At 57.5% G+C, this 57671-nt stretch carries 51 protein-coding genes (1 of these 51 running past the window's edge); 26 read left to right on the top strand and 25 right to left on the bottom strand.

The features are described from left to right. From ROI90_RS07385 to ROI90_RS07370, 4 genes are all read right to left on the bottom strand, one after another. Positions 1–673, bottom strand: the 5' portion of a protein-coding gene (locus ROI90_RS07385) for an OmpA family protein (RefSeq protein ID WP_315997690.1). The gene continues 434 nt to the left of window position 1, outside the view; the window shows 673 of its 1107 coding nt (coding positions 1–673); the start codon lies at positions 671–673; its stop codon lies off the left edge, out of view. A 155-nt stretch (positions 674–828) separates the two neighbouring features. After that, positions 829–2637, bottom strand: a complete 1809-nt coding sequence (locus ROI90_RS07380; RefSeq protein WP_315997689.1) for a peptidoglycan D,D-transpeptidase FtsI family protein — start codon at positions 2635–2637, stop codon at positions 829–831. Between the two features lie 166 nt (positions 2638–2803). Further along, positions 2804–3499: a hypothetical protein gene (locus tag ROI90_RS07375; protein ID WP_315997688.1), complete on the bottom strand. Its 696-nt coding sequence runs from the start codon at positions 3497–3499 to the stop codon at positions 2804–2806. A gap of 126 nt (positions 3500–3625) precedes the next feature. Further along, on the bottom strand, positions 3626–4402 hold the full coding sequence (locus ROI90_RS07370) for an MBL fold metallo-hydrolase (RefSeq protein ID WP_315997687.1): 777 nt from the start codon (positions 4400–4402) through the stop codon (positions 3626–3628). Between the two features lie 609 nt (positions 4403–5011). Here ROI90_RS07370 and ROI90_RS07365 point away from each other — a divergent pair. After that, entirely contained in the window at positions 5012–5782 is a 771-nt protein-coding gene (locus tag ROI90_RS07365) for a hypothetical protein (protein WP_315997686.1), read from the top strand. Between the two features lie 38 nt (positions 5783–5820). Here the strand turns inward: ROI90_RS07365 and ROI90_RS07360 are convergent, their stop codons facing one another. Continuing rightward, on the bottom strand, positions 5821–9309 hold the full coding sequence (locus ROI90_RS07360; RefSeq protein ID WP_315997685.1) for a methylmalonyl-CoA mutase family protein: 3489 nt from the start codon (positions 9307–9309) through the stop codon (positions 5821–5823). 195 nt (positions 9310–9504) lie between these two features. On the opposite strand from ROI90_RS07360, the gene ROI90_RS07355 reads away from it, so the two are divergent. Further along, entirely contained in the window at positions 9505–10185 is a 681-nt protein-coding gene (locus tag ROI90_RS07355; RefSeq protein WP_315997684.1) for a hypothetical protein, read from the top strand. Between the two features lie 40 nt (positions 10186–10225). Here the strand turns inward: ROI90_RS07355 and ROI90_RS07350 are convergent, their stop codons facing one another. Continuing rightward, the gene (locus ROI90_RS07350) at positions 10226–11092 is read right to left on the bottom strand and encodes a carboxypeptidase-like regulatory domain-containing protein (protein WP_315997683.1); all 867 of its coding nucleotides are present in this window, start codon (positions 11090–11092) and stop codon (positions 10226–10228) included. A gap of 374 nt (positions 11093–11466) precedes the next feature. On the opposite strand from ROI90_RS07350, the gene lepA reads away from it, so the two are divergent. The 8 genes from lepA (at position 11467) to ROI90_RS07310 (ending at position 18907) form a co-directional block, all read left to right on the top strand. After that, a complete protein-coding gene (gene lepA / locus ROI90_RS07345; RefSeq protein ID WP_315997682.1) occupies positions 11467–13254 on the top strand; it encodes a translation elongation factor 4 in 1788 nt (595 codons plus the stop codon). A 113-nt stretch (positions 13255–13367) separates the two neighbouring features. Beyond that, positions 13368–13559, top strand: coding sequence for a hypothetical protein (locus tag ROI90_RS07340; protein WP_315997681.1), 192 nt, complete (start codon positions 13368–13370; stop codon positions 13557–13559). A gap of 10 nt (positions 13560–13569) precedes the next feature. After that, a complete protein-coding gene (locus ROI90_RS07335; protein ID WP_315997680.1) occupies positions 13570–14475 on the top strand; it encodes a bifunctional 5,10-methylenetetrahydrofolate dehydrogenase/5,10-methenyltetrahydrofolate cyclohydrolase in 906 nt (301 codons plus the stop codon). Between the two features lie 294 nt (positions 14476–14769). Further along, positions 14770–15351 (top strand): 7-carboxy-7-deazaguanine synthase QueE, encoded by a 582-nt coding sequence (locus ROI90_RS07330; protein WP_315997834.1) that lies wholly within the window; start codon positions 14770–14772, stop codon positions 15349–15351. Between the two features lie 17 nt (positions 15352–15368). After that, the gene (locus tag ROI90_RS07325) at positions 15369–17318 is read left to right on the top strand and encodes an OmpA family protein (RefSeq protein ID WP_315997679.1); all 1950 of its coding nucleotides are present in this window, start codon (positions 15369–15371) and stop codon (positions 17316–17318) included. A gap of 311 nt (positions 17319–17629) precedes the next feature. Continuing rightward, positions 17630–17989 (top strand): hypothetical protein, encoded by a 360-nt coding sequence (locus tag ROI90_RS07320; RefSeq protein WP_315997678.1) that lies wholly within the window; start codon positions 17630–17632, stop codon positions 17987–17989. Positions 17990–18027: 38 nt separating this feature from the next. Next, positions 18028–18396, top strand: coding sequence for a hypothetical protein (locus ROI90_RS07315; protein ID WP_315997677.1), 369 nt, complete (start codon positions 18028–18030; stop codon positions 18394–18396). Between the two features lie 145 nt (positions 18397–18541). Then, a complete protein-coding gene (locus tag ROI90_RS07310) occupies positions 18542–18907 on the top strand; it encodes a hypothetical protein (RefSeq protein WP_315997676.1) in 366 nt (121 codons plus the stop codon). A gap of 95 nt (positions 18908–19002) precedes the next feature. On the opposite strand, the gene ROI90_RS07305 is transcribed toward ROI90_RS07310, so the two are convergent. The 5 genes from ROI90_RS07305 to ROI90_RS07285 form a co-directional block, all read right to left on the bottom strand. Further along, positions 19003–20295, bottom strand: a complete 1293-nt coding sequence (locus ROI90_RS07305) for a citrate synthase (protein WP_315997675.1) — start codon at positions 20293–20295, stop codon at positions 19003–19005. Positions 20296–20524: 229 nt separating this feature from the next. Then, the gene (mnmE, locus tag ROI90_RS07300; RefSeq protein ID WP_315997674.1) at positions 20525–21916 is read right to left on the bottom strand and encodes a tRNA uridine-5-carboxymethylaminomethyl(34) synthesis GTPase MnmE; all 1392 of its coding nucleotides are present in this window, start codon (positions 21914–21916) and stop codon (positions 20525–20527) included. A 165-nt stretch (positions 21917–22081) separates the two neighbouring features. Next, positions 22082–22741 (bottom strand): metal-dependent transcriptional regulator, encoded by a 660-nt coding sequence (locus ROI90_RS07295; RefSeq protein ID WP_315997673.1) that lies wholly within the window; start codon positions 22739–22741, stop codon positions 22082–22084. A gap of 113 nt (positions 22742–22854) precedes the next feature. Continuing rightward, positions 22855–23868: a 3-oxoacyl-ACP synthase III family protein gene (locus tag ROI90_RS07290; RefSeq protein ID WP_315997672.1), complete on the bottom strand. Its 1014-nt coding sequence runs from the start codon at positions 23866–23868 to the stop codon at positions 22855–22857. A 99-nt stretch (positions 23869–23967) separates the two neighbouring features. Then, a complete protein-coding gene (locus tag ROI90_RS07285) occupies positions 23968–25116 on the bottom strand; it encodes a glycosyltransferase family protein (RefSeq protein WP_315997671.1) in 1149 nt (382 codons plus the stop codon). A gap of 128 nt (positions 25117–25244) precedes the next feature. Between ROI90_RS07285 and ROI90_RS07280 the strand changes: the two genes are divergently transcribed. Further along, complete coding sequence (locus ROI90_RS07280; protein WP_315997670.1) at positions 25245–26069, top strand: 2,3,4,5-tetrahydropyridine-2,6-dicarboxylate N-succinyltransferase; 825 nt, start codon at positions 25245–25247, stop codon at positions 26067–26069. A gap of 218 nt (positions 26070–26287) precedes the next feature. Further along, positions 26288–27094: a hypothetical protein gene (locus ROI90_RS07275; protein ID WP_315997669.1), complete on the top strand. Its 807-nt coding sequence runs from the start codon at positions 26288–26290 to the stop codon at positions 27092–27094. Positions 27095–27171: 77 nt separating this feature from the next. Here ROI90_RS07275 and msrA read toward each other — a convergent pair whose 3' ends face one another. Together msrA and ROI90_RS07265 are read right to left on the bottom strand one after the other, a co-directional pair. Continuing rightward, on the bottom strand, positions 27172–27720 hold the full coding sequence (gene msrA / locus ROI90_RS07270) for a peptide-methionine (S)-S-oxide reductase MsrA (protein ID WP_315997833.1): 549 nt from the start codon (positions 27718–27720) through the stop codon (positions 27172–27174). Between the two features lie 248 nt (positions 27721–27968). Then, positions 27969–28859, bottom strand: coding sequence for a 3-hydroxyacyl-CoA dehydrogenase family protein (locus ROI90_RS07265; protein WP_315997668.1), 891 nt, complete (start codon positions 28857–28859; stop codon positions 27969–27971). Positions 28860–29193: 334 nt separating this feature from the next. Here ROI90_RS07265 and ROI90_RS07260 point away from each other — a divergent pair, with 334 nt between their 5' ends. Further along, a complete protein-coding gene (locus ROI90_RS07260) occupies positions 29194–29364 on the top strand; it encodes a lmo0937 family membrane protein (RefSeq protein ID WP_315997667.1) in 171 nt (56 codons plus the stop codon). 112 nt (positions 29365–29476) lie between these two features. On the opposite strand, the gene ROI90_RS07255 is transcribed toward ROI90_RS07260, so the two are convergent. Continuing rightward, positions 29477–30253, bottom strand: coding sequence for a hypothetical protein (locus ROI90_RS07255; protein WP_315997666.1), 777 nt, complete (start codon positions 30251–30253; stop codon positions 29477–29479). Between the two features lie 19 nt (positions 30254–30272). Beyond that, a complete protein-coding gene (locus ROI90_RS07250) occupies positions 30273–31895 on the bottom strand; it encodes an ABC-F family ATP-binding cassette domain-containing protein (RefSeq protein WP_315997665.1) in 1623 nt (540 codons plus the stop codon). 285 nt (positions 31896–32180) lie between these two features. Between ROI90_RS07250 and ROI90_RS07245 the strand changes: the two genes are divergently transcribed. The 3 genes from ROI90_RS07245 (at position 32181) to ROI90_RS07235 (ending at position 34829) form a co-directional block, all read left to right on the top strand. Further along, on the top strand, positions 32181–32654 hold the full coding sequence (locus ROI90_RS07245) for a DUF4199 domain-containing protein (protein WP_315997664.1): 474 nt from the start codon (positions 32181–32183) through the stop codon (positions 32652–32654). Positions 32655–32890: 236 nt separating this feature from the next. Then, on the top strand, positions 32891–33325 hold the full coding sequence (locus ROI90_RS07240) for a hypothetical protein (RefSeq protein ID WP_315997663.1): 435 nt from the start codon (positions 32891–32893) through the stop codon (positions 33323–33325). Positions 33326–33998: 673 nt separating this feature from the next. Further along, positions 33999–34829 (top strand): murein L,D-transpeptidase catalytic domain family protein, encoded by an 831-nt coding sequence (locus ROI90_RS07235; RefSeq protein WP_315997662.1) that lies wholly within the window; start codon positions 33999–34001, stop codon positions 34827–34829. A gap of 86 nt (positions 34830–34915) precedes the next feature. On the opposite strand, the gene ROI90_RS07230 is transcribed toward ROI90_RS07235, so the two are convergent. Next, positions 34916–35110 carry a hypothetical protein gene (locus ROI90_RS07230; protein ID WP_315997661.1) on the bottom strand — a complete coding sequence of 65 codons (195 nt, stop codon included), beginning with the start codon at positions 35108–35110 and terminating at the stop codon, positions 34916–34918. 190 nt (positions 35111–35300) lie between these two features. Between ROI90_RS07230 and ROI90_RS07225 the strand changes: the two genes are divergently transcribed. Further along, positions 35301–36110, top strand: coding sequence for a M48 family metallopeptidase (locus tag ROI90_RS07225; RefSeq protein WP_315997660.1), 810 nt, complete (start codon positions 35301–35303; stop codon positions 36108–36110). A 93-nt stretch (positions 36111–36203) separates the two neighbouring features. Continuing rightward, positions 36204–37106: a diacylglycerol/lipid kinase family protein gene (locus tag ROI90_RS07220; RefSeq protein ID WP_315997659.1), complete on the top strand. Its 903-nt coding sequence runs from the start codon at positions 36204–36206 to the stop codon at positions 37104–37106. On the opposite strand, the gene ROI90_RS07215 is transcribed toward ROI90_RS07220, so the two are convergent. Both ROI90_RS07215 and ROI90_RS07210 read right to left on the bottom strand, forming a co-directional pair. After that, positions 37103–38323, bottom strand: coding sequence for a metallophosphoesterase (locus ROI90_RS07215; protein ID WP_315997658.1), 1221 nt, complete (start codon positions 38321–38323; stop codon positions 37103–37105). The two genes, ROI90_RS07220 and ROI90_RS07215, sit on opposite strands and share 4 nt — an antisense overlap. 100 nt (positions 38324–38423) lie before the next feature. Beyond that, positions 38424–39056 (bottom strand): LON peptidase substrate-binding domain-containing protein, encoded by a 633-nt coding sequence (locus ROI90_RS07210; protein WP_315997657.1) that lies wholly within the window; start codon positions 39054–39056, stop codon positions 38424–38426. 262 nt (positions 39057–39318) lie between these two features. Here ROI90_RS07210 and mtgA point away from each other — a divergent pair, with 262 nt between their 5' ends. Both mtgA and ROI90_RS07200 read left to right on the top strand, forming a co-directional pair. Then, positions 39319–40062, top strand: coding sequence for a monofunctional biosynthetic peptidoglycan transglycosylase (gene mtgA / locus ROI90_RS07205; protein WP_315997656.1), 744 nt, complete (start codon positions 39319–39321; stop codon positions 40060–40062). A gap of 86 nt (positions 40063–40148) precedes the next feature. Continuing rightward, on the top strand, positions 40149–40619 hold the full coding sequence (locus ROI90_RS07200; RefSeq protein ID WP_315997655.1) for a YybH family protein: 471 nt from the start codon (positions 40149–40151) through the stop codon (positions 40617–40619). 49 nt (positions 40620–40668) lie between these two features. Here the strand turns inward: ROI90_RS07200 and ROI90_RS07195 are convergent, their stop codons facing one another. The 3 genes from ROI90_RS07195 to ROI90_RS07185 all read right to left on the bottom strand — a co-directional run bounded on the left by ROI90_RS07195 (position 40669) and on the right by ROI90_RS07185 (position 43156). Continuing rightward, on the bottom strand, positions 40669–40896 hold the full coding sequence (locus ROI90_RS07195) for a hypothetical protein (protein ID WP_315997654.1): 228 nt from the start codon (positions 40894–40896) through the stop codon (positions 40669–40671). 117 nt (positions 40897–41013) lie between these two features. Beyond that, complete coding sequence (locus tag ROI90_RS07190; protein ID WP_315997653.1) at positions 41014–42198, bottom strand: App1 family protein; 1185 nt, start codon at positions 42196–42198, stop codon at positions 41014–41016. A 148-nt stretch (positions 42199–42346) separates the two neighbouring features. After that, on the bottom strand, positions 42347–43156 hold the full coding sequence (locus ROI90_RS07185; protein WP_315997652.1) for a M48 family metalloprotease: 810 nt from the start codon (positions 43154–43156) through the stop codon (positions 42347–42349). A gap of 306 nt (positions 43157–43462) precedes the next feature. Between ROI90_RS07185 and ROI90_RS07180 the strand changes: the two genes are divergently transcribed. Next, a complete protein-coding gene (locus ROI90_RS07180) occupies positions 43463–44587 on the top strand; it encodes a DNA topoisomerase IB (RefSeq protein WP_315997651.1) in 1125 nt (374 codons plus the stop codon). An 87-nt stretch (positions 44588–44674) separates the two neighbouring features. Here the strand turns inward: ROI90_RS07180 and ROI90_RS07175 are convergent, their stop codons facing one another. Beyond that, complete coding sequence (locus ROI90_RS07175) at positions 44675–46273, bottom strand: hypothetical protein (protein WP_315997650.1); 1599 nt, start codon at positions 46271–46273, stop codon at positions 44675–44677. A 148-nt stretch (positions 46274–46421) separates the two neighbouring features. On the opposite strand from ROI90_RS07175, the gene ROI90_RS07170 reads away from it, so the two are divergent. After that, positions 46422–48023, top strand: coding sequence for a hypothetical protein (locus ROI90_RS07170; RefSeq protein ID WP_315997649.1), 1602 nt, complete (start codon positions 46422–46424; stop codon positions 48021–48023). A gap of 187 nt (positions 48024–48210) precedes the next feature. On the opposite strand, the gene ROI90_RS07165 is transcribed toward ROI90_RS07170, so the two are convergent. The 3 genes from ROI90_RS07165 to ROI90_RS07155 form a co-directional block, all read right to left on the bottom strand. After that, positions 48211–49698, bottom strand: coding sequence for an exonuclease domain-containing protein (locus ROI90_RS07165; RefSeq protein WP_315997648.1), 1488 nt, complete (start codon positions 49696–49698; stop codon positions 48211–48213). 157 nt (positions 49699–49855) lie between these two features. After that, positions 49856–50326, bottom strand: coding sequence for a PA2169 family four-helix-bundle protein (locus tag ROI90_RS07160; RefSeq protein WP_315997647.1), 471 nt, complete (start codon positions 50324–50326; stop codon positions 49856–49858). Between the two features lie 197 nt (positions 50327–50523). Next, positions 50524–51708: an AI-2E family transporter gene (locus tag ROI90_RS07155; protein ID WP_315997646.1), complete on the bottom strand. Its 1185-nt coding sequence runs from the start codon at positions 51706–51708 to the stop codon at positions 50524–50526. A gap of 192 nt (positions 51709–51900) precedes the next feature. Here ROI90_RS07155 and ROI90_RS07150 point away from each other — a divergent pair, with 192 nt between their 5' ends. The 4 genes from ROI90_RS07150 to ROI90_RS07135 all read left to right on the top strand — a co-directional run bounded on the left by ROI90_RS07150 (position 51901) and on the right by ROI90_RS07135 (position 57226). Further along, positions 51901–53829, top strand: coding sequence for a DNA topoisomerase IV subunit B (locus tag ROI90_RS07150; RefSeq protein WP_315997645.1), 1929 nt, complete (start codon positions 51901–51903; stop codon positions 53827–53829). Between the two features lie 339 nt (positions 53830–54168). After that, on the top strand, positions 54169–56025 hold the full coding sequence (locus tag ROI90_RS07145) for an ATP-binding protein (protein WP_315997644.1): 1857 nt from the start codon (positions 54169–54171) through the stop codon (positions 56023–56025). Positions 56026–56136: 111 nt separating this feature from the next. Continuing rightward, positions 56137–56760, top strand: coding sequence for a response regulator transcription factor (locus tag ROI90_RS07140; RefSeq protein WP_315997643.1), 624 nt, complete (start codon positions 56137–56139; stop codon positions 56758–56760). A 70-nt stretch (positions 56761–56830) separates the two neighbouring features. Next, the gene (locus ROI90_RS07135) at positions 56831–57226 is read left to right on the top strand and encodes a response regulator (RefSeq protein ID WP_315997642.1); all 396 of its coding nucleotides are present in this window, start codon (positions 56831–56833) and stop codon (positions 57224–57226) included. Positions 57227–57671: the final 445 nt, after the last annotated feature.

The following is a 57671-nucleotide window of genomic DNA, read 5'->3' as shown; positions in this document are numbered from 1 at the left end:
CGGGTAGCGGCTGCGCAACCGGGGTGGCTGCATCTACCCGAATAGTAATTGGCAGGGCGGCGCTTTCGCGGGTGGGGTAATAACCCTGCACGAGGTAGAACGTGGTAGTGGTAGCCAGGCGGGTGCGGTAGGCGTTACCGGTAGCCACGGGCTGCTTCAGCTCGGCATCTGCGTACCAGAGTACGTTGCGGCCCGACACGCGAATGGTAGTTTCGGCGTTGGCCGGCACCGTGGCGGCCGATTTTAGCTTTATCCGGTAGAGTGTAAAGGTGCCATGGTCACAGTCGCCCACGGGGCGATAAGCGGCCCGGCCGGTTAGCTTCTCCTGGGCAGGATCATAAGTGAAGGTAATGGCCCCATCGCACCAGTAGCTGAACAGGGAGCGGCCGGTTTCGGCCAGCTTGCCCTCGTGGGTCAGCTGCAGGCCGCCCCCGGTGCGGGTGGCCCGAACCTGGAAGGTAACACTGACCTGGGGTGCGCCGCCTACCTCCTGATACAACACCCCTAACACCTTGCCCGATTGGCTTTGCTGCACCCGCAGCAGTGTAGGCCAATACCCTTCCCGGTCACCGGTATCCGTTTCTACTCCTTGCCAGCTACCAGATAAGGACTGAGCCTGCGCCGGCCCACCCAGCAGGGCCAGCAGCAGAGCGTAGCAATACATGCGTTTCATCGCGCCTACTAAGTTTGGTCAGCAGAATAGAGTCGGGAAGTCAGGTAGGAGTTGCGTGCGAGGCAGTAGCCCAGCAACGCACACGTTGTGGTTTTGCGCCCCGCGCCGCTACTACGGTTGTCGCCCTGGGGCGCGAACTGCAACAGGTTGGGTTGCTACTGCCGGGCCCGGCTTATGATGCGCTGTTCCCAGCGCTTGCGCTTGGGTGCAATGTAGCCACGCAGGTGCTTTTCCATGACCATTACGGCGCAGGGCGCGGCGGCCGTGGCCCCGAAGCCGCCGTTTTCCAGGTACACGGCCACGGCTATTTTGGGATTATCAGCCGGAGCGAAACCCACGAAAGCGGCGTGGTCGTCGCCCTCATCGTTCTGCACGGTGCCGGTTTTGCCCGCTACCGTAATGCCCACGTCGGCCAGGCTGGAGGCGTCGGCGGTGCCGCCGCGCTGCATCACGGCCACCATGCCGGGCACTAGGGCCGCAAAGTGGGCGCTGTCGATGAGCGTATGGCGCTTCCGGGTGAAGCGGGGCAGTGGACCATTCTTCCCGATGCCGCTTACTAAATGGGGCGGGTAATACCAACCCCGGTTGGCAATAATGGCCGCCATGTTGGCCATTTGCAGCCCCGTTAGGTTGATTTCGCCCTGGCCGATGCTGAGGGAGTAGATGGAGCGGTAGGTCCAGTTGCGGGTGCGGCGGGCCTTGTCGTAGTAAGCGGGGGTGGGCAGAAAGCCGGGGGCTTCGCGGGGCAGATCAATACCCAACACCGAGTCGAGGCCGAATGAGCGGACGTAGCGCCGCCACTGGGCCAGGTTGGCATGGCGGGCCGCAACGGTATCCTGCACCAGGGAGTCGGGCACGCAGTCGATAAGGCTCTGCATCACCTGGTAGAAGTAGGGGTTGCAGCTATACTTGAGGCCCAGCGTGAGACTGCGGCCCGGCGGATGGTGGTGCACGCAGCTCACCAGGCTCTGGTCGCAGCGGAAGCTGGAGGCGGGGCTGATGGCGTGCATCTGCAGGGCCACGGCGGCATTTACCAGCTTGAACACTGAGCCGGGCGGGTTGGCCAGCATGGCGGGGCGGTTAAGTAGGGGTATATCCTCATGCTCCAGCAGCTCGGCCCGGAGCCCGGCCTGGTCGGGCGCAGTAATGGTGGCGGCCGGGTATACCGGCCCCGATACGTACGCCAGAATTTCGCCGGTGCGCGGGTCGAGGGCCACGAGGTAGCCACGTCGGCCCCCCAGCAGCTTTTCGGCGTAGGCCTGCAGCTTCACGTCCAGCGTGAGCCGCAAATCCTGACCCTGCTGGAAGGCCGTGTCCTTGGCCCAGGAGCCGTGGGTGTTGCCCTGAGCATCTACCAGCGGGTGCAGGTAGCCCCGGTGGCCTTTCAGCAAACCGTTATAGTAGCTTTCCACGCCCCCGTTGCGCAGACGGTAGAAACGGCCGCGTCGGTAGCGTTGGGCCTGGCGGTAGAACGCCTGGGCCTCGGCGCTGAGGTAGCCCAACACCGGCGCAGCGGCCGGAGTAGTGTATAGGCGTCGTTTCTGCTGGATTAGCGCCAATTGCGGCCAGGCGGCACTATCCTGGCGCACCCGCTGTACTTCGGCCGCGGTGAGGCGCAGCTGCACCGGGTATGCGCGCGTGCCAGGATAGGGCAGGGCTTCCTGAATGCGGCGGCGCACGGTAGTAGAGTCCCAGCCCAGGAGCGCGCCCAACTTCAGAGTATCGAGCTGGCGGGGCAGCTTTAACAGGTATTGCATGCGCGTATCCACCAGCACTGAGTCGTGCCGGTCAAGAATACGGCCGCGCTGGGGAACTTCGGGCAGAGCTACCCGGCGGGCGGTGTAGCGCACCCGCACATCCTCGTTGTGAGTGGGCGTGGTGGGCTGGTCGGGCGAGGAGCAGGCGGCCAGCCCAGCCAGCAGTGCCAGCAGGCCCACCCGCCACCTGATAGGAGCAGTGCGCATGGGGTAAAGCTAACCAATTGCCGGGGGTGGTGCCGGGGCTTTTCGCTGAGTGGGGCCTGGGGCTGGCTAAACCGGTAGCCCCGGCCAAAAAGCGGAAGTTACCGGTTTGCCGCGCTGGGAGCAGCAGAGGCGTGGCAAATCAGAAAGTGGTTTTGGCAAAAGGCCATTACTGGATCTGGACGAGGGTGAGCGTGCCGCCGTTGGTCTGGACATTGCTCGCACTGGTGTAGTTAATGAACTTCACTGTGATAATATCGCCCGCAGTGAGCGTGTAGAGCCCTTCTTCGCTCACCGAGGGTAGGGAGCCTTGAGGCCCGAACAGAAAGTTGATTCGCCCGATGGCAGTGCTGTTCTTATAGGCCTGCACCGAGAATTGCGCGCCGTTAGAGATGAAGATGCTCGTATTATAGAAAATACGGTACAGCCCCGGCGTGACAATAGTAATCTGGTCGGTGTTGATATTAGACGTGAGCCCCGACGACTCAAAGGCCGCCGTAAGGTTGAGGTTAGTGGGAGTGTTGTTGGGGGGCAAGGGCTGGTTGATGATGCTGGCAAAGTGCCCATATACCGGCTGGGCCCGGGCTGACAGCAGCTGCCAGAACGGGGCGGTGGAAGTGCCGTTGTTGCAATACAGGCCGGCCGTGCCGTTGGTCTGGTAGACGATGAGGCCGGTGGCGGGTGTGGCAATGGCCCCACGCTCGGCCTGAGTCATGCGCGGGGGCAGCAGTCCTTTAGTCGTGGAGCTGACGTCGAGGATAGCGCTTGCATCGGGCGTGGTGGGGGTTGCACTGATCGAGACCTGGGCACGGGCGGCGCAAGATAGGGCACTGATGGCCAGCACAACGAGGAAAGCTTTTTTCATAGCCGGCAATATTAGAAAAAGGATATCATAACCAGCTGGGTGAGCTTGGCTGTGCTCGGTTACTAGAACGCAGAACGTCCTGCTAAGCGCGGGGCTCGGCAGGACGTTCTGCGTAGTTGGGTTGCCTTACTGGGCCGCTGGGTACCAGTTGCGCAGGCGCACGTCGATTTTCTTGTCAGCCTGATTCACGGTTTTCTTGAAGCTCGCCACGTCGCTCAGGCCGTTCTGGCCCCGGTAGTGATACGGATACACGATGCCGGGCTTGAAGGCCAGTACGCCCTGCGCGGCCTGCTGCACGTCCATGGTGTAGGGCAGGTTCATGCACACGAAGGCCACATCGATGCCTTTGAGGGCGCGCATTTCGGCAATGTCCTCGGTGTCGCCGGAGAGGTACACGTTCTTGCCGCCCAGGTTCAGCACGTAGCCGTTGCCCCGGCCTTTGGTGTGCGGCGCGTCGGGGGCTTCGGGCAGGTTGTACATCGGAATGGCCGAAACCGTCATACCCAGCGTATCGAGCTTCTGCCCGTTGCCCAGCACGCGGACCTGGGCTTTGTACTCGGCGGGCAGCTTATCGGCCACGGCCTGGGGCACAACCATCAGAGCCTTGCCCACGGAAAGACCCGCCAGCGTCTTGGGGTCCAGGTGGTCGCCATGAATGTCGGTGATGAGGATAACATCGGGGGCGGCCAAGCCGGCGTAGGCGGCGGCTCCGCCGTAGGGGTCCACGTAAATAGTCTTGCCGTTCCAGGTAAACACCACGCTGCCGTGGGTGATGGGCTGCACCGTGAGCGGGCCTTTCTTGGTGGCAATCTGGTCGGCCGCCGCGCGGGGGGCGGGGGCGGTCTGGGCCTGCGCCTGGGCGGTAAACGCCAGGGCCGCCGCGAGGATAAGGGGGAATTTCATGGGGAGTGCTTGTTGATAGGTAGAAGGGAGTACGTTGCTAACCCAGGGCGGGGGTGAAAGTTCTGGGTGAGCGTTTGCAGACGGTAGGTGGCGGCGCAGTCGCTCGGCTGTGCCGAGTGATACGTACGCGTGAGCAGCTCTGCTGCGAATTGGCTGACGCGGCCAGAACAAGCCAACGGCGCGGGACGCTCGGGTCAGAGCCCCTCCGGCATACGTGTCACTCGGCACAGCCGAGCGACTGCCCGGGCGTTGTAACCAGTTAAACCAACACCGCGCCGCCCGGACGATTCCAGGCGGCGCAATACCGCCGCCGCCGCCGAAACCCAGCAAACCACCCGTGACTTCGGCCGCATCAGCTTCGTGAAGTTTCAGGGAGTATAAGCAGTAGAGTAGGCAAAAAAACCGCGCCGCCCGGACGATTCCTGGCGGCGCGGTTTGTATTTGCTGCGTTGCGATAGTGGAGGTGCAACCTGCACTTTATGTCTGATCACGAGTTACGGCTGCGCCTAAACTCGCGCCAGTTAAGCTTTGTTAGTTGTGATTTCAATTATGTTCTGTAATTTGTCTCTAGATTAGAGTAGAGCATACACGAACTATCAACTGCCGTTCATGAAATCTGTTAAGTTAAAATATTTGCTCATTAGGCATGCTTCTGGTGTGAATAATAGTAAGATTTTGGATGTAAAATCTGAAGAAGATAAATTGCAAGCGTACGTGGATGCAAAAGGAATAGAAAAACTTCATGCAATGATTAAAATCAAAGATTTTGAGATAAGGGCATTTGTGATAAATATTGAAAATAAAGTACTATGTGTGCCGGAGCCCCACCCTGTCGTTCTCTACTACGCAAGTGCATGTAGCTTGTCTGATGGTGTCAGTAAACTTAGATTAGATACTATTTCTGAATGTATTAAATGGCTTGGAGATGTGCATAAACAACTTCAAAGTTTTTCTAATTTTTATGTGTCTTTTACATCGTTTTTGACTCATTTATATAATTCTGTTGAATCATTCATGAACTATATAATTCCAAAAGATTATGTTGATAGCATTGAGATAAAAGTCAAAGGTGTAAGAAAATTTCCTGATAGAGAAGATATACAGAGGTGGGTTAAGTTTAAAGATAAGTTTGATAGAATACTGCCTTCTATTCATGGAAGGAAATTTGACTCTTATGCAAAAGAAATTAAATTAATATATGAATTGAAAGAACTTAGAGATTCCATAATGCATACTAAATTCGATATAGATAGTCCTGCTACCCCTTATAGTCCATTGTTCAGGGCTGCCCTCAATTTTGAATTTGTAGCTGCGCTTGAAGCCGTTGAAATATTTATAAATCACTTTGAGCCAGGTTTAATAGAATATGTAGAATCATAAAGAAGGCGCAGTGCCATCACTGCGCCTTCTTTATGATTCTACATATTCCGGCGGTACTGCCCGCCGACCTCGAACAGCGCATTCGTAATCTGCCCCAATGAGCAGAACTTGGCGGTTTCCATGAGGGCCTCGAAGAGGTTGCCGTTGGCCACGGCCACCTGCTGCAGCTGCTTCAGGCGCTGCTCGGTGGAGGCGTGGTTGCGGGCGTGCAGGGCTTGCAGCATCGTAATCTGGTACTGCTTTTCCTCCTCCGTGGCGCGGATAACCTCGGCGGGTACCACCGTGGGCGAGCCGGATGAGGAGAGGAAGGTGTTCACCCCGATGATGGGATACTCGCCCGTGTGCTTGAGCATCTCGTAGTGCATGCTTTCCTCCTGAATCTTACCGCGCTGGTACATGGTTTCCATGGCCCCCAGCACGCCGCCGCGCTCCGTAATCCGGTCGAATTCGGTGAGTACGGCCTCTTCCACCAGGTCGGTCAGCTCCTCGATGATGAAGGAGCCTTGCAGCGGGTTCTCGTTTTTGGCCAGGCCCAGCTCCCGGTTGATGATGAGCTGGATGGCCATGGCCCGGCGCACCGAGGCCTCGGTGGGCGTGGTAATGGCCTCGTCGTAAGCGTTGGTGTGCAGGGAGTTGCAGTTGTCGTAGATGGCGTAGAGGGCCTGTAGCGTCGTGCGGATATCGTTGAAGTCGATTTCCTGGGCGTGCAGGCTCCGGCCGCTGGTCTGGATGTGGTACTTCAGCATCTGCGAGCGGGCGTCGGCACCGTACTTCAGCTTCATAGCCTTGGCCCAGATGCGGCGCGCCACGCGGCCAATTACGGCGTACTCGGGGTCGATGCCGTTGGAGAAGAAGAACGAGAGGTTGGGAGCGAAGTCGTTCACGTTCATGCCCCGGCTCACATAGTACTCCACAAACGTGAAGCCGTTGCTGAGGGTGAGGGCCAGCTGGGTAATCGGGTTGGCCCCGGCCTCGGCAATGTGGTAGCCCGAAATGGAGACGGAGTAGAAGTTCCGCACCTTGTTGGTGATGAAGTACTGCTGCACGTCGCCCATCAGGCGCAGGCTGAACTCGGTAGAGAAGATGCAGGTGTTCTGCGCCTGGTCTTCCTTCAGGATATCGGCCTGCACGGTGCCGCGCACCTGGCTCAGGGTGCGGGTTTTGATGGTGTGGTACACGTCCTGGGGCAGCACCTGGTCGCCGGTTACGCCGAGCAGCAGCAGGCCCAGGCCGTCGTTGCCCTGGGGCAGTTCGCCCTGGTAGCGGGGGCGAGGCTGGCCCAACTCCTGATAGATGGCGTCAATCTTCTGATTAACCTCCTCTTCCAGCCCGTTTTCCTTGATGTACAGCTCGCACTGCTGATCAATGGCCGCATTCATGAAGAAGGCGGCAATGGTGGCGGCGGGGCCGTTGATGGTCATCGATACCGAGGTCATCGGGTCGGCCAGGTTGAAGCCGGAGTAGAGCTTCTTGGCGTCGTCGAGGCTGCACACGCTCACGCCCGAGTTGCCGATTTTGCCGTAGATGTCGGGCCGGTGGTCAGGGTCCTCGCCGTAGAGCGTCACCGAGTCGAAGGCCGTGCTCAGACGTTTGGCGGGCAGGCCCATGCTCACGTAGTGGAAGCGGCGGTTGGTGCGCTCGGGGCCACCTTCGCCGGCAAACATGCGGGTGGGGTCTTCGCCCTCGCGCTTGAAGGGGAACACGCCGGCCGTGTAGGGGAACTCGCCGGGCACGTTTTCCTGGAGCTGCCACTTCAGCAAATCACCCCAGGCGGTGTAGCGCGGCAGGGAAATCTTGGGAATCTGCTGGTGCGAGAGGCTGGTGGTGTGCGTCTGGATGCGGAGCTCCTTGTCGCGCACCTTGAAGATGAACTCGGGGGCTTTGTAGGCGGCTACCTTCTGCGGCCAGGCCTCCAGGAGCTTCCAATTTTGCCCGTCCAGACGGAGCTTGATTTCCTGGAAGGTGCTCTCCAGGCCGGCCACGAGGCTTCCTGCTCCGGGTGCGTGGCTGCCGTTCCCGCTGCCAGGTCCGTTAGCGGCGGCGTCTCCGAGACTTTCGACGGCTCCGACGGCTTGTCGGATTCCATAGAGCTGCTGAGCAACGTCAGCTTGTTTTTGAACCCATTGATCATACTGGCGGTTGGTTTCGGCAATTTCAGACAAATACCGCGTGCGGTGCGGCGGAATGATGTAAATCTTCTCCGAATCCTCCTGGGAGGTTTCGAGGTGGGAGGCGAAAGGCACGCCCGTTTTGGCTTCTACGGTAGCCAGCACGGCGCGGTAGAGGCGGTTCATGCCCGGGTCGTTGAACTGCGAGGCAATGGTGCCAAACACGGGCATCGAATCCAGGGGCTTATCCCAGTGGCCGTGGTTGCGCTGGTACTGCTTGCGCACGTCGCGCAGCGCGTCCAGGGCCCCGCGCTTATCGAACTTGTTGAGGGCAATGACGTCGGCGAAATCGAGCATGTCGATTTTCTCCAATTGGGTAGCCGCCCCGTACTCGGGCGTCATCACGTAGAGGCTGGTATCGGAGTGCTCAATGATTTCGGTGTCGCTCTGCCCGATGCCGGAGGTTTCGAGGATGATCAGGTCGAAGCCAGCGGCTTTTACCACGTCCACGGCGTCCTGCACGTACTTGCTCAGGGCCAGGTTGCTCTGGCGGGTAGCCAGGCTGCGCATGTACACCCGGGGCGAGTTGATGGCGTTCATCCGGATTCGGTCGCCCAACAGGGCCCCGCCGGTTTTGCGCTTGCTGGGGTCAACGGAAATGATGGCAATGGTCTTCTCGGGGAAGTCCAGCAGAAAGCGCCGCACCAACTCATCTACGAGGGAGGATTTACCCGCGCCGCCGGTGCCGGTGATACCTAATATTGGAGTGGTGTGAGGGTGTGAGGGTGTGAGGGTAGGAGTTTGGGAGTTATTCGTCTCCGCGCCGTTTTCGCTCTGCTGGAAGTCAGCCACCAACTGGCTTTTTACCCGCTCAAACTCCTCGGGGAAGTTTTCGGCGGCCGAAATCAGGCGGCCGATGCTGCGGGCGTCTTTGTCTTTGACGTGCTTGACCTCGCCGTTGAGGTGCTGGCCGGTGGGGAAGTCCGACTGCTGGAGCAGGTCGTTGATCATGCCCTGCAGGCCGAGGGCGCGGCCGTCGTCGGGGGAGTAGATGCGGGTGATGCCGTAGCCCTGCAGCTCGGCAATTTCGGTGGGCAGAATGACGCCGCCGCCGCCGCCGAAGATTTTGACGTGACCCGCGCCGCGCTCCTGCAGCAGGTCATACATGTACTTGAAATACTCGTTGTGGCCGCCCTGGTAGGAGGTAATGGCAATGGCCTGGGCATCTTCCTGAATGGCGCAGTCCACGATTTCCTGCACCGAGCGGTTGTGGCCGAGGTGGATTACTTCGGCCCCGCTGCTCTGAATAATGCGGCGCATGATATTAATGGCAGCGTCGTGCCCATCAAACAGGGCAGCCGCCGTGACGATGCGGACGTGGTTCTGAGGCTTATAGGGAGCTACGGGAGCTGGGTGCATACGCGCAGGGCAATGTGGGTGGAATTGGAGGGGTGAAGGTACAAAAAAAGCCCCGTCGGGGCAGCGCGGGGCTTTGGTAGAGGCGCGTTGCCATTATCTTTGAGACAACTAGCAAATACGTTTCTAATGTCTATACGAACGGTACTTATCGGGGTGATTGTATTAGCAGCCAGTGTGTGGTTATACGCCAGATTTATGCCGGCTTTCAAAGACGGGCCGATAAAAACAGAAGCAGACCTGCGCCAAGGATTATACAATGAACCTAAGAGTACCTACTATAAACGGGAGGCGGAGCTGCGCACCAGTCGCAACGAGCTGCTCGACATTAGTTCGGGGGTAGCCATTACAGGTCTTACCCTGCTGCTCTTTGCCCTTAGAAAGCGGATACATACAGTTGCGCACGTGATGCAACTTCGCACCTTGTGCAAGCCTCAAGTCTTTATTTGGTTTAACGTTGGCTGGATAGTTCTGTTTGGCGCTTTGCACTGGTACTACTTGTATCGAGGTGCGCGGGGTGATTATCCGCCTTTCGCTGATTCTATTGCTATACCTCTGTATTATGGACAGGCTGCTCTTCTTGTTTGCTGGCCTGTACTCAATATGCTGTTACTACTGGCAATCTGGCCGGCGAAAATGGGCGGCTATCTGTTTGTGAAACCACTCATCTATACGTGGTGGGTACTGTTGATAGAGGTTTTTCATGGTATCTGGCTAGTTCTGGCGGCCCTTTACTTACTCATCTCAATAATTGATGGTGACCATCTGACGGTTCCAGTAATTATGTTGTTCTTATACCTATTGCTGGTACTAAGAGCTGGGCACGTAGAGGCTATTAACGCAAGAATTAACAAATCGAGGCTATCCGAGGAACATTGACAAGAATGGCTGTGGTATATGTTGCAGTAGCTTGGGTGAACTATTTCTTTTCCACTTCTTCCAGCACCGAGAAGTATAGACTGGGCTGCATGGCGCTGATTGTCCAGATGGCCTGGCTGTTCTCGCGCTCCACCATCTGGTGCTTGTTCTGGCGCGTTACCGGGATGGAAAAGTACTTGTCCCAGGGCTCGGTTTTCTCGCTTTGCAGCCACTGAATAGTGGCCACCACTGGCTGGGCTTCCAGCTTGATGCCGTAACTGCTCAGGTCCACGTTCACCCAGCCGCGCTGTTTGTCAGTGCAGGTCAGTTGCACATCCTGGGAGAGGAGAGCCCGGCCCGGCCGGCCCTGCTCCAGGGTATACAGATTCAGGCGAAACCGAAGCTGCTGGTAGGTGTTGGTGGCCAGGTACACGTGAAAAGCATCCAGGTAGGCCGGGCGTTTGGGGGTGAGTACGGTGCCCAATTCCCAGCCCCACTCATCATCCACGGTTTCCTTGCCGCTGGAGCCGGCCGTCCAGAGTACGTCGCCGGTTGGCTTATTCCGGCCCAGCAGGGCCGGGTGCACCGGTTTTCGTTCCACCACTACATCGGGCAGAGCCTGTTCCTGCGGGGTAAGCACAAAGGCCCGCTGTCCGGCCAGGAGGGCGGCCGGGGCTACGGCCGTGCGCAAAAAGCCTACGCTGGTAATAATGAGCGTATCGGTAGGGGTGCCCGGGAAGCGCAGGGTGTACTGGCCCTGCTCATCGGCCACGGTACCGATGTTGCGGCCCACCACGCCCAGCGTGGCAAACGGCACTGGCTCCCCGGTGCGGGCATTGCGCACCTGGCCTTCCAGAACAAGCGCCTGAGCCAGGAGGGCAGCCGGGGCAATACTTAACAACAGGCTAACAAACAGCCAACGAACCATGGGTGGAGTAGAAACAGTGCGGATAACCATCCGAAGATAGGGCGGTGCCGGGGAAAGTAAGGCGGATTTACCTCGGGTGGCAGGCAAGGTGCGGGCCTAACCCCTTGAAGGGATGGAGGATGGTATTTCCTACTGGCCCATAATTCAATACGTCATTCTGCAATACGGTACAGCAAGTGTACCACAGCTGCCACCACGACGGCCGGACCGTCCCATAAGGGTAGCCCGACCGTTGTAGTGGCAGCTGTGGTAGTTCCCCAATTTACTATTCTACTGTCAGCTACCAACCGGCCGCCTGAACGGGGCTGTAGGGGCGCATATTAGCTTTTATAAGCCCTTTGCCGTACCTTCGCTTCTGGAAAAAACCGCCTCTAGTGAAGAACATCCGCAATTTCTGCATCATCGCCCACATTGACCACGGGAAGAGCACCCTGGCCGACCGCCTCCTGGAATTTACCAGCACCGTGGCCAAGCGCGATATGCAAGCTCAGCTGCTCGATAATATGGATCTGGAGCGGGAGCGGGGCATTACCATCAAAAGCCACGCCATCCAGATGCAGTATCAGTACAAGGGCGAGCAGTACACGCTCAACCTGATTGATACGCCCGGCCACGTCGATTTTAGCTACGAAGTATCCCGTTCCATTGCCGCCTGCGAGGGCGCGCTGCTGATTGTGGACTCCAGCCAGGGTATTGAGGCCCAGACGATTTCCAACCTCTACCTGGCCATTGGCTCCGACCTGACCATCATTCCGGTTCTCAACAAAATCGACCTGCCCCACTCCATGCCGGAGGAGGTGTCGGACGAAATTGTGGACCTCATCGGCTGCGACCGGGACGAAATCATCCATGCTTCCGGTAAGGCCGGTATCGGCATTGAGAACATTCTGAATGCCATCTGTGAGCGGATTCCGGCCCCCCAGGGCGACCCGGCGGCGCCGTTGCAAGCCCTCATTTTCGATTCGGTGTTCAACTCTTACCGGGGCATTGAGGTACTGTTCCGCATCAAGAACGGTACCATGCGTAAGGGCGACAAGCTCCGGTTCATGGCTACCGGCAAGGAGTATGGTGCCGACGAAATTGGTATCCTCGGCCTCAACCAAGAGCCCCGGCAGGAAGTATCGGCCGGCAACGTGGGCTACCTGATTTCGGGCATCAAGGAAGCCCGGGAAGTAAAAGTAGGCGACACCATCACCCACGTAGCCCGGCCCACGGCCGAGGCTATCCAGGGTTTTGAGGATGTGAAGCCCATGGTATTCGCTGGTATTTATCCGGTAGATACCACTGAGTATGAGGAGCTTCGATCCTGTATGGAAAAGCTGCAGTTGAACGACGCCTCCCTGGTGTGGGAGCCCGAAACTTCGGTGGCGCTGGGCTTTGGTTTCCGCTGCGGCTTCCTGGGTATGCTGCACATGGAAATTGTGCAGGAGCGCCTGGAGCGGGAGTTCAACATGACGGTAATTACCACCGTACCCTCGGTGCAGTTCCACGCCACTGGTACCAAAGACCAGCTGCTGACCATCAACGCCCCGAGCGAAATGCCCGAGCCGAACATGATCAAGCACATCGAGGAGCCCTACATTAAAGCCCAGATCATCACGGCAGCCGATTACGTGGGGCCCATTATTACGCTGTGCATGGAAAAGCGCGGCATCATCAAGGGCCAGAGCTACCTCACTTCCGAGCGGGTAGAGTTGTCGTTTGAGCTGCCGCTGTCGGAAATTGTGTTCGACTTCTTTGACAAGCTCAAAACCATCAGCCGCGGCTATGCTTCGCTGGACTATGAGCTGATCGGCTTCCGTGAATCAGACATGGTGAAGCTGGATGTGATGCTGAACGGAGAGAAGGTGGATGCGCTGTCGGCCATTGTGCACCGCAGCAAGAGCTACGACTGGGGCCGCCGCCTCTGCGAAAAGCTCCGGGAGCTACTGCCCCGCCAGCAGTTCGAAATTGCTATTCAGGCCTCCATCGGGCAGAAAATCATTGCCCGTGAAACCGTCAAGGCTCTGCGCAAAAACGTAATTGCCAAGTGCTACGGCGGCGACATTTCGCGCAAGCGGAAGCTGCTGGAAAAGCAGAAAGAGGGTAAGAAGCGGATGCGCCAAGTAGGCTCCGTGGAAATTCCGCAAGAGGCCTTCCTGGCTGTTCTCAAAATCGATTAACGCACTGAAACGCGGCCCCTAAACGGGCCGCGTTTTTTGTTTTATACATCTCTAACTTCTCCAACCTCATACACTTCTTGACACGGCGTGTACTGATAAACTACTTCAAGAACATGTCTGACACCCTTCTCAAGAACTGTACAAGCCAGGAACAGCTGGATAAGATCATCAAAGGACAGGAGCGTAAGTTCCGGTGGCGCGACGATTGGCCCGCCATGGAATCTGCTTTGCAGGCCGCTGGTACTGCCGCCATTGCGGCCCATCAACACCAGCAAACCCCCGAAAAACCTCAGGACTCAGTCTAACTTTTCTACCATGACCACTGCCCCCGACGCCACCACCTACCGCCTCATCGACGGCAAGCAAACCGCCGAGGCTATCAAAGAAGAAATTGCCGCTGAGGTGGCCCAGCGCAAGACCGCCGGCCAGAAGGTGCCGCATTTGGCCGCCATCCTCGTGGGCCATGACGGGGGCTCCGAAACCTACGTGCGCAACAAAGTGCTGGCCTGCGAGCGGGTAGGGTTTGAAAGCACCTTACTTCGTTACGAAGACAGCATCACCGAGGCCGAATTACTGGCCAAAGTGGCCGAGTTGAACGAGGACCCGGAAGTTGATGGCTTCATCGTGCAGCTACCCTTGCCCCGCCACATTGATACCAACAAGGTAATTGAGGCCGTGCGGCCGGAGAAGGACGTGGATGGTTTCCACCCCATGAACATTGGGCGGATGGTGGCCGGCTTGCCCGCCCTGCTACCCGCCACGCCTTCCGGCATTGTGGAGCTGTTGCGCCGCTACGAACTGCCCACCGACGGTAAGCATTGCGTGGTAATTGGCCGAAGTAATATTGTAGGTACGCCGGTTAGTATTCTGCTGGCTAAGAACTTAGAGCCCGGCAACTGCACGGTTACTTTATGCCACTCCCGCACCCAGAACCTGGCCGATATTACTCGCACTGCCGATATCCTGGTGGCGGCCCTGGGCCGGCCGGAGTTCGTAACGGCTGATATGGTGAAGCCTGGGGCCGTGGTAATTGACGTGGGCACCACGCGGGTAGAGGATGCCAGCAAAAAATCGGGGTGGGCGCTGAAAGGTGATGTGCACTTTGCCGAAGTAGCCCCGCTGGCCTCCTACATTACCCCCGTACCGGGTGGCGTTGGGCCCATGACTATTGCCATGTTGCTACTCAATACCTTACGCGCTGCCAAAGGGGAGGTGTACTGAGTTACCAGTTGGCAATTGCTCGTTTTTGAGTTCCAGCAACAAGCAACCGACAACTGATACCGGACAACTCATATCTCATTCCAAAATCCAAGTAAAACCGCCTCAGGCTTTTAGTTTTCGAGGAAGTGTACTACTTTTAAAGTCGGGCCGTTAGGAGAGGAGGTAGCCGTCAAGGCAAAAAACTCCCCCGGTGGCCCGGCTTTCCGTTTTCACGAATACACTGTTTTGCTGCACGAACTACCTGTTACGTCGGCGCCCCCGGCCCAGGGGACGGCGGCCCCCGAACTGCCCGTGATGGAGCAGTTCTACACCATTCAGGGCGAAGGCTTCAACACCGGCCGGGCGGCTTATTTTATCCGCTTGGGTGGCTGTGATGTGGGCTGCGTCTGGTGCGATGTGAAAGAATCCTGGCCCGTAGATGCGCACCCCCGCCAGTCGTTGACGCGCCTGGTTGACGCGGTAACGGAACACCCCGGCCGCAACGTGGTCATCACCGGCGGTGAGCCGCTTATGCATGATTTGGCCCCCCTGACGGCCGCCTTACACCATGCGGGCTGCCAGACCTGGATAGAAACCAGCGGCGCCTACCCTCTAAGTGGTACCTGGGACTGGATTTGCGTGTCGCCGAAAAAGTTTAAAGCTCCACTGCCCTCTGTGCTGGCCGCCGCCCACGAGTTGAAGATTATCATTTTCAACAAGAGCGACTTTGCCTGGGCCGAGCAGCACGCCGCCCTGGTCGGGCCAGCCTGCCGCCTCTACCTGCAGCCTGAATGGAGCAAGGCTCCTGACATGATGCCGTTGCTAGTGGAGTATGTAAAAAACAACCCGCAGTGGCAGGTTTCGTTGCAAACGCACAAGTTTCTCGATATTCCCTAGCGCCCCACTTCTTCCCTATGCGCCGTTCGCTAGTTGTTCCGGTTGTACTGCTTCTTACCGCGGGCGGGTTGCTGCCACTCTCGGCAGTGGCTCAGGCCAAGCTCAGTTCTACCAACACCAAAGCCCGCAACCTGTGGGAGAAAGCCCAAGACCAGGCCAAAAGCCGGGACTTTGAAAAGGCCATCGAAACGCTGAGCCAGCTCAACCAGAAGTTTCCCTCGCTGGGGGAGCCGTACGTGCTGAAAGGGTCCCTGCTGAAAGCTATGGGCGAAAACCAGCAGGCGTTTGAAGCTTACCGCGACGGGCTAACCAAGCTGCCAGTGGATGCCACCCGCTCCAACGACTATTTTACGCTCGGGGAGTTGGCTATGACGTTCGGCGAGTACCAAACGGCCGCTGACAGCTACCGGAAGTACCTGAAAACGGCCGCTAAAACGCAGCGGAATACGCCCCGGGCCCAGCGGCAGTTGCTCAACTGCGACTTTGCTCAGAAGGCTATAGCTGCACCAATTGGGATACAGCCCGCCCCTCTGCCCCAGCCACTCAATACCTTCCGGTTTCAGTACTTCCCGGTGCTTACCGCCGACAGCCGCTTCATGCTGTTCACCGGCCGGCCCACGGCGGAAAGCGGGGAGGATTTATTTGTGAGTCGTCAGAATGCGGATGGCACGATGGGAGAGCCGGTATCTATTTCACCTGCTATCAATACCTCCTATAACGAGGGCGCCGGTGCAATTTCCGGCGACGGCAAAACGCTGGTATTTGCCTCCTGCGACCGGCCCAGCTCGGTGGGCAATTGCGACCTATACATTTCGCGCCGGACCGGCAACGTATGGAGCAAACCCCAGAACCTGGGCCGCAACGTGAACTCGCCGGAGTGGGATTCCCAGCCTTCCCTTTCGGCTGATGGCCGCACCCTGTATTTCACCAGCACCCGCCGTGGCGGCAAGGGCCAGGAGGATATCTACATGACCACTTTGGGAACGGATGGCAACTGGACGCCCGCCCGCAACCTGGGCAGCCCCGTCAATACTTCCGGCAAGGATATGGCCCCGTTCGTGCACGCCAGCGGTAGCACGCTCTATTACGTGACGGATGGCTTGGTGGGTATGGGTGGGCTGGACGTGTACCGCTGCGAGCAGTTGGCCGCCGACAAATGGAGTATTCCGCAAAACCTGGGTTATCCGCTGAACACGTACGAGAACGAGGCGTCTATCTATATCACCTCCGATAACCGCCGCGGGTTGTGCTCCCGCTCCAAGGCCACCGTGGCCGGCGTTAAGCAGGAGCGGGACCGGCCAGTGGAGCTGTTTGGCTTTGAAGTGCCCAAAGAGGTGCGCGCCCGCGAAACCAGCACCTATACCCAGGGCCGCGTGTACGATGCCTTCACTAAGAAGCCCATCAAAGCCGATGTGCAGCTCTACGACCTCAATACCGATGAGTTGGTGCAGTACGTGGGCTCCGATGCCGAAAACGGTGAGTATACGGTGGTCCTGAACGAAGGGCGGCAATATGCCATGTACGCCGCCGCCGACAAGTACTTGATGCGTAGTCTGAGCTTCGACTACAGCGACAAACGCCGCTTCGACCCCCTCACGCTGGATATTTACTTGGAGCCCGTGCGCTCCGGCCGCAGCATTGTACTCAATAATCTGTTTTTTGACAGTAAGGAGTTTGCCCTCAAGCCCAAGTCACGTACGGAGCTAAACCGTTTGGTGGCCTTCATGAAGCAGTACCCTGATGTGCAGGTGGAAATTTCCGGCCATACCGATGATGTGGGCTCCGATGACGACAACCTGGGACTTTCCCAAAACCGGGCGAAGTCAGTGTACACCTACCTGCTGAGTCAGGGAGTAAAGGCTCAGCGCCTGCGTTACAGAGGCTATGGTGAAGCCAAATCTATTCACCCGAACGACACCGATGAGCACCGGCAGCAGAACCGGCGCATCGAGCTACGAATCCTCTGATTTTTTGCTTGGCCTTCGTCTTGTTCGCCCCACTCGCACTGTGCGAGTGGGGCTTTTTTTGGACATTTTCTGCCAGTGTCAAAATATAAGTAATTGTGCTTCAGAATGTTGTAAACACGGTTTGTTAAAAATAAATCAAAAAATTTATATAAAATCTTTGTATTATTAAATTAACTAGATTATGTTTGGTCATTCCCACCTCCCCTACCGGGTAGGAAAGTCCAGCAGAACGAGTTCAATTGGAGCTTGCGAAAGTGGACGGATAGGATGCTTTTCAACTGCTTTAACTGTACACCTCATATTCCTCCACCATGAAAAAAATTACTCTTCTCGTCGCCCTGCTACTTGTTCTGCAGGGCGTAAGCCAAGCCGATGAACGAAGCGAGGGCACCGGCCTGCAGGCCCGGGCTACTGCCCTCACGCGTTCCATTGCCGATAAAGCCCATTTAGATGAGGGGCAGATTGTGCGGGTAAAGCAGCTGAATCTGCGGATGCTCACTGAAATTGAAGAATTGAAAGCCCGTTTTGTTGCCGATCCTACCTTGTTGGATCAACGTCTGGCGCAGGCACAGGCACAATACGAAAACAACCTGACCGCCTTACTTCGGCCCACTCAGCTGGCGCTGTTCCAGCAAAACAGGGCCAACATGACGGCTTTGGGCCAACACTAGCACTTGCTCCTTTTTCCCATCACTCCACTTTTCAACCCATGAAAAAGCTAACGATTCCTTTGCTTCTGGCAGTTCTCACGTTGGCCTCGCACCGGTTGTTGGCCGCGCCCGGCAATGGCAACCGGGATTTGCAGCTCCGCGCATCTGCAATGACGCGCTCCTTGGCCGAGCAGGTTCATCTAAATGAGGGGCAGTACGTGCAGGTGAAAGCCCTGAACCTACGCTTGTTGCAGGAAATGCTTGCCGCCAAGGCTGTGTTCACGCATGATGCTGATTTGCAAAACCGCGCTATTGCGGATGCCCAGCAGCACTATGAGTATCAACTGTCGTCTCTGCTCCAGCCGGCTCAGCTGGCCCTCTACCAGCAGAACCGCGCCAGCCGTACGGCGCTGAACGTAGCGCCCTAACACAAAGCCCCGGTCTATGCAAAGCAGATCGGGGCTTTACGGTAATCCTTTAATTGTCAAGTCTATGTTGGTTTATTGCTAAATACTACTATCTTCAATTACTCGATCCAGTTATATTTTTTCTTCTTTCCATCAAACCACCACCATGAAAAAAGTATTCGCCTCCATTGTATGCCTTGCCTTATTCACCGCTGGTTATATCCAGCCCGCTGCGGCCGGTGACGGAACTACTAAAACGGCTGTCCGGGCAACGGAAATGACCCGGCGTATGGCCGAGCAAACTAAGCTCACTGAAGGACAATATGTGAAGGTTCGGGCCCTAAACATGCGTCTGTTGACTGAAATGGCTGAGTTGCGCCGCCAGCTTTCCAACGACACTACCAAGCTGGATGAAGCTGTGGCTGAAACCCAGCTTCGCTACGAGTGGGACCTGGCCAACATTCTGCGTCCCAAGCAAATGGTAGCGTATGATGAAATGAAATCTAACTTCACTGCTGTCAATATGCGTTGATTTACAGGTGTTTAGTATCTGTATTTTCAAGCATATATAGAACTAAAAAAGGCCCGCTGATGCGGGCCTTTTTTAGTTCTATACCTGGTGTTTGACTAAGCGCGGGCGTCGATGCTTACGTAGTCACGTTCCGTTTCGCCGGTGTAGATCTGGCGGGGGCGGCCGATGGGCTCCTTGTTCTCGCGCATCTCCTTCCACTGGGCAATCCAGCCGGGCAGGCGGCCCAGGGCGAACATCACCGTGAACATCTCGGTTGGGATGCCCAGGGCTTTGTAGATGATGCCGGAGTAGAAGTCAACGTTGGGGTAGAGCTTGCGCTGGATGAAATACTCATCGGTCAGGGCAGCCTGCTCCAGCTCCTGGGCAATCTTCAACAAGGGGCTATCCTGCAAGCCGAGGGCGGTTAGCACTTCGTCGGCAGCCTTCTTAATGATTTTGGCGCGGGGGTCGAAGTTTTTGTACACGCGGTGGCCGAAGCCCATGAGGCGGAAGGAGTCATTCTTATCCTTGGCCTTGGCAATGAACTTGCTGGTGTCGCCGCCGTCCTGCTCAATGGCCTCCAGCATTTCTACCACCTCTTGGTTGGCACCGCCGTGCAGCGGGCCCCACAGGGCGTTGATACCGGCCGATACCGAGCCGTACAGGCTGGCGTTGGCCGAGCCCACCAAACGAACCGTGGAGGTCGAGCAGTTCTGCTCGTGGTCGGCGTGCAGGATAAGCAGCTTGTTGAGGGCGCTTACTACCACTGGGTCGATGTCGTACTTCTCCGTAGGGAAGCTGAACATCATGTACAGGAAATTGGCGCAGTAGTCGAGGTCATTGCGCGGGTAGTTTAGCGGGTGACCCATGTTGTTTTTGTAGGTCCAGGCCGCAATGGTAGGCATCTTCGCCAGCAGACGAATGATGTTCAACTCCATTTCCTCGGGGCTCAGATCCGGCGACACGCTCTGGGGGTAGAAGCCAGTCAAGGCGCAAATCAGCGAGGATAGGATGGCCATGGGATGAGTAGCCGACGGGAACCCGTCGAAAATCTTCCGCATGTCCTCGTGTACCAGCGTGTGCTTGGTGATTTGGCCCGAGAAGTCCTTCAGCTCCGCCTCGGTGGGCAGCTTGCCATAAATCAGCAGGTAGGCCACTTCCAGGAAGCTCGATTTCTCCGCCAGCTGCTCAATCGGATAACCACGGTAGCGCAGAATGCCTTCCTCGCCGTCCAGGAACGTGATGGCGCTCTTGGTGGCGCCGGTGTTCTTGTAGCCCGAGTCGAGGGTCACGTAACCGGACTGGTCGCGCAGCTTGCCAATGTCAAAGGCTTTTTCGTGCTCGGTGCCTTCAATGACGGGAAGAGAGAAGGATTTCCCGTCGAGGATCAGTTCAGCAGATTCTGCCATAAATGTGGAGTGAAGGGTGGGTTGTAGGGCGAAACTAAAGAATAACCGGACAGCCGGAAACCCCGTGAGAGTTTGATGCCTATACTACAACTTGGCCCAGGTTGTTGTTTGAGATGGGGAAAGCGCAAAGAAAGGGCCCCCCGCTTAAAAGTTTGGCATATCGGGCAAGGTTTTTCCTCGACAGTGCCGATTATTTGTACCGGTAACGATGCCAGGAGGCCAAGCGGATTTATTTGCCAATGCAGAATTGTGTGAAGATGCTGGTGAGCAGGTCGTCGTTGCTGATTTCGCCGGTTATCTGACCCAGCGCTGCCAGGGCGTGGCGCAGGTCGGCAGCCAGTAACTCGGTGCCCGCGCCTATGCTCAGGCCCGTTAGCACGGCATCGAGATGCTGAGCGGCCTGCTCCAGGCTTTGGGCATGGCGCAGGTTGGTTACGATGGTACTGGCCCCGGTTCGGTCCAAGCCTTCACCGCGCACTTTGGCCAGCAGGGTTTCGCGCAACTCATCCAGTCCGTCACCACGGGAGGCGGCAATCAACACCGTGTCGGGGTAGTGCTGGAAAGCCAACAGTTCAGGGTCGGAGGCTACATCGAGCTTGTTGCCCACGGCTAGTACGGGTGTACCAGCGGGCAAAGCCAGAGCTTGAACCTCTGCTTCAAGCTGAGCGGGAGTAGTTGCCGTGATATCAAATAGATATACAACTAAAGCGGCTTGCTGAACCCGCTTGCGGGTGCGCTCAACCCCAATGGACTCTACCACGTCAGTGGTATCACGCAGCCCGGCTGTGTCCACAAACCGGAACCGGATACCGTCGATGCTGACTTCGTCCTCAATCAGGTCGCGAGTGGTGCCAGCCACCTCCGATACGATGGCGCGCTCCTCGTTGAGCAGAGCGTTGAGCAGAGTGCTTTTGCCGGCGTTGGGGCGGCCAGCAATAACGGTAGTGACGCCGTTTTTGATGACGTTGCCCAACTCAAAGGAGCGCAGCAGACGGCGCACCAGCTGCTGTACTTCTTGCAGAAGCTGTACCAACCCGGTGCGGTCAGCAAACTCCACGTCTTCTTCTCCAAAATCCAGCTCCAGCTCCAACAGCGCGGCAAACTGCACCAGCCGACCCCGGAGGTCTTTCAGTTCCTGAGAAAAGCCGCCGCGCATCTGTTGCAAAGCTACTTGGTGCGAGAGGGCCGAATCGGCGGCAATCAGGTCGGCTACGGCCTCGGCCTGGGCCAGATCGAAGGCTCCGTGCAGAAAAGCGCGCTTGGTAAACTCGCCGGCCTCCGCCAAACGGGCCCCCCGCCGGGTCAGTAGCGCCATTACTTCCTGCACGATGTAGTCGGAGCCATGAGTACTGATTTCGACCACGTCCTCGCGGGTATAGGAGTGCGGCCCCCGAAACAGCGATACCACCACCTCATCCAGAATTCGCGCTCCGTCGCGCACGGTACCGTAGTGCAGGGTGTGGCCGGGCTGGTCGCGCAGGCGTTTGCCGGCAAATACTTCATCAGTGAGCCGCACGGCATCGGGGCCGGAGAGGCGGATAAGGGCAATGGCCCCGGCGCCGGGCGGCGTGGACAAGGCAATGATGGTATCGGTGAGGGAAACGGGAAGAGCTAGGGCCACAGCACGAAGGAAATGATGCAGGCGCAAAGGTAGCGCTATCCGGGCAGGCGGTGCCAGGGCTCATTGCGCCAACCGCCTGCCCGGCCAAGACGAGGATGCTGGCTGGGCCTCCGGAGGTGTAACTCCCGCCTCCCTGTCTTACCTGAAACAATAGAAGCTATCTGCCTAATCGGTAACCAATAAGTTGCGGCTTACCTCAGCAGAAACCAGGTATTTAATCTCGTTGTTTATTCTGATTTCTAACGAATTATCAAATGTAACTTTATCTACTACTTCAATGTCAGTGCCCAAATTTACCCCCACTTTATCCAAGTATTGCAGGAAGGAAGCGGAAGTATTTTTAACGGCAATTACCCGGCCTTGCTCACCCGGGCGCAGGTCGGAAAGCAGGCGGTGCTGGGGGCGGTGCAGCACACCGTCGGCCGTCGGGATAGGGTCACCGTGGGGGTCGAGTTGGGGAAAGCCCAGAAACTCATCGAGGCGGCGTACCAATAGGTCAGAGTCGATGTGCTCCATCTGCTCGGCCACATCGTGCACCTCGTCCCAGTTGAAGCCTAGGTGCTGCACCAGGAATACCTCCCACAGCCGGTGCTTGCGGATGGTGAGCAGCGCCAGCCGTCGGCCTTCCTGGGTGAGCGTAACGCCCCGGTAGCGGGTGTAGTGCAGCAGGCCTTTTTCACCCAGGCGGCGCAGCATGTCAGTAACCGAGGCAGGACGGGTCTGCAGTTCATCGGCCACACTGTTGGTACTGACCTCGGTGCCGGGTTGGGCCTCGGCCAGCTTGTAAACGGCTTTCAGGTAGTTTTCCTCGGTGTAGCTAGGCATTGGGTTGAATTAAGAATTACGAATTAAGAATTAAAAATTGAGGTGGCCAACGCGGACGATATGGCCCGGTTAGTCACCCCATTTTTAATTCTCAATTTTTAATTGACCAGTGCCTACCACTTAATCAAGGCGGAAGCCCAGGTGAAGCCAGAGCCGAAGGCCGCCAGGCACACCAAGTCGCCACGCTTGATGCGGCCTTCCTGCACGGCTTCGCTTAGGGCGATGGGTACGGAAGCCGCCGTTGTGTTACCATAGCGCTGAATATTGCTGAAGATCTTCTCATCCGGCAAGCCCATTTTCTGCTGCACGTACTGCGTAATGCGCAGGTTGGCCTGGTGCGGAATCAGCATGTCGATGTCCTGGGGCTGGTAGCCGTTTTGGTCGAGGGCCTCCTTGATAACCTGGGGGAAGCGTACTACTGCGTGCTTGAACACGTTCTGGCCGTTCATGTAAGGATACATGTCTAGGTGGTTCTCGACCACATAGTCTACCCGGTTGTTGCGGTTGGAGCCGGGCTCTTTCACAATCAGCTCCTCGGCGTGCTCACCTTGGGAGTGCAGGTGGGTGCTCAGGATGCCGTGTCCTTCCTGAGTGCTGGGCCGCAGCACTACCGCGCCGGCACCATCCCCAAAAATGACCGATACGGCCCGTCCCCGGGTGCTGATATCGAGGCCCGAGGAGTGAATTTCAGAGCCCACCACCAGTACCGTATCATACATGCCGGTCTTGATGAACTGATCAGCCATGCTTAGGGCGTATACGAAGCCGGAGCACTGGTTGCGGACATCAAAGGCCGGAATAGGAGCGGCAATGCCTAATTCGCGCTGGAGCAATACCCCGGAGCCCGGAAAGAAATAATCAGGCGACAACGTGGCAAACACAATCATCTGCACATCGTTGGGCGTGAGGCCCGCCATTTCCAAGGCTTTGCGGGAGGCATTGGCGGCCATGTTGGCGGTGGTATCCTTGCCTTCCTCAAACCAGCGCCGCTCCCGGATGCCGGTGCGTTCCTGAATCCACTCGTCGGTGGTATCAATGAGGTGAGTTAGGTCGGCGTTAGTTACCACTCGGTCGGGCACATAATGGCCAACGCCGGCAATTTCAGAGTGTCGGAGAGAGTTGCTCATGAGTAGGGGAATTTACGGGCAGGGCAGTTACTGAATGGGAGAGCCGAAGGTAGAAAAAATCGGTGCCCTGCTCCGTAAACGGGCCGCAAAGGTCGGTAGTTACCCAATAGAATCCATAAGGTGGAGCAACTTTCCTGCTTCGCTGCTCCACAGGGCACCCGAAGGTGGCCCAGCGGAGTAGAAAAGCGCATTCTGCAACTGCCAGGCCAGCCCCGGTGCGGAAGGATAGTCGCTTTGCTGAAAGTCGAAGACGATGCCAGCTTCGGCGTCGGTTACCAGCGGCACCCACAGCGGATTGGGTGGTAGCACTACGGGTAAGGCATTGGCCTGATATTCGAACAGCTTCGTGGGCACGCACCGGGCCGTGCTGGGATGAGGCCGGTAGGGCAGCAGCCCCACATGGCTCCGCCGGATTTCTGCCACCACTTCAGCGTGCGGCACCAGCTCGGGGCCGCCGCGTAGCGTGAGGGCCTGGGGGGCGGCCTCCACGGCGGCTTGCAGGCGCGCCAGCAGGCCCGGCTGCTGACATGCTCCAATAATGGTCAGGTGAGCCTGGGGCCAAGCCTCCCGCAAATGCAACGCAAACCGAATAGCCTCCCACACGCCGTTCAGCTCCGAAATGGTACCGGAATACAGCAGCCGCAGCGGCTCCGAAACAGCTGGTAGGCGGCGCGGGTACGGGGGCGGCGCGCCATCATAGGGCTGGTACTTGTTCTCGAGGATCAGGGTGCGAACCTTGGCGGCAAAAGGCAGCTCCTCGGCGTAGCTGCGTTCCGCCAGCAGAACGGCCGACGCCCGGCGGGCAGCCTGGCTTTCGAGGTGGCGCACCAGCCCGGCCAGCAGCCCTCTGGCCCAGGCCGGGTACACGGCCTGGGTCTGAATATTAAGCGCATAGTTTTCCCGCACATCATACACGAAGCGGCAGCCAGGGCTCCAAAGCTGCCAGAGCACCGTTAGCGGCAGTAGCTCGGGGGCGTGTACCACCACTACCTGGGGCCGGAGCCGGCGCAGCAGTTGCCAGTAGCGCCCCTGAGCCAGCAGCCGGGCCAGGCTCAGGCGGGAGCCGTGGAGTAAGGCGTGCGTGTACAGGTTGGGCGGCAGTTGGGCCGGGCGCGGCGCCCAACGTCCGGCCACGTGCACCTGCGTAGGCCGCCCCCCGGCCAGAGTGCGCCCAAACTTCCCCAGCATCCGGGTATCATCCAGGGGCTTGAGTACGGAGGCCAGTAAAATGGTAAGGGGCGGCAGCATATTGGACGCGAAGATGGTACTTTTGCGCCGCTTGCGTTGTCTGGTTCCGGTGGTCAGGTGTCAGTGTGAACTGAACCGGGGCTACCCGTAGCGGACAACCAGTACCTGACACCCGATAACTCATTTGCATGTCTGAATTACAAACCCTGATTGAAGCGGCCTGGAACGACCGGAGCCTGCTGCAACAACCCGCCACCACCGAGGCCATCCAGCACGTTATTGAAGAGCTCGACAAAGGTCGTTTGCGCGTGGCCCAGCCCGGTGCCACCGAAGGCGCCGATTGGCAGGTGAACGACTGGGTGAAGAAGGCCGTCATCCTGTACTTCCCCATCCGCCAGATGGCAACCATTGAAGTGGGCCCCTTTGAGTTCCGCGACAAGATGAAGCTCAAAAGCAACTATGAGCAGCAGGGCGTGCGCGTGGTGCCCCCGGCCGTTGCCCGTTACGGGGCCTACCTGGCCCCCGGCGTTATCATGATGCCCAGCTACGTGAACATCGGTGCCTGGGTAGGCGAGGGTACTATGGTGGACACCTGGGCTACCGTGGGCTCATGCGCTCAAATTGGGGCCGGCGTGCACCTGAGCGGGGGCGTGGGTATTGGCGGCGTACTGGAGCCGGTGCAGGCCGCCCCGGTTATCGTAGAAGATGGAGCTTTTGTGGGTTCCCGTAGTATTCTGGTAGAAGGTTGCTTTGTGGGGAAAGAGGCCGTTATTGGGGCGGGCGTTACCATCACGGGCAGCACCCGCATCATTGATGTGACCGGCCCCGAGCCCAAAGAGTACCGCGGCTACGTGCCGGCCCGCTCAGTAGTGATTCCGGGTTCCTTGCCCAAGCAGTTCCCCGCCGGCGAGTACCACGTGCCCTGCGCCCTCATCATTGGGCAGCGCAAACCCAGCACCGACCTCAAAACGTCCCTCAACGACGCCCTGCGCGAGCATAACGTGGCAGTGTAATCATATTAGGTTGCCTTTGTAATGAGTGGCCCTGTCGGCTCAGTAGGTAGCTGGCAGGGCCGCTTTGTGTACGCGCTGGCCGCTAAATTGGCAGGAGCGAGGGGCAAAACCAACTATATTCGTAGGAACGCCCAGGCAAATCTGCTAACATTGTAGGCTGCGGCCCTCACCTGTATAATTCCCTGCCGGGCTGCCGGACTATTCTTTCTTTTTGCTTGATGAGTACCCACAAATCTGTTGTTTCGGCCGCTCAGGCCCGCGAGGAAGTGCGCGACTACGTTGCCCAGGAGCTGGGCCTTGACCCCGAAGCCATCCAAACCCGGGTGGCCTTTAACCGGGAACTGCCCTGGGTAGATGGCCGCGCCCGGCCCTGCTTTCTGGTGGAGTGGGCCGAGCCCAATGGCCGCGACGGAGTAGCCATTGCGGGGCCGTATACGCACAACTTCTTCGAATTCAGCCGCGCCGATGCCTATCAGCTAGGGGCCCAGAACGCCTGGCGCCAGCAGCTGCTCAACCTCTACGCCGGCTGCGAGTTGGTAGCCCAGGCCCGCCTTACCCAGCCCCTGACCGATACGCCCGACCCCACGCGCTTGGCTATCATCAAGCAGAGCCTGGAGGAACGGACCAACTGGCGGATTGCGGTAAACGTGTCGTTGCGCGACTTTCTGCGTCTGGGCACTGATGAATACTACATTTTCAACGGTAGCTGGGTCTGGAACCCCAACTACCGCTACTCTCATCTGAAAGGCTTTGTTCCATACGGCGAAAAGACTCTGATGGAACTGCCCAAAAGCGAGTTTCTGCCGGTAAAGAACTTCTCACCCTTCGAGGCTATTCCACCCTTAGGAGAGGACGGCGCTTACCCCGGGGAGCTGGTGAGCTTCATTATTGTGAAGAACAACCAGATTCTGGAAACCCGCGCCCTCGACCTCTACGCCCGCACCCTCATGAACCAGGTAGCTATGTTCTATGCCCTGGGCCGGGAAAATGGCCCCTTCCAGATTGATTTGGTAGAGCAGCAGTAAAAGCAACGGAACCAATCAATAAAAAAGGGCTCTGCGAATAGCAGAGCCCTTTTTTATTGATTGGTACGCGCCGGTTTTTAGCGCACTGAAGCCTTTTCAGTTTTCAGTTTGTCGGCGAAAACCTGCCGTACTTTATCCACTTTCGGCTTTACCACAAACTGGCAGTAAGGCTGCTGCCCGTTCTGATTGTAGTAGTTCTGGTGGTAGTCCTCGGCGGCGTAGAACGTCACGGCCGGTACAATTTCCGTCACGATAGGATTGGGGAAGGCGTGAGCCGCATCGAGCTTCTGCTTATACTCGGCCGCGAGGCGGTGTTGCTCCTCGTTGTGATAAAATACGGCCGAGCGGTACTGGGTGCCGGCGTCGGCTCCCTGGCGGTTGAGAGTAGTCGGGTCGTGGGTTTTCCAGAATACCTCCAGCAGCTCCGCGAAGCTGATAACGCTGGGGTCGTAAGTAATCTGGGCTACCTCGGCGTGGCCCGTGAGGCCACTGCACACTTCCTTGTAGGTGGGGTTGGCAATGCGGCCGCCCATGTAGCCAGACACTACTTTTTCGACGCCTTTAAGGTCCTGAAAAACGGCTTCGACGCACCAGAAGCAGCCGGCGCCAAATGTTGCCTGTTCCATTCGAGTTGATTTCTTGGTAGAGGTGGAGGGAGAGGGTTTTTGGGCGAAGGCCGCTGTGAGCAGGCCCACACTCACTAACACCGTTGTAATAGCTCGTAGCATACGGGTATAAGGCTTTTACGGTGAAAAAGGTTTAACCCAAACGCTCAACAATACAGGCCCTCCGGCTTAGGCCCAGTACCCCGCGTAGCTAGGTGCCTGGTCCTGAACCGGAGGGCCTGAATGAAAGGGCCGCTGCAGGAAAAAAATTATTTCGTAAAGCGCTCAGCTACTACTAGCTCTTTGGTGCCGTGGCTCCAGGTATAGAACCCTTCGCCCGACTTCACGCCTAGGCGGCCGGCCGTTACCATGTTCACCAGCAAAGGGCAGGGAGCGTATTTGGGGTTGCCCAGGCCCTCGTGCAGCACCCGCAGGATAGCCAGACACACATCCAATCCAATGAAATCGGCCAGCTGCAGGGGCCCCATCGGGTGGGCCATGCCCAGCTTCATCACGGTGTCAATTTCCTCTACGCCGGCCACGCCCTCAAACAGCGAATAGATGGCCTCATTAATCATGGGCATGAGGATGCGGTTGGCCACAAAACCGGGGTAGTCGTTGACCTCGGTGGGTGTTTTGCCCAACCGCCGCGATAGTTCCATTACCTGCGCCGTTACCTCGTCGGAAGTAGCGTAGCCCCGGATGACCTCCACCAGCTTCATCACCGGAACCGGGTTCATAAAGTGCATACCAATTACCTGAGAAGGACGCTTGGTAACGGCCGCAATTTTGGTGATGGAAATAGAAGAGGTGTTAGAGGCCAGAATAGCCGAGGCGGGCGCGTGCTGGTCCAGCTCCCGGAAGATGTTCAGCTTAAGCTCCACATTCTCGGTGGCGGCTTCCACCACTAGCTCGGCATTGCGCACGCCCTCGGCAATGCTGGTAAAGGAAACCAAGCGGCCCAGCGTTGCCGTTTTGTCTTCCGCTGAAAGGCTGCCTTTGCTTACCTGCCGGTCCAGGTTTTTGTTGATGGTGGCCATGCCCTTATCCAGGGCTGCTTGGTTAACGTCAATCAGGGAGACTGAAAATCCGTGTTGGGCAAACACGTGGGCAATACCATTGCCCATAGTGCCCGAGCCGATAACAGCTACGTGGTGCATATGCAGAAAACAAAAGGGTGGGAAAAGACCTGCACTTCAGGCCTGGGTGGCTGCAAAGCTACGCCGAAACTCGGCCTGCCCAAGCGGCCGGCTGGCATGTAGTAGCGTGGTGGTGTATAGTTTTTTTTAAATACTGAAAACACCATTTGCAGCCCGTAAAGCGGCTTTAGCGCAACTAATTTGGGTCAGTACGAAAAAAAGCTAATGGGTTTTTAAACCTTTTGCCGGAAGTGCCGCGTACAAAACCGCAGATCGGCTTCCGAATCCAGTTCACCCAGTTCGCTCGGAAATCGATTCATTTCTCTCCCTTTTCACCAACTCTCTCCTCACCATCATGGGTAATCTACTGTATATCATCGCCGTAATTCTGATCATCATCTGGGCCCTGGGCTACTTTGGTGTAATGGGTGCCGGCATGCAGGGCAACAACCTGATTCACATTTTGCTGGTAATTGCTATTATCGCCATTCTGCTGCGCGTGATTCGCGGCGGCCGGGTAGTATAGCTGGCGCCATTTCCACGCTAGTAGGTGGAAATCAAAATCCAAAAAACACAAAAAGCCCCTCTCATGACATGAGCGGGGCTTTTTGTGTAATATCCTACCGTTAAACGGATATCTACTTAAGATCAAACAGGAAGCTAAAGCGAATAACGGGCTGCCCGTAGATGTCGTTGATGCCGTCGTTGAAGTTGTAGAGCACTACAATGTCGGCGGCGGCCCGGTCACTGAAACGGTTGCGGTAGCCAGCCCCGGCCAGGGGCGTGCGCACCGTAAGCTTGCCGGGGTAGAGGTAGCCGGTGCTCGGGTCTTGGAACAGTACTTCTGCTTTGGTTACCTCGTATTCGGCATGCAGAAAAAACTGCTTGTACACGATGTACTGCGCGAAAGCTTTTAAGCCCAAGCTGTTGGTTTTGATGCTCTGGAAGCCCCGGGCAGAGTAGCTGTTATAAGCGTAGGAAATACCCGGACCCGCTGCAAACTTCTCCGTAAACCGGTAGCCGATGGCAGGAGCAATGCTGCCGCTAAATTGGCTGTAGCCGCCGTAGCTGCTGAAGCCCAACCCGAAATTGGTGTACAGGAAATACTTCCGCAATGGCGGCGGCGGGGCCGCCACGCCCGGCCGTTCTGGCAAACTCAGCCCCGACGGTCGGTTTGGGTCGTAGGGCATGTTGGAGGCCGGTACGTTGGGGTCGGGCGCAGTTGGAACTGTGGGCGCAGGGGCCGGCTGATACACTGGCTGCTGGGGGCGGGGCGTGGGGGCCGTGCCGGGCGGGGCAGTATTTAACTGCGGCTTTACCGAGCGGGTGGTATCCGTGGTTTGAGCCGAAACGGTAGGGGCCAGCCCAACCAGGCCGGCCCCACCCATCAGCATCAGAAAAAAGAGTCGTTTCATAATGCCTGCAGTAACGTAATTACGATACCAACTGATACATGCGCTGACGCTGAGCCCGGATGTTTTCATCGGCCAGGTACTCCTCATAGCTCATGCGGCGGTCAATAATACCGTCGGGAGTAAGCTCGATGATGCGGTTGGCCACCGACTGGATTACCTGCAAATCGTGGGAGGCAAATAGCAGCGTGCCGTTGAAATCCCGCAGGGAGTTATCCAGCGCCGTAATGCTTTCCAGGTCCAGGTGGTTCGTCGGGTCGTCGAGTACCAGCACGTTGCCACCTTCCATCATCATCTTGGAGAGCATGCAGCGCACCTTCTCGCCCCCGCTCAGCACGTTCGACTTCTTCTGCGACTCCTCACCCGAGAACAGCATCCGGCCCAGAAAGCCCCGGATAAACGATTCGTCTTTTTCGGTGCTGTACTGGCGCAGCCAATCCACCAGGTTCAGGTTGGTATCGAAGAACTCGGTGTTTTCCTTGGGGAAGTAGCTGGGCGTGATAGTGGTACCCCATTTGAAGTCACCGGTATCAGCTTTAATCTGCTCAAACAGGACGTCAAACAGGAGGGATGCCGCCCGGTCGTCGCGGCTGATGATGGCCACCTTGTCCTTTTTATCCAGGGAGAAGGACACATTGCGAAAAACCACCTGCCCATCAACCGATTTGCTGAGGTTCTCCACCGTGAGCAGCTGGTTGCCAGCTTCCCGCTCCGGTTTGAAAGCAATGTACGGGTACTTGCGAGAGCTGGGCTTAATTTCCTCCAAGGTCAGCTTTTGCAGCAGTTTCTGGCGGGAAGTGGCCTGCTTGGATTTGGAGGCGTTGGCCGAGAAGCGGCGCACGAATTCTTCCAGCTCTTTGCGCTTGTCCTCCGTTTTCTTGTTTACCTCCTGGCGCTGGCGCAGGGCCAACTGGCTGCTCTCGTACCAGAACGAGTAGTTGCCGGGGTACATGGTGATTTTTGAGAAGTCGAGGTCGGCCATGTAGTTACACACCGCATCGAGAAAGTGACGGTCGTGGCTTACTACAATCACCGTGTTCTGGAAGGAGTCGAGGAAGTTTTCCAGCCACAATACCGTTTCCGCATCCAAGCCGTTGGTCGGTTCGTCCAGCAGCAGTACATCGGGGTTACCGAACAGAGCTTGAGCTAGCAGTACGCGCACCTTATCGGAAGTGCCCAAATCGGCCATCAAGGTTTGGTGCTTGTCTTCGCCGATGCCCAGGCCGGAAAGCAGTTCGGCGGCTTCGTACTCAGCGTTCCAGCCCTCCAGATCAGCAAACTCACCTTCCAGCTCCGCAGCCCGCTCCCCGTCGGCATCCGAGAAATCGGCTTTGGCGTAGAGGGCATCTTTCTCCTCCATTACCTTCCACAGGCGCGTGTGGCCCATAATTACGGTTTGGAGTACCGGGAAGGCATCGGCCGCAAACTGATCCTGCTTCAGCACCGAGAGGCGGGCGCCCTTAGGCATGTCCACCGAGCCGGTGTTAGGCTCAATCTCGCCCGACAGGATCTTGAGAAACGTGGATTTGCCGGCCCCGTTGGCTCCAATGAGGCCGTACACGTTGCCGGGCATGAATTTGATGGTAACGTCTTCAAACAGAACGCGCTTACCGTAGCGCAGACTTACGTTGGAGGTGCTGATCATATAAAAAGTAAGGCCAAAAATCTTTGAAAAGGGCAGCCAAAAGCTAACCAGCCGCAAAAGTACGCAAAATGGTCTGCCCAACCGGAATAGGAGGCCAGTACCCGAAAAAAAACGGCTGATTTCACAACCGGTTCGCCCTCAAGCTGGTATAGAAGCAAGGGTAGAAGTCAGGTCGGGAAAAGTGCGGCAGTTAGCAGACCCCAAGAAACAGTCCAGCAGCTCCACTTGGTTCCGGCCCGAGTCTCACCCTGGTTTCTCTTTCATCACAACCCTTCTCCTTTTTGTATGGCAACTACTCACATTACGCCCGAAACCAACGGTGTCCGCTACGGTCTGTTCACGGCCGGGGGTATTATCCTGTACTTTCTGATAGCCTCCCTCTTCGGGTTGGCTGAACGGATTGAGCTGAGCTTTTTAAACGGTATTATTCTCGCAGTTGGCATCTGCATGGCCATTGTGAACTACAAGAACTCCCGGCACGGGCGCATGCCTTACCTGCACGGGTTTGGCACCGGTATTATCACTGGGGCTGTGGCCGCTATTGTCTTTGGCCTCTTCTTCATCGTGTACGCAGGCGTGCTGAACCGCCACATCATGGACGGCATCCGGGCCCAAGACTTGTTCGGATTTGATCTGTCCGTCACCATTGCCTTCTTAGCCATTATTCTGCAAGGTGCTATGTCGGGGGTCATCATCTCGCTGATTGCCATGCAATACTACAAGAGCCCCGACCATAAGCCGCTGACCGGACTGGAGTAGTGCCTACTACCCCCAAGGCCGCCTGCACCAAATTTTCATCTTTGGTTTGGGCGGCCTTAGGCTTTCTCAACTTTGCTACATTGCTATATATAGTGTTTTACTTGTAAATAGTTTAACAAAACTTAGTGAGGCAACTTGCTTTTATGAATAAAATAGTATTAATTTGTATAAATACGTAGCTCGAGCAGTGGAATTTTATTTAGGTAAAATTGGTTTTGCTTCTCAACTACACCTATTTGTTTTCCGCACCTGCTGCTTTCCAACCGTTTATGAAAGCTTTTTTTGTCCTCCTAGTCCTTATTGGACTTAGTTTTGGGGCTCAGGCCCAAATGAAAGACCGGCACGCTGAGCGTCCTGGACCTCCAGAATACTTTTCGGCTCAGGCAGAAGAGGTAACCCGCTTAATGAGTGACCAACTCCACCTGAACGAAGCACAAATCATTCAGATGCGGGCTATTAACAAAATCAAGCTCTGCCGTGCCGATGAGATTCAATGGCAGTATCAGGACAACCTAGCAGAGCGAAATGCCCACTTGGCTGAATTGGAAACTCAGTTTGAATCGGAATGCAGCCGCATCCTGACGCCTTCTCAACTCAGCCTGCTGCGTGATGATAAGCAGTTAGATGCCGCGCCAATTCCGTTAAACACTACTGAGGGAGGTTTGGGCTAGTTGAGGTACCCTATAAAGGCAGGCGCCGCTTTCCATGCACGGAAAGCGGCGCCTGCCTTTATAGGGTACCTATTATATGAGTCAAAAAGATGTTACGCAGCAGCTCTTTACAGGCAAATAGTAATCTGTGTAGTTGAAAAGTTATATTCTCTATTTACTCAGTACAGGTATTATCAATTCCGTGACGGTGCCCGTAGCCCCGCTTCTGATTAGTAGGCGGTTTTGGGTAGACCGGGGATGGCCAGGGCTGCATTGGGTGCCGGGAGTTACATAGTAGATATACACCTTGTCGCTTTGCTCACCCAATTCTTCCTCGTCAGGGTGGCCCAGCAGAGCGGTTACATCGTTGATTCTGGCCCCGTATATCTCATTTCGGTGCTTTTCAATAACTGGTAGCAACGCTTGGCGCTGGTTATTACACCCATATGCATCGGCGCGCCAAGTAGCAGAATTGAAATCTGGCAAAGTGGGGAGAGAATGGCCGCAGCCAGCCAAAGCAAGGCCAAACGCCAGAAAAGTGGATACCCGACGAGAGAAAAAGGAAACGATTTGCACAGGTAAGTAGTTGAGCGGGACGAGGTTGTTTGAAGCAAAAGTACTATTTTTGGCCAGCCCATAGCAGTGCCACTTGCTCAGGCCCCTTAGTTTTCCTTCGCTCCGACTACTTTAGCCGATGACGAGTTTGCCGACGTTTGCTGCCGGATTATTATTCACCTGCCTTACCAGTTTGCTGCCATTGCGGGCCAGCAGCGGTACTTCAACACTATTTACCGCCCCAATAGCAGCCAAAGACGCGCCAGAACCAATTGTACTGAGTGCGGCAGCGCGAGCTTACTACACAGCCGCCTTTGAGCAACAGATAGTTGCCACCTATACGCAGGCGCGCTTGCTACCAGCTGGGCTTCCATTAGAAACGTTTCGGAAGGCTGTAATTGGTTTTTACAGCTTGCAGCAGCGGGGAGCCATTGCGGCCAGTTGCCACACCTTAACCATTATTGACTTTGGGCGCTCCAGCACGCAGGAGCGTTTCTGGGTTGTGGATATAGCTCAAAACCGTTTGGTACACCGCTCATTGGTGGCCCACGGTAAAAACACCGGCGCCGATTACGCCCGTACTTTTTCAAACCGGGAGGGCTCCGAAATGAGTAGCTTAGGCTTTTATGTGACTGGCGAAACCTACCAGGGCAAGCACGGACTTTCCCTGAAGCTGCGCGGCGTGGATGCTGGTTATAACACCAATGCCTTGAGCCGGGCCGTGGTAGTACACGGCGCTGAGTATGTAAGCCAGGATTTTGTGCGGCAACATGGGCGTTTGGGGCGGAGCCAGGGCTGCCCGGCCTTGCCAGTAACTCAGGCACCGGCCATCATTCGTACCATCAAAGGCGGTACAGTGCTGTTTGCCAACGCGCCAGGCAGTGTGCTCTACCACTCAGAGCTGCTCAAGCTGGATCAGGCATTGCTGGCCTTTGCGCAGCTCAAGCATTTAGCAGTAAGCGCCGGGTAATTCTAGCCTTATAACACATGAGCGCCCCGTTCCTGGCCAGCAGGAGCGGGGCGCTCATGTGTTTCTGTTACAGCCCAGAGCGGAGGTTAGGCCCGGTCACTGGTAGTACGTACCAGGTTGATACCGGCAAAGAAGAAAATCAAGCCGACAATGAAGGGCACCAAGGAGTTGACCTTGCTCAGGCCGAGGCCGCCAATACCCAGGAAGGCCATGGCGGCAATGATGATACCGATGATACCGAGAATAGTGAGGATGCTGCCGAAGGTGCGTTTCTGGTTCATGACGTAGAGAGGTTTCGGTGGAGGAGAGAAGCCGCCGGTTGGAGCCGGCGGCCGGGATACGCCCTCATACGAGCCCCGTCAAAATTTGGGTGCGGCCGTCCAGGCAACCCTACTCAAAGCGCCGCGTTACAAGGCCAGACGGGCTTTTTGCCCGGTAAAACTCCCTTCACTCCCTTTCCCTACACTCATCATGCGAGGCAACCTCCGATACATAATCGCCCTGGTGATGGCCGCTTTTGCGTTCATTCCCTACTACTGCAACACCCAGAAGAACGACGTAACCGGCGAAGTACAACACGTGGATATGTCGGCCGATCAGGAAATAGCTCTGGGCTTGCAGGCCGCTCCCGAAATGGCTCAGCAGTATGGCGGTATCCACCCCGATAAGCAGGCCGGTGCGGCTTTGGAGCGTATAGGCCAGCAGGTAGTGCGGAGTACGAAAGCCGGCCAGTCGCCTTACAAGTTTCAATTTCATTTACTGGCCGATGAAAACACGATTAATGCCTTTGCCCTGCCCGGCGGACAGGTGTTTATTACGGCTGGGCTGCTGAAAAACCTGAAGACGGAAGGCCAGGTAGCCGGGGTGCTAGCGCATGAAATTGGCCATGTAGTAGCCCGGCACTCGGCTGAGCAAATTGCTAAATCCCGCCTGACCAGCGGCCTGACCGGAGCCGCCGCCATTGGCCTCTACGACCCGGAGAGGCCCGGCACCGCCGCCAGCGCCGCCGCCGCCGCCATGGTGGGCAAGCTCCTGACTTTACGCTACGGCCGCGAAGATGAGCTGGAAGCCGACCGCCTGGCCGTGGATTTCACCCCGGCTGCTGGCTACGACCCTCGGGCCATGATTCAGGTGATGCAGGTGCTGGAGCGCAACAGCCAAGGCAGCACCCCTCCGGAGTTTCTGAGCACGCACCCCAACCCCGGCAACCGGATTCAGGAGTTGCAGCAGGATATTGCCGCCGACTACCCGCAGGGGCTACCGGCTAATCTGAAGCCCTAGTACTTGTTGTTTTGCCCGCATAGCCAGCCATCTGCTGGCTATGCTTGTTTAGGGCCCCTGGTTTCATTCTAGCTACCATACTCTCTTTCAGCTATGCCTGCTCAGCTTCGGCAACTACTATTTGTACTGAACCCCATTTCCGGCGACATTGATAAAACGGCGTTGGAGGCTACTATTGCCGCGTACTGCACGGAGCGGGGCCGCACAGCTACCTTCTTTCATACCAACGGGCACGATGATCTGGCCCGCCTGCGCCGCCACCTGCAGCAGCCTTACGACGCGGCCTTTGCGGCCGGCGGAGATGGTACTGCCAGCTTGGTAGCCGAGGCCGTCAGTGGTACTTCCGTACCGCTGGGCATCATCCCCCTGGGCTCAGGCAATGGCTTATCCAAGGATTTGGGTATTCCGCAGAATATAGAGGAAGCCCTGCGCCTAACCTGGGACTACTCGCTGCGCACCCTGGATACGCTGCGCGTGGGCGGACTATTTGCTGCTCATTTAGCTGATATTGGTTTCAATGCCCTGATAGTGGAGCGTTTTGACCAGGGTGATGCCCGGGGGGCGGCTGCGTATGTGCGCATTGCCACCCAGGAGTACTCTGCTTATCAACCAGCTACCTACCGCATAGAAACTGACCGGGAAACCTGGGCGGGGGAAGCATTTATGCTGACAATTGCCAACGCCAATACCTTTGGCAGTAATGTGGTTATCAACCCCCAGGGGCAGCTGGACGACGGCAAATTTGAAATCTGTCTGATTGCACCGTTTCCCAATACCGCCGCGCCGGGCTTGCTCTACCGGCTATATACCAGCGACTTCGACGCTTCGGACTATACCAAGCGGCTACAGTGTGAGCGGGCCAGCATTAGCGTACCCGGCGCTACCGAAGTACTGGTACAGCTGGATGGTGAGCCCCACCACCTGCCCAACCCGGTAGAGGTAGAAATCAGGCCTGGTAGCCTGCGGGTGCTAGTGCCGCCCACTGCTGCCCGCTAGCCGCCCAGAAACTGCTCCAGGCGCTTGGGCAGGGCAACCACTGCTGGCTCCACTGCGGGCCTGGGATACAGCCGCAAATGGAAAACCTCCGTTTCGGTACCTGGCTCCAGAGTCCGAAGCCAGGTTTGGTGGGGATAGAAATCAAGGCTGAAAAATCCGGTGTGCTCGTGTACAAAGCTGGCCTGGCCACCCTTCTGCACAAAAGCCGTTTTGCTGCCCGACCCACTCACCAGATAATGCCCGCCGTGCCGCTGAAAGTACTGTAGGTTGTGGTCGTGGCCGGCGGCGTACACTACATCCGGGAAATCGTGGAGTACCCGCAGCAGGCGGCGGCGCATTTTGCGGTAGCGCGGGTGGGCCATGTCCTCGGCCGCACCCACCAGCTTGCGGTACAGCGGTAACAAGGAGCCAATGAGCGGCAACGGCACGTACGCCTGCTTGTGGACTGTAGTGAGTGGAAAAACATGCTGCTTGGCCGTGAATTTGCCGCCATGCAGGGCGTTGGAATAGAGTGGGTGGTGCCCGGCTACCAGCACCCGTTGGTGGCGGTTGGCTTCCAGAATGGAGCGCAACTGCCGGAACGGCTCTTTGGCATCGGCAACGGGCTTGGGCCCCCGCTGCACCCACCATTGCGTGTTTATTACAACCAGCAGCACGCCAGCGGCGAGTTGTAGAGTAACGGGGCCAGGAGCACCGTTTACCGGCAGAAAGTGCGCCGTGGGCAAGTGCTGCTTTACGTAGGCTTCCTGCCGCTGCAAATATTCCCAGCCATCTGGCCGGCCCTTGTTCCAGTCGTGGTTGCCGCCGAGCAGCACCACCTGGCCCTGAAACTGGTTTAAGGCTCCCAGCAACGCGTCGAAACGAGCCTCTGCTTGAGGACGCTTAGCGTGGTCAGGGGCGGGCATACCCACGGGGTAAATGTTGTCGCCGAGGATAATAATAGTGCCGGCTGGGCCGGTTTGCGCCTGCCAAGAAGCCAGCACGTTCAGAACTGGGTCAGAGCCAGAAGTGGCCACGGCACCCGGGTCGCCGAGTAGGGCCACGCGGTGCAAGGGGGCTTCCTGGGGCGGCGGGGCGGCGGCCCAGTTGTTGTGGGCCGGGGCTACGTAGGGACGGCGGCGGTAACGGCGCTCCTGCAGGTAGCGGCGCAGCAGCCACAACAGCAGGGCTCCAACCGCCAGGGCCAGGGCGTAAGCAAAAACGGAAGAAGCCGGCACAAGCAAGAAATTAGTCAGTTAGTGCCTACTACGTAAAGAAGCGGCATGCTGCTGTGCAAGGGCCGGAAAATCCTGCTGCGCCAGGAGAGCTATGAGTAGGCTAGAAGGCTGGCGGAGTCAGGTTTTTGAAGTGGCCGTTAAGCCGTACCCGTTCCTTGAGCCGCTCGGTTTCCTGTAGCACGGGCAGCACAGTTTCCAGATGCGTAAGTACCAGCTGCTGGCGCTCCAACTCAGTAGCAGACTCCAGCAGCTGGTATTCCTGCTCGGTGCTCATGCCCAAGTGGTGGGCCACGTCGTAGGCCCGGAAGTTTTCGGGCAGCTCCAGCAGCAGGCGCTGCAGCCCCAGAATATCATACAACTGCCGGATAAGCTGGCGGGTTTGCTGGTACATCACCAGGTCGGCGGCAGTGTCATCGGGTAGAGGTTCCACGGTGGCGCCGGCGTACAGCTTGCCGGGCAGCTCATGAAAAAACTCCCGCACCCGGAACACCCCCACGGCCTTGGTGCGAATGTCGGTTTCGCCCGAGGCATAGGTTTTCTCAATGTGCAGCAGCTTCATTTCCGTGCCCAGAGTGCTTACGCTCCCGTTGATGTAGGGCGGAATTCCGAAGGTGATACCCTCCTGTACGCAGTCCTGTACCAGTTGCCGGTAGCGGGGCTCGAAGATGTGCAGGTTAAGCTTTTCGCCGGGAAAAACCACCAGATTAAGCGGGAAAAGTGCCAGCTGGCGCATGCGTAGGGTGGGTAAGGATGGGAGCGGAACGCGGAAGAAGGGTAGAGCACCAGAAGCGCCCCACGGCCAATATGCGCAAAATATCCTGAGGCACCCCGTAGCTGACCTTCTTGGCTTCGGCCTGCCTGGGCCGGTGCGGCGGCCGCCCCTGGTCCGTAACCAACAGAAATGACAGCCCCGGCCCACCAATTATGCGGGAACTGCTTCTACTTTTACGGCAGATTATGCAGAAGCCTCTCGAACAACAGCAGCACACAAGCGCGTGACGGATTACAAAAAGACAGCCCGCCGGGTGAGCCGAATAGCCATTCAGGTGGTAGCCGCCCTATTTCTGACCTCAGTGGCGTGGGTGCTGGTGTACCGCTGGGTAAGCCCCCCCGCCACCTGGCTCATGCTGGACCGCCGCGCCCACGCCCCGGTCGGGAAAGGCTATTACGGCATTCAGGAAGATGACCGCCGCATCCGCTACACCTTTCGTGGCCTTGAGGAAGTATCACCACAATTGCCCCTGGCCCTGGTAGCGGCCGAAGACCAGCGTTTTCTGGTGCACCACGGCTTCGATGGAGAGGCCTTGCTGAAGGCGGCCAAGTCCAATATGAGCGGGAGCAAGCAGCTGCGGGGGGGCAGCACCATCTCGCAGCAGGTAGCCAAAAACGTATTTCTGTGGCACGGCCGCAGCTACGTGCGCAAAGCCGCCGAAGCCTACTTTACCCTGCTCATTGAGCTGCTCTGGAACAAGCGCCGCATCATGGAAATGTACCTGAACGTGGCTGAAATGGGCGACTGTATTTTCGGGGCGGAAGCGGCCTCCCAGCGGTATTTTCATAAGTCGGCCAGTAAGCTCAGCCCCCAGGAAGCGGCGTTGCTGGCGGGCGTGCTGCCCAACCCGCTGCGGTTTCGGGCCAGCAACCCCGGCCCCCAGGCCCGGGCCAAGCAGCGCCGCGTGCTACGCCGTATGCGCCAGCTGCGCGGCTCGGTGTACGTGCGGGAGCTAACGGAACACTAATTACCACCAGCGTAAAACGCCCGCTTTCAACGTACCGAAAGCGGGCGTTTTGTGTTTCTTCGCATTATACTATCCTGTTTTGTGCCATGAAACCCGTTGCCTTTTTGCTGAGTGCATTACTGCTTACTTCGGCTTGCTCTACTTCCCAACCACGTACTGCATCCCAACCACGCGCGGCGGCCCGCGCCACCGCCGCCCGCCAGGATATTCTGCGGGTGCTCACTACCCAAACAGCCGCCTGGAACCGGGGCGACGTGGCCGGGTTCATGCAGGGCTACTGGCAAAATGACTCGTTGGTGTTCATCGGTAAAAGCGGCCTGACCTACGGCTGGCAGCGTACCCTCGACAACTACCGCCGCAGCTACCCCACGCCCGCCGCCATGGGCCAGCTCGATTTCTCCAACCTGCAGGTGCAGCCTCTCAGCCCCGATGCCGCCCAGGTAATAGGCCGCTGGCACCTAGCACGCCCCACGGCCGGCGACTTGCAGGGCCATTTCCTGTTGGTAATGCGCCGTATCAATGGGCAATGGGTAGTGGTAGCCGACCATTCGAGTTGACGCACGGTGGGCCGAACTCCTAGCCAGGGTTCATTGGTGTACACTGGCCTTAGTGGGCAAGCAGCCACGAAGCTACCGCCAGCAGGAGCACTCCCCCCGCAAGTAGTAGCCCCAGACCTAGCCGAATAACCGTGGCTACACCCGAGGCAGGCAGCTGCAGACTGGCAAGCAGGGCAATGCCAACTAACAGCACCAGTAGGAAGATACCTTTGCTAAAATCCCGGATAAACTCATTGACGGCCCCTGTACTGCTGGCCTGGGCAACAAGCGGCAACAAGCAAAAGGCTAATGTCGTGTTAGCGGAAACCGGGTGTTTGCTTAGCATAAGGGCTGCGTAACGTGATGCAATAGGCCACGCCCGGAAAGGCGTGGCCTATCAGCTAATGGCTACATCCTACTTCATTACTGGCTGACCTGAGCCCTGCCCGTCAAGGCCGTCGTCCTCTGAGGCCGTTTCGTCTTTCTGTTTCTCCTGCTCCACGGCCGGTATGGCCTCTTGGAACACTAAGCCAACACTGGCCGCATGGTGGGCGGCCTGCACCGTATCCTTCACCAGCAGCATTTCTACCTGCTCGCCGCGCAACTCCTCTGCCACTTTGGTCACCATGGCCGAGCGGTCTGGCAAGTTCACGTCGCGGATGTAAATGGCCAATACGCGGCCGGGGTGGCGGCGCACCACTTCCCGGTAAATGTTGGCGTCCTCCTGGCCCGAGTCGCCGATGAGTACAAAGGGTAGCTTGGGATACGTAAGCAGCAGGTTGTCGATTTCCTTGAGCTTGTGGCCGTGGTGCTCGGAGGTAGCACCGGCCTCCTTGCGCTTCAGAGCCATGTCGCGGAGCAGCAGGGGGCCGGGCGGAATATCGTTCAGGTTCAGAAAGTCTTCCAGCAGATCATAAAGGTTCCAGGGCGAGCTGCTGACGTAGAAAAACGGGTTGTTCCGCTTGCCGTTGCGGCCCAGCTGCAGTTGCCGGTAGAACTCGGCTACACCTTTGAAGGGCAGGCGGGAGCGGGCATTGCGCAGCAGCACCGTGCGGGCCATGCGCAGCAAATCCGTGGCGGAGGTCTGAATAACCGTGTCATCGAGGTCGGAAATGATGCCGTACTCGGCGTCGGCGGGCGGAATTAGCACCATGGCCCGGGTATCGAGGCGGGGCGGGGTAGGAAAGGGTGCCGGAGCCTGCCGCAGCAGCACATCTACTGGGTACCACAGGTAATCAACGGGCTCGGGCAGCTGCTGCGGAGCCAGGTTCAGGGTGAAATAGCCTTCCTCGTCCGTTACCACGGTGTGGTCGGTGCCATCGGCGGGCACTACGCTTAGCTGGGCTCCACTGATTTCGTTGCTGTCGAAGCGCCGGTACATATTCAGCAGGTTGTGCCAGCGCGAGTCGGAGGGGTCGGCTTCGCTGATGCCCTTGTCGGTAAGCAAGCGCCCCTTCACGTACAGACGCTCGGGGGTGCCGTAACTGCGGTAGGAGAGCAGCTGCAGGGGGTGCAGCAGGCCCAGGCGGGCCCGGGTGCGCGTGAGGGCATCATCGGCCCGCTCGGCCCAGTCGTTTAACTTGTTTAAAAGAGAGGCCATGCAGCGTACTAAAAGAGTGTTTGGAAGGTCTGCCTACGAGGAAATACCCCCTGGGTGTTGCCTGAACGGTAGCAAAGGCGCTGGCCCTATCAAGCAAAAACTCCCAGGCCAAACGGCCCGGGAGTTAGTTAAGTAGCTGCCGGTAAGCTTACAAGGCGCTTCTTAGGGCGGTGAAGTCGGTGCTGGCGGCCGTGCGGTTGCTGCAGTTCAACTGGTCGGCTTTGGCTTGTATGTTCTGGATGCGGGAACCTGGGTCGGGGTGGGTGCTCAGGAACTCCGGCGTGCCCTGCTGGCCTTCATTCTGGGCCTTGATAAAGAAGCCAGCGGCCCCGTCGCAGGCGTAATAGTTGGTGCCATTGAGGTACTCCACTGAGTACGTGTCGGCGTCCGTCTCAAAGTCGCGGCTGAATTTGAGCTGGCCCAGGCTGGAGGCTACATCTACCAGTGTGTTTTGGTTTTCGCCCAGCAGCAGGCTGAGCAGCACGCTAATGCCATACTGGTTCTGAAGCTGGCGGGAGGTGTGGCGCCGGTCGGCGTGGGCAATTTCGTGGCCCAATACGCCAGCTAGCTGCGTTTCATTGTCCAGGTACTTAATTAGCCCCGAGTACACGTAAATATGGCCGCCGGGCGTAGCAAAAGCATTCTGGGTGGCATCGTCGCGGATAATCTTAACGTCCCAGGGAAACTCATTGCGGTACTGCAGCTTGCCGTTATTCAGTACCCGCGTTACAATGCGGCCCAGGGCGGCGTAGGCCTGGGGGTTGCTGCCGGGCTCTACCAGCTGGCCCTTGGCCCGGAAGGTGGAATCGGTTTGGGCAGCCACTTTCTCGCCCAGGGCTTTATCGTCTTCAATGGAAAACAGGAGTACTCCGTCGCCGTCTTTGGAGCAGGAAGCCGCCCCACCCAGCGTGAGAGCAAGGCCTGCCAGCAGGCCGGTTTTGTGCAGAAGGTTTCGCATAGTACGCGAGGAAATAGAAAGGAAAGAAGTAGGACAGATGCCGGCCCGCAAGAAAAAACAGTGCCAGACCCGGCAGGGCCCTAACGCACTTCCTGCTTGGGGTGTTGCGAGTACCACTGGAGCATACTACTTAGCACGCAGGCAATCAGATAGAAAAAAGCCCGCTGCAACCCCCACAAAGCGCCTTAATGCGCCGGCAGAGGTTTTTGCGGCAACCCCACCGGAAGCAGAACTGTACCCCGGCCAGCTTTCCTGCGTAGAACTCAGGGCCGCCACTATTAGCGGCTGTTCTGTTGCTCGTTCCCGATGGCCACCGCCACTGCCTCTGCCCGCCCGAAAACTAAAAAGAAGCGCCTCAACCCCCTCGATGAGGCCCATACTCTCTACAAGGATACGGCCCGCCAAGCTGAGCTGGCCGGCTTGCGCTACTTCACCGATACCAAACCCGGCCTCACCCGCACCGCCACCAAAGCCGGCGACTTTCACTACCTGAACGCCAAGGGGGAGCCGGTGCAAGATGAAAAAACTCTGGGCCGGATTCAGGGCTTTGTGATTCCGCCGGCCTGGACGGATGTCTGGATTTCGCCTTCCGCCAATACGCACTTGCAGGTAACCGGCCGCGACGCCAAGGGCCGTAAGCAGTACCTCTACCACCCGGCCTGGGACCAGGCCCGCGCCCTCACCAAGTTCAGCCGCTTGCGGGCATTTGGGGAAAAGCTGGCTGAATTGCGTGCCCAACTTCATAAGGACCTGGCCCGCCCACAGCTCGACAAGCAAAAAGTGGTAGCTCTGGTGCTTACGCTCATGGATCAGTCGTTTATTCGGGTGGGCAACAAGGAGTACGCCAAGAAAAACAAAACCTACGGCCTCACTACCCTGCGCGACAAACATGTGCAGGTATCCGGCTCCGATGTGCGCTTCAGCTTTGTGGGCAAGAAAGGCGTACCCCACGACCTGACCATCCATGACCGCAAGCTGGCGCGGCTGGTGCAGAAGTGCAAGGAAATACCGGGGCAGCACCTGTTTCAGTACTACGCCGCCGACGGGCACCGTCAGGAATTGGAGTCGGGTGATGTGAACGAGTACCTGCACACGGTAACCGGCATGGCGCTTTCAGCCAAGGACTTCCGCACCTGGGGCGGCACAGTGAAGATGGTGGAGTGCCTGGAGCGGATTCTGGACGAAGAACCGGAATTTCCCAAACCCAAAACCCTGAAACGGGCCATCAAGGACGTAGCCGAGAGCTTGGGCAATACTCCCACGGTGTGCTCCAAGTACTACATTCACCCCCAGGTTACCGAGCTGTTCAACTCCGATAAGCTCATTGAATACCTGCGCCGCCACGATGCCGACCCCGCCGAAAACGACTTGCTAACCCCCACTGAGCACATGGTGCTGGATATGCTGGCGGAGTTGGATAAGGTGAAATAGTGAGATGGTGAGATGGTGAGTTTGACGTTCTGTTTACGCTATCTGCGCCACTAAAACGTTAAACTCACCATCTCACTATTTCACTGCCTACCGCCCCGAGCCGTCCCGGTCGAAAGCGTGGGAGAGGACGTTGTGCTCGGTGCGGTCTTTGGTTTCGGGGCCGGGCTCCAGCACGTTGTTGCGGTAAGTGTCAAAAAAGCGGGTGCGCTTGCGCAGGCCGGCCACGCGGGAAGAGTCGCGCACTGTATCCTCGCCGGGCCCGCCGTATATATCTATGAACGGAGAGTGACGCACGCGGCCCGAAACCAGAAACTCATCTTTGCCTTCAAGGCCGTGCAACACCACAGTGCGGGTATCAGCGGGGTTGAAGCTGCGCTGGTAGAGCAGGGAAGAGGCCGGGTTTTTCTTACTAAGGGGCAGTGCATACACCGATACGACCGTAGCCGTATCATTGCGGCGCTCCACTACAAACCGCTCGGCCTCATCGGAGCCGGCTACCACTACCTGCCGGGCTTTAAGCCGGTAGAACTCCTCAGCGGCCTGGGGCAGCATGCTCCTACGGGATTTTAAGGAGGCAATGATAGTAGCTCCCTCCAATGCGTACACCTCCCGGGGCAGCCCCTGGCGCACGGCCTGCTCAATTACGGCATCAGTCAGGCGCTGCTGTAGGCTGAGGGCGGCGCGCTGGTAGGCAGCCCGGGGTACGGCAGCCAAAGCGCGCTCATCAATAAAAGCGGCATTGCGGGTATATCCTTCCACACTTTCAATCCGGGGGCCGAAGGTGCGAAATTTGGCTACTGCCTTGCTGCCCAGCCAAGGCAGCAGGCCGTCATCGAACCTGAAAAAAACCTGGTCCCGATCCTGGGGAATGGGTTTCCAGAGGGTGCGGCCGCTGGGCTGGGCGTAGGCTGCCCAGTTCCACTGGCCCTCGTGTCGGTCCCAGTCGCCCAGCCAGAGGTCCAGCAGGCGGGCCCGCACAAACGACTCCCCATCCAGCTGGTGCTTGGCGGAGGCATACCGCTCCTCCAGCACATCCTCCGATTCTTCCAGATCCTGGGCACCGGCCAGCGAACCGGCAATATTCTGCTTGCCCTCAAATTTCTCTTCCAGCAACACTACCTTGCCCCGGAGTCGCTCGGAGGCTGCGCCCAGGCCGGTTTCGTCGTTGCGCACGTAAAATACCTGCGGCGAGGTATGCGGCAAGCCGGCTGCTTCCACCAAAGCGGGCACCACCAAGGCCCCATAGGGCATTCCGGCCGAGGTTGCGTCGCGCACGGTAGTCAGAATAAAGCCTTGGCGTAGCACTTTGGGCAGGGTCCGGTAGGGGTCTTTGTCCAGGCTGCGCAGAGCGTAGCTCCGGCCGTCAGCGCCTACCATAGTCACGCTGGTTGTTTGAAAGCCGCCGCCCATCTTGCCAAACTTCAGCCCTCCCGCTACGGCCGTCTGCGGGCTGAACACCGGCACGGTAACCGGCTGGGCCCACACGCGCCGGTAATGCCGGCCCAGCAGCAAGCGGCCCAGCGGGCCACGCTGGTAGTGCCGACCGGCCGTTACGCGGGCACTATCGGCGTTGGCCGGCAGGGGCGAGGTAAAGTCAATTCGGGCATCGGGCTGGAAATACGAATCACGGCTGCAGGAGGCAGCAGCGGGTAGCAGCAGAAAAAGGAGGGCGTAAGGACGAATCATGCAGGGCGGAACAGCGCAGCTTGGAGTCCTTCAACGCAACTTCAGCAGAAAAGTCAATGTCCAGCTAACAACCGCCGGCCCTGGCTTTGCGCTATAAGGGAGGACTGCTCTGGTTTGAGCCCCAATTTCTCCGAAAAAAACGCCGTTCGTGCTCCTTTCTCCTTCCGCTTCCTGGTTGGCCGCTGGCGTCAGCAGTGGGTTGCTTCTTGCTTCCTGCCAAGCCCCAGCCCAGCCTCAGCCCGCTACCCAAAGGCCAGTTATCAGCCCCGACTCAACGGTGCAGGTAGCGGCCGGACCGCAGTATGACAGGGGCGCAGTCCACCGGTTTTTCTGGGGTACGCATTACCGGGCGTTGTGGGGGCTGCCGGTTACGGTACCCGTGTTCAACCTGCGCACGGCCATACCGGGCGGCCTGACGCCCGTGCGGGAGGGTGGCTCCTTCCAAACCAAAAACCTGCGGCTGGTAGACCGTAACGGCGTACAATACGTGCTGCGCTCCGTAGATAAGGATGCCACAAAAGCCCTGCCGGAAGGCCTGCAGGATGGCCCCATTGGCCGGTTGATGAAGGACCAAACCAGCGTGATTCATCCGTACGGAGCCTACATTGTGGCGCCTCTGGCCGAGGCTGCGGGCTTATACCATACCAACCCTCGCTTGGTATACATTGCCGACGACCCGGCGCTGGGCGAGTTCCGAGAGGCTTTTGGCCATGCGCTCTATCTGTTTGAGGAGCGGCCCGAGGGCGACCAGCGCGCCGTGCGCAGCTTCGGCAACTCGGCGGCCGTGGAAAGCTCCCGCAAGGTGTTTACCAATCTGGTAGCCAGCTCCCGCTTCCGGGTTGATGCCCGCCAGTACCTGCGCAGCCGCTTATTTGATATGTGGCTGGGCGACTGGAGCCGGCGGGAAGACCAGTGGCGCTGGGCTAGCTTTGCGGCCCCCGATGGCAGCACCGTGTACCGGGCCATTCCGCGCGACCGGGACCACGCCTTTTTCAAGTTTGATGACGGTCTGCTCACCCACATGATTGGCTGGGTGAAATCCAACTACCAAAGCTTCCACGAAAATATCCGGCTAGCCGATGTCGAAGGCCTGAACCGCGCTGCCCGGCCCATGGACAAATCCTTGCTGGCCTACCTGAGCCGGGAGGATTTCCGGCAGGTGGCCGACTCCCTGCGCAACTCACTTACTGATGCGGCTATTGCCCGCGCCTTGGCCGTGTGGCCCCGGGAAGTGGAGCAGGTGAGCACCGCCGACTTTTCCCGCAAACTAAGTAGCCGCCGCGAGCAGCTGCCGGCTGTAGCTGAGAAATTTTACCAGTTGCTGGCCCGTGATATAGAGCTGCCGGGCACGGACGAGGCGGAGCGGTTTGTGGTAGAGCCTGCCGGCAACGGGCAGGTACGCGTGCAGCTGTTTCGCCTGAGCCCGCAAGGTGCTACCCTGCTGCAGCAGCGTACGTTCAGCCCCACCGAAACCCGCTCCATCAAGCTGTTCGGGCTGGGTGGTAACGATGCCTTCGAGCTACGCGGAGAGCTGAACCCGCGGCTGGAAATTGGCGTGTACGACGGAGCTGGTCAGGATTTGATTGAAGCTGCTCCCGTCCCCTTAAAGCGCCCGCGCAGCCGCGTAACCGTACACGACAGCGGCGACGGTAATACCCTGCGCATTGGTAAGCTCGCCCTGGACAAATACCAGCCCCGGGCGGAGGAATTTGACGCCGCCGGCTGGCTGTTGCGCCACCGGTTGTTTTAGCACGGTTCGGCACAACTCCTATCAGCTAGCGCGCAACCCGCACCTACTGCCTGCGCCGCTTGCTTTATTAACAAAACTACCGCTCTGCACTGGCTACTACAAGAGCAGGCTTGCACCCAGCGGCATCCTTCCAGGCTTGCTTACTGTTTACACAACTTAGTGCAGTTGCCCAAGGCACAAGCAGGTTCTAGCTAAACACTTTCACTTTATCCTTGTGCGAGGTGCGTAGGTACTGGCGGATAATCTGTTGTACGTCCTTGTTGTCGTTGTAGCGCGTGATGGCATCCCGAAAATCAGGAAAACGCCGGGCCGTAAAGGTTTCATCCACGTAGCCGAAGCCCATGTACCGGCCATTTTCTACCACTACCAGGCTCTTTTCATCGGGGCGGCGGCCCTGCCCAATCACCACGAATGAGCCGTGCTCGTAGGTAAACGATTCAATGGCTTCCTCTACTCGCTTGTTGTACTCCTCGGCCGGCTCCAGGCCCAGGCAGGCACCCTTGCAGCGGTGCACTTGGTAATCAAAGCAGGCACCCTGGGTTTTGTACAGGTCGCAGAGCTTTTGGCACAGGTTGAACTTGGCCACTTTATGAAACAGGAAGCCCTTGGCTTTATACTGGTTGCCCAGCGCTATGAGCGGGTGCGACTCAGTGTGGTCGTCGGCCCGCCCGTAGTAGAGGCGCTTATAGCCCTGCTCATCGGTGCGCAGAAAAATGCCCGCCGGAAATACGGAGCGGCGTTGCGCACGGTTGTACAGGGGCTTGAGCCGCTTGATTTCGTGCGACTCATAAAGCAGCGCTACAAGCTCCGAGCCCGTTAGCTCCCAGGTAATATCTGAAATGGAGTTCTTGAACTCAATACTCTTTCTCGACTTGTAATCAACGGCAAAATGCTGCTGAATACGCTTGTAGATGTTAATGCTCTTGCCCACGTATATCACCTCACCCTGCTCGTCGTGAAAGTAGTATACCCCGGCTTCCTGGGGCAAAGAGGCTACTTTCTCAGGGGTAATGTTAGGTGGCAGCAAGGCCGTTTTAATGGCTTCCTGTACCGCCTTAATCTTGCGGGGCGAGGGTTGCTTGCCCGCTGCTGCAGGCTTCCGGCCAGCCGGGGCAGCGGCATCCACGGCGGCCAAGGCATCGGCGGGGCTCAACTCGGGGTCGGTGCCCGCCTCCGGCTGCTGGCTAATGGCCAGCAGGCGCCCGAACAGGATGGCCGTAGCAGCCGCGTCGCCGGTAGCCCGGTGCCGGTCCTGCAACGGAATCCCAATGTTCTGGCAGAGCTTGCCCAGGCTGTAGCTGGGCTGCCCCGGCATCAGGGAGCGGCTCAGGCGCACGGTGCACAGCGTTTTGCGCGAGTAGTTATAGCCCAGGTCAGCAAATTCCTTTTTGAGAAAAGAGTAGTCGAAGCGCACGTTGTGCGCCACAAACACGCAGCCCTCCGTTATTTCCACAATCTTGCGGGCCACCTCGTGAAACTTGGGCGCATCCCGCACCATATCATCAGAAATGCCCGTGAGTTGGGTGATGAAAAACGGGATGTTGCGGCCGGGGTTGAGTAGGGTACTGAACTCGTCCACCACTTTCTCGCCATCATGGATGTAAATGGCTATTTCCGTGATGCGGTCCTGGGCGGGCTGGCCCCCGGTGGTTTCAAGGTCGATGATGGCGTACAAAGGCGGTGGGCTATACGAGCAGCTTAACGGGCTAAACAGATTACTAACAAAGATACCGGGTTGGAAGGTTGCAGCCGCTAAGCGTTTTGGCATACCTGCCTAAAACAAGAAGGCCCGCCATATGGCGGGCCTTCTTGATACAAAGCGCAAATGAGACCTAGCGGGTGCCTTTCTGCTGGGTAACCCAGTTTTTGGCCGATAGGATTTCGCCGTGCTGCTTCTGCAGTACGTTACGAGCCTCTGCGGGTAGCTCAGTGGAGCGCAAAGCGGTTTCGTAGCTTTGCAGGGCTACTGCATCACCCGTTTCACACTCGCCCAAAATAGCCGAGTCATCCTGGCCAGTTACGGCCGACTTCAGGTTGATCCAGCCGCGGTGTACGGCAGCGGCGGCGTCAGCCACCACGCTCTCTACAGTGGTTTCGTTTTCGGTGTTGATGCCGTACTGCTGAGCGTGCTGGCTGAGCTCCGATACAAACTGGGCACGCTGCTGGCTCAGCTCACTCAGCTTCGATTTCAAATCGGGGCTGCTTACGCCTTCAGCGGCTTCCTGATAGCCTTTAGCGGCCGTTTTGTTGATTTCTACGAGGTCGTTGTATGCGCGGGCGGTTTCGCCGGTGATAGTTGCCATGGGAAAGAAATTAGGATGGTTAAGGTCAGATATCAGCAGGAATAAAGTAGCTGCTGATGGGGTGTATATCGTGCCGAGCTTGTATGGGGTTACGTACAAAATTTGGGTTGAGCCCCGAAGTGTGCCCATTGGCTGAAGCAAAAAGAGCTTCCGAGCAGCTAGGCCCGGAAGCTCTTCCTTATTTGCTCGTGAGTGGGTTACGCTGCTCGGCCCAACATGCGGTTCCAGAGTTTCTGAATTCCTCCCGGCGACTTATTATCGGGCTTGGTAGAGTCTTCACCCTCGGCGGTGTCACCTAGCAGAAAGCCCCAGGGCTCCGTGGTTTTGTTGGCATCCAGCACCACCTTGGCTACTGCCATCAGCGGGATACTCAGAATCATGCCCGGCGTGCCCCACAGTTCGCCACCCAGAATCAGGGCCAAAATGGCGGCCAGCGGGTTGATGCTTACCTGGGAACCGGTAATCATGGGAGTAATGAAGTTACCTTCCAGAAACTGCACCACCACAAATACCCCGATTACCAGTGCTGCTTGCACCACCGAACCAGTTTCTACCAGCGTAATAATGGCCGGCACGGTAGCCCCAATCATAATACCGATGTAAGGAATTACGGCCAAAACGGAGGCAAAAATGGCGAAGAAGATGGCGAACTTAACGCCCAGGGCCAGCAGCCCGATACCGTTGAGAATGGACACGATGACAATTACCTTGAACAAGCCCGAAATGTAGGCCTGCACCACCGTCTGAATGTTATCCACGGTGTGCAGCACGGAAGTGCGCTTATCGGGGGCCACAAACCGGAACATAAACTGCCGCAGGTGGTCCCGGTAGTACAGAAAGCAGAAAACATAAATCAGTACCTGCGCTAAGTTGCTTAGTACTGCCGTGGTAGTGTTCAGGGTGGTACCCAGGTAGGTGCCGCCCGATTTTTTCAGGGCCTTTACCGTCGTCTCCTTCAGGTCGTCGATGCTCATGGGTTGGTACCCAAACTTAAGGTGGGCCCATTCCTGCGTCTCGTTGAAGAACTGCATGAGCTTGGTCTGCAGCTTGGGAATTTCGTTTTTAAACTGCGCTAACTGGGAGCCAAAGCCCAGAATGACACCTACAAAAATGGCTATAACCAGTAGCAGACACACCACAATGGCTAGTACCCGGGGCAGCCCTTTCAGTTCCAGCCACCGGCAAATGGGGAGCAGCAGCAGAGTGAAAACGGCCGAAAACAGCAGAGGCAGCAAAATATCATCGAGCACCTTCAGGGTGTAGACGAGCAATACCAGCCCCACCATAAAAAATGCAAACTGAATAATGGGCGTCTGCTTGACTACCGCACTGGGCTTGTGCCCGGAAGGCGGTAAATTATGTTGTGTGTTGGTGTGTAGCATTTGCTAAAATGGTTGGCGTTAGGAGGGGGAGGGGAATGCGCTTTTTGAAAGCTGGGCGAGATTTGTGCGGAATTAAAAAGACAATGGGCTGGTTTTACTGCTGATGTTTTGCTAATTTTACTAGCGAAGCAAAACGTGGAAATGGGTAATTTCTACGTTATTTTACCCTGAATCTGATTTCTGGTTTTCCTAATGGCTGAACAGCAAGTTCCTTCCGCTTCCCACGCATACACCGAAGACAGCATCCGCTCCCTGGATTGGCGGGAGCACATCCGGCTGCGTCCTGGTATGTACATCGGCAAGCTTGGCGACGGCTCTAGCTACGACGACGGGATTTACGTGCTGGTAAAGGAGGTAATTGACAACTCCATTGATGAGCACGTAATGGGCTATGGCCGCACCATCGACATCAAAATATCCGACAGCCGCGTGCAGGTGCGCGACTATGGCCGGGGCATCCCGCTGGGTAAGGTGGTGGACGTGGTCAGCAAGATTAACACGGGCGGTAAATACGACAGTAAAGTCTTTCAGAAATCTGTGGGCTTGAACGGCGTAGGTACCAAGGCGGTTAATGCGCTGAGCAATTATTTTCTGGTGCAGAGCGTGCGCGAGGGCCAGTTGAAGGCCGCCGAGTTTGCCCAGGGCGTGCTTACCAACGACCCTAAACCGCAGGCAACCAGCCAGCGCAACGGTACGCTGATGGTATTTCAGCCCGACGACAGCATTTTCCGCAACTACCGCTTCATTCCGGAATATCTGGAAAATCAGATATGGAACTATGTGTACCTGAATGCGGGGCTTACTATCAATTTCAACGGTCAGAAATACTTTTCCGAGAACGGCCTGGCGGATTTGCTGGCCCGCAAAGCCGACCCCGACAGCCTGCGGTATCCCACTATTCACCTGAAAGGGGAGGATATTGAGTTGGCCATGACCCACGGCAACGACTACGGCGAGGAGTATTACAGCTTCGTGAATGGGCAATACACCACCCAGGGCGGTACCCATTTGGCGGCTTTCCGGGAGGCCGTGGTGAAAACCGTGCAGGAGTTTTTTGCCAAAACCAACAAAAACAAGAAGTACGAAGCCTCCGACATTCGGGCCTCCATCATTGCCGCCATTTCGGTGCGGGTGCAGGAGCCAGTGTTTGAAAGCCAGACCAAAACCAAGCTTGGTTCCTTCAATATGGGCCCTGATGGACCCACTGTGCGGGGATTCGTGCTTGATTTTGTGAAGGAGCAGCTGGATAACTACCTGCACAAAAATCCGCTGGTGGCCGAGGCTCTTAAAAAGCGGATTGACCAGAGTGAGCGGGAGCGCACTGATATGGCCGGGGTGAAAAAGCTGGCCAACCAGCGCGCCAAAAAAGCCAACCTGCACAACCGTAAGCTGCGGGACTGCCGCCTGCACCTGGGCGAAACCAAAGACGAGGAAAAAGCCCTGCTCACCACCTTGTTCATCACCGAGGGCGACTCCGCCTCGGGCTCCATTACCAAGAGCCGTAACGTGGAAACGGAGGCCGTGTTCAGTTTGCGTGGTAAGCCTCTAAACTGCTTCGGGCTGAAGAAGAAAATCGTGTACGAAAATGAGGAGCTGAACTTGCTCCAGCATGCCCTCAATATAGAGGAAGGCATTGAAAACCTGCGTTACAACCGCGTGGTAGTGGCTACTGATGCCGACGTGGACGGTATGCACATTCGGCTGCTGCTGCTCACGTTCTTCCTGCAGTTCTTCCCCGATTTGGTGCGTAACGGTCACGTGTTCATCCTGGAAACGCCGCTATTCCGGGTGCGCAACAAGAAAACCACCATTTATTGCTACAACGAGCAGGAAAAGCAGGCCGCCATGCGGCAGCTGGGCCGCAACCCCGAGGTAACCCGCTTCAAAGGCCTGGGTGAAATCAGCCCCGATGAGTTCGGTAAATTCATCGGCGACAACATCAAGCTGGAGCCCGTTATTTTGCAGTCAGACCGCTCTATTCAGCAGGTGCTTACCTACTACATGGGCAAAAACACACCCGCCCGTCAGGAGTTCATCATTGATAACCTGCGCCAGGAAAAAGACCTAGTAACCTCCGACGCGCTGCCCCTGGTAGAGGTGCCGGAAGCTGAACTGGCGTAACTGTAATTACCTCAGTTCCTAAAAGCCCTCCTGAGCACATCAGGAGGGCTTTTTTCTGTGGAGCTTGGCCAGGAGTGAGGGTAAGTGCCTACGACGTGCTGGGAGCCGTTAATCGTGCCCGAGTGGTTCGGGTAAAAGTTGGCTTTCAAATCGGTATCGGACTAAAAATGATAGAGATATGCGCCGTATCTTGTGCCACTGTTCCCTTAGCTGTCCTCTGCTTTCATGGTTCGTATTCTGGTTTGCTGCGCGTTATTGCTGGGAGGAAGAGGGACTACGTTAGCGGCTGGGGTTGCCGGCAAGCTCCCAAAGCACCGGTTGGCGGCGGCGGCCTCTGCCATGCTGGTGCAGCAAACCAGCCAGCGCCGCATCGACAGCCTGCGGGCCCTAATCAGGGCCCGGGCGGTGCTAGATACTACTAAGGTGATACTGGTAACCAGACTGGCCTGGGAAGTTCAGCAGCGGGATGTACAGGCGGGGCTACCACTGCTGCGGCAGGCAGTAGCCCTGGCCCGCACCCTCAACTACCGCGACTACGAGGCGGAAACCCTGTTGGACCTAGCAGACGGCTACATTTCGCTGGGCGACTACAAGGAAGCTATAAAGTGGCTTGATAAAGCTGATGCTGAGTTTACGCGCATTCACAACGTGGGAGGGCAGATTCGCTGCCTGGGTCGCCGGGCCAGGATTGCCTCCCAACGGGGCCAGTACATCAAAGCCCTGACCTACTGCCTGAAAGTGCCGCCTTCCTTTGACTACGGCGACACCCGACGGTTCTATACCAGCCTGCAAATTCAGATTGCCAGCACGTACCGGCAGTTGGGCGAGCTGGGTACGGCCGAGCAGTACCTGCGCCATGCCTTGGAAGTATCCTTGCACCATGACTACCCTGACCGCCTGAACTTAATTTATGAGGAGTTGGGGGAGGTGCGCCGACAGCAGCAGCGCTGGCAGCAGGCCAGCAGCTACTACGCCCAAAGCATGGTCATCAGCAAGCAGCTGAACCTGGCCCAGGAAATCTGGCGCATGGAAATCAATCTGGCAGAAATGGAGGAGGAACTGGGTCAGAGTGAGGCCGCCTTAAGCCGGGCCCATCCGGCGCTGCCGCAGGCCCGTAAGGTGCTGCCCGTACTAGTGCCCCGGGTGCTGGTGCTGCTGGCCCGGGCCAACCTGAGCCGCCACCGGCCCGACAGCGCCGCCTACTATGCGCAACTGAGTCTAGCTGCCAGTAAGCCGGCCCGTGCTCAGGCTGATATCCAGGCTGGCAACGAAGTGCTAGCCCAGGCATATGCCCAATTAGGTGATTTTGCCCACGCCTACCAGGCGCAACAAGCATTTATGGTAGCCCGCGACAGTCTTACCGGAGCGGAAGTAAGAAGGCGCACGGCAGCCCTGCAGTTTCGCAATGAGCTAAGCCAGCAGCAGGCCGAAATCAGGCTGCTAACCCAGCAGAACCGCCTGCAGCAGCAACATCAACAGCTAGGCCGCTTAAAGCAGCAGCGGCAGGCTGCCTTGCTGGTGGGGTTGGGCCTGGGGTTACTACTACTGGCAGGCGCCGGGCTCTGGCAATACCGGCGGCGGCAGGCCCGGCGGGAAGCTGCGCTGCGCACCAGCCTCGCCGCCGACCTGCACGACGATGTGGGCTCTTTGTTAACCCAAATTTCCCTGCAGAGTACCATGTTGCGCGAGGGCCTGTATCCGGTGGAGCAGCAGCGTAGCCACCTCGACCACATGGCCGAAACCAGCCGCATGGCTGCCCGCCAAATGAGCGACGTAGTATGGGGGATTGATGCGCGCAACGACTCCTTTACCAGCATGCTGGACCGCATGCACGACCACGCGCATCAGGTATTGCCACCCGCTGGTCTGGAGCTTGATTTCTACGCTGATCCTGCCCTGGCAGCTTCCTCAGTATCCTTGGGTACCCGGCAGGCGCTATACCTGATTTACAAAGAGGCCTTGCACAATGCCGTGAAACACGCCCGCGCCACCCAGGTAACCGTGCGGCTGCGGCAGCAGGGGCGGCAGCTGGAACTGGTGGTGCTAGATGATGGCCAAGCCGCTCCTATTCGGCCGGCAGTAGGTGGGCAGGGCCTGCGCAATATGCGCGCCCGGGCGGCCGCGGCCGCTGGTACAGTTACCTACGAAACTCAGGGGCCGGGCTTCCGGGTTACGGCCCGCTTGCCGCTGGGGTAGGTGGGTGGTACTCACCCAGGCACCGGATTTTAAAGCGCGGGCGGATTCTTGCATTCAATTTCACATATTCATGCTATAGCCCCGGCTGTTGGCAAATCAGACCTTTGACGCGTGATTACCCTCGGCATTATCGAAGATCAGCCAACTATCCGTGAGGCCTTGCTGGGCTACTTGTGCGCGCAGTCAGAGTTTAGCTGCGTGCTGAGTGCTGCATCCGTCGAGGATTTTCTAGCCGGTATTCCCGCGTTGCCCGTCCCACCTCGTCTGGTGCTCTCCGATATTGGTTTGCCCGGCATGTCGGGTATTGAGGGGCTGGCCCACCTGCGCCAGCTGCTACCGACGGTGGAGGTGGTTATGCTTAGCGTATACACCGATGCTGAGCGGGTATTTGAGGCTCTGCGCGCTGGGGCAGTTGGCTTCCTGGAAAAGGACACGCCTTTGCCGTTATTAAAGGAGCACTTACTGCAGGTAGCCGCCGGGGGCTCACCCATGTCGCCCAGTATTGCCCGCCACGTCATTCGTCACTTTCAGCCTGCCCCGCGCCCAGCCCTGGAGCCCCTTACGGCCCGGGAGCAGGATATTGTGCGCGGCATTGAGGATGGGCTTAGCTATCAGCGCATCGCCGACCGGCTCTTTCTCAGCATCGATACCGTGCGTAGCCACATCCGGCAGGTGTACCGCAAGCTGCAGGTGAATTCCAAGGCGGAGCTGCTGGCCCGTGGCTACCGTCGGTAGGGCGCGGCTACCTGCAGATTCGCATATTCATGCTATACCGCGGTATAGTACCAATGGGTACCTTGCTGACATGAAACCAACGCTGGCCATTATAGAGGCACACCCCGCCCTGCGGGAAGTCTGGCAGATGTATTTCTGCATTCAGCCGGAGTTTGAAGTGGTGGTAGCCGCTGAGTCGATGGAGGAACTCGTGGCCATGCTTCTTGATGGGGGCCGCAAACCGCACTTAATTCTGGTAGACGGAAGCTACCTCCGCCCGGTGTACGGGGAAGACTTGAACCTGCTGCGCAAATTGGCGCCGCAGGCAGGGCTAGTACTCATGCAGGAGGTTCAGAGCACGGCAACACCATTGGCTAACGTTGCGGAGCGCCTAAACAAGCACACGTCACCTCCAGTAATCAAGCAAACGCTACTCCGGATGTCAACAAGCTCTGGCGCTGCATCGGCCGCAATGCGTGCCCGGTAAGGTAGCCGTCTGCTGAGCTATAGCCTTTCACCAATTAAAAAGAGCCACTAGCCTTTCTGGAGTAGTGGCTCTTTTGTTTATCTGTTCTACTCACCATGAGTAGGAGCAGTTATAGAATATACTATTCGTTTGCTAATAACAGTAGTGAAAATACTGCTTGGCTAAGTGGTGATTTGAACTTTTTAAGCTGATTTACCCATTTAGCGGTGTACGCTGTTTACTTGTTTTTGGCTAAAAATATTAGGATATTTGTAACGATGCCTGTCAGGATAAATTGTTGCGTTCTGCGTGGCTTACCGGTACTTTTGACGTCCGCAAAGCTGCCAGTCTCAATTTAGGGTGCTGCTGAATTTCTTCGTAGCTTTTCCCCTGCTTCCTCCCAGCAACGGATTGGTGTACGTGGCCGTCCTATAGAATAAGCCTTCTGCCTGAGCGGCCGGAAGAG

The organism is Hymenobacter endophyticus (assembly GCF_032464715.1).
GTDB classification, from domain to species: Bacteria; Bacteroidota; Bacteroidia; order Cytophagales; family Hymenobacteraceae; genus Hymenobacter; species Hymenobacter endophyticus.
The sequence above is the reverse complement of the archived record's forward strand: the minus strand, read 5'-3'. Positions and strand labels throughout refer to the sequence as shown.

What these genes read in the sequence shown, in the direction of transcription:
- ROI90_RS07150 (WP_315997645.1), top strand. Translation starts at nt 51,901, where the DNA reads ATGGCTGAACAGCAAGTTCCTTCCGCTTCCCACGCATACACCGAAGAC.
- ROI90_RS07190 (WP_315997653.1), bottom strand. Translation starts at nt 42,198, where the DNA reads ATGGCCTCTCTTTTAAACAAGTTAAACGACTGGGCCGAGCGGGCCGAT.
- ROI90_RS07285 (WP_315997671.1), bottom strand. Translation starts at nt 25,116, where the DNA reads ATGCTGCCGCCCCTTACCATTTTACTGGCCTCCGTACTCAAGCCCCTG.
- ROI90_RS07225 (WP_315997660.1), top strand. Translation starts at nt 35,301, where the DNA reads ATGCGAGGCAACCTCCGATACATAATCGCCCTGGTGATGGCCGCTTTT.
- msrA (WP_315997833.1), bottom strand. Translation starts at nt 27,720, where the DNA reads ATGGAACAGGCAACATTTGGCGCCGGCTGCTTCTGGTGCGTCGAAGCC.
- ROI90_RS07255 (WP_315997666.1), bottom strand. Translation starts at nt 30,253, where the DNA reads ATGAAACGACTCTTTTTTCTGATGCTGATGGGTGGGGCCGGCCTGGTT.
- ROI90_RS07175 (WP_315997650.1), bottom strand. Translation starts at nt 46,273, where the DNA reads ATGATTCGTCCTTACGCCCTCCTTTTTCTGCTGCTACCCGCTGCTGCC.
- ROI90_RS07200 (WP_315997655.1), top strand. Translation starts at nt 40,149, where the DNA reads ATGAAACCCGTTGCCTTTTTGCTGAGTGCATTACTGCTTACTTCGGCT.
- ROI90_RS07220 (WP_315997659.1), top strand. Translation starts at nt 36,204, where the DNA reads ATGCCTGCTCAGCTTCGGCAACTACTATTTGTACTGAACCCCATTTCC.
- ROI90_RS07365 (WP_315997686.1), top strand. Translation starts at nt 5,012, where the DNA reads ATGAAATCTGTTAAGTTAAAATATTTGCTCATTAGGCATGCTTCTGGT.
- ROI90_RS07280 (WP_315997670.1), top strand. Translation starts at nt 25,245, where the DNA reads ATGTCTGAATTACAAACCCTGATTGAAGCGGCCTGGAACGACCGGAGC.
- ROI90_RS07310 (WP_315997676.1), top strand. Translation starts at nt 18,542, where the DNA reads ATGAAAAAAGTATTCGCCTCCATTGTATGCCTTGCCTTATTCACCGCT.
- ROI90_RS07295 (WP_315997673.1), bottom strand. Translation starts at nt 22,741, where the DNA reads ATGCCTAGCTACACCGAGGAAAACTACCTGAAAGCCGTTTACAAGCTG.
- ROI90_RS07265 (WP_315997668.1), bottom strand. Translation starts at nt 28,859, where the DNA reads ATGCACCACGTAGCTGTTATCGGCTCGGGCACTATGGGCAATGGTATT.
- ROI90_RS07335 (WP_315997680.1), top strand. Translation starts at nt 13,570, where the DNA reads ATGACCACTGCCCCCGACGCCACCACCTACCGCCTCATCGACGGCAAG.
- ROI90_RS07375 (WP_315997688.1), bottom strand. Translation starts at nt 3,499, where the DNA reads ATGAAAAAAGCTTTCCTCGTTGTGCTGGCCATCAGTGCCCTATCTTGC.
- ROI90_RS07330 (WP_315997834.1), top strand. Translation starts at nt 14,770, where the DNA reads ATGGAGCAGTTCTACACCATTCAGGGCGAAGGCTTCAACACCGGCCGG.
- ROI90_RS07305 (WP_315997675.1), bottom strand. Translation starts at nt 20,295, where the DNA reads ATGGCAGAATCTGCTGAACTGATCCTCGACGGGAAATCCTTCTCTCTT.
- ROI90_RS07235 (WP_315997662.1), top strand. Translation starts at nt 33,999, where the DNA reads ATGACGAGTTTGCCGACGTTTGCTGCCGGATTATTATTCACCTGCCTT.
- ROI90_RS07210 (WP_315997657.1), bottom strand. Translation starts at nt 39,056, where the DNA reads ATGCGCCAGCTGGCACTTTTCCCGCTTAATCTGGTGGTTTTTCCCGGC.
- ROI90_RS07145 (WP_315997644.1), top strand. Translation starts at nt 54,169, where the DNA reads ATGCTGGTGCAGCAAACCAGCCAGCGCCGCATCGACAGCCTGCGGGCC.
- ROI90_RS07320 (WP_315997678.1), top strand. Translation starts at nt 17,630, where the DNA reads ATGAAAAAAATTACTCTTCTCGTCGCCCTGCTACTTGTTCTGCAGGGC.
- ROI90_RS07185 (WP_315997652.1), bottom strand. Translation starts at nt 43,156, where the DNA reads ATGCGAAACCTTCTGCACAAAACCGGCCTGCTGGCAGGCCTTGCTCTC.
- ROI90_RS07135 (WP_315997642.1), top strand. Translation starts at nt 56,831, where the DNA reads ATGAAACCAACGCTGGCCATTATAGAGGCACACCCCGCCCTGCGGGAA.
- ROI90_RS07250 (WP_315997665.1), bottom strand. Translation starts at nt 31,895, where the DNA reads ATGATCAGCACCTCCAACGTAAGTCTGCGCTACGGTAAGCGCGTTCTG.
- ROI90_RS07370 (WP_315997687.1), bottom strand. Translation starts at nt 4,402, where the DNA reads ATGAAATTCCCCCTTATCCTCGCGGCGGCCCTGGCGTTTACCGCCCAG.
- ROI90_RS07275 (WP_315997669.1), top strand. Translation starts at nt 26,288, where the DNA reads ATGAGTACCCACAAATCTGTTGTTTCGGCCGCTCAGGCCCGCGAGGAA.
- ROI90_RS07180 (WP_315997651.1), top strand. Translation starts at nt 43,463, where the DNA reads ATGGCCACCGCCACTGCCTCTGCCCGCCCGAAAACTAAAAAGAAGCGC.
- ROI90_RS07245 (WP_315997664.1), top strand. Translation starts at nt 32,181, where the DNA reads ATGGCAACTACTCACATTACGCCCGAAACCAACGGTGTCCGCTACGGT.
- ROI90_RS07350 (WP_315997683.1), bottom strand. Translation starts at nt 11,092, where the DNA reads ATGGTTCGTTGGCTGTTTGTTAGCCTGTTGTTAAGTATTGCCCCGGCT.
- ROI90_RS07355 (WP_315997684.1), top strand. Translation starts at nt 9,505, where the DNA reads ATGCCGGCTTTCAAAGACGGGCCGATAAAAACAGAAGCAGACCTGCGC.
- ROI90_RS07230 (WP_315997661.1), bottom strand. Translation starts at nt 35,110, where the DNA reads ATGAACCAGAAACGCACCTTCGGCAGCATCCTCACTATTCTCGGTATC.
- ROI90_RS07260 (WP_315997667.1), top strand. Translation starts at nt 29,194, where the DNA reads ATGGGTAATCTACTGTATATCATCGCCGTAATTCTGATCATCATCTGG.
- ROI90_RS07160 (WP_315997647.1), bottom strand. Translation starts at nt 50,326, where the DNA reads ATGGCAACTATCACCGGCGAAACCGCCCGCGCATACAACGACCTCGTA.
- ROI90_RS07340 (WP_315997681.1), top strand. Translation starts at nt 13,368, where the DNA reads ATGTCTGACACCCTTCTCAAGAACTGTACAAGCCAGGAACAGCTGGAT.
- ROI90_RS07290 (WP_315997672.1), bottom strand. Translation starts at nt 23,868, where the DNA reads ATGAGCAACTCTCTCCGACACTCTGAAATTGCCGGCGTTGGCCATTAT.
- ROI90_RS07155 (WP_315997646.1), bottom strand. Translation starts at nt 51,708, where the DNA reads ATGCTACACACCAACACACAACATAATTTACCGCCTTCCGGGCACAAG.
- ROI90_RS07315 (WP_315997677.1), top strand. Translation starts at nt 18,028, where the DNA reads ATGAAAAAGCTAACGATTCCTTTGCTTCTGGCAGTTCTCACGTTGGCC.
- ROI90_RS07380 (WP_315997689.1), bottom strand. Translation starts at nt 2,637, where the DNA reads ATGCGCACTGCTCCTATCAGGTGGCGGGTGGGCCTGCTGGCACTGCTG.
- ROI90_RS07360 (WP_315997685.1), bottom strand. Translation starts at nt 9,309, where the DNA reads ATGCACCCAGCTCCCGTAGCTCCCTATAAGCCTCAGAACCACGTCCGC.
- ROI90_RS07325 (WP_315997679.1), top strand. Translation starts at nt 15,369, where the DNA reads ATGCGCCGTTCGCTAGTTGTTCCGGTTGTACTGCTTCTTACCGCGGGC.